The organism is Planococcus lenghuensis (assembly GCF_001999905.1).
In the GTDB taxonomy this organism is placed as follows: domain Bacteria; phylum Bacillota; class Bacilli; order Bacillales_A; family Planococcaceae; genus Indiicoccus; species Indiicoccus lenghuensis.
In genome coordinates, this window is record NZ_CP019640.1 from 262,532 (window position 1) to 319,740 (window position 57,209).

Sequence of the window (57,209 nt, forward strand, 5' to 3'; positions counted from 1 at the left end):
GATTGCCTTGGGAGTGGTGCTTCTCGTGGCAGCTTTGGTGGCTGGAGCAGGGGTAGTATGGATAATGACGCCTCCGGAACCGGAAGAACCGGTCGCATTTTGGGATGAGCCTGCAGAGTATCATGGTATCGAGTTGACTAATATTGCATAGAATGCGAAAAAAGCGTGGACTTTACTGTCCGCGCTTTTTTGGTGTGCGGCTGTCGGCTTCTGCTACGGTGAACGCCAAGTCATCGTTGCCGAATAATTGCAGCACTTCGAGCAGGGTGTCCGTGTCGATGGCCAGCTGCTCATCTTCTCCTTCGATTACAGCCATAAGCAGCGGGTTTTCAGGCTGAGTAGGGTAGGCTGCAGCATAGAGAGCGGCTGGATCGACGTCCCGATTGCAGCACCACTGTACAAACAGACGGATCATAACTTCCTCGTCTTCCCGGTACTTCTGAATAATCCGTTCATCCATCATAAAACTCCTTTCGAATCCTTTTCCCCATGGTATCATGATTATGATAACGAGTGTGAACCAGCAAAGGGGGATGGAGGAATGGAACAAGTACAGCATGCTATTCAAGATGAGTATGGAGAGGCGTTCGCGCACTGCTACGGCTGCGGCCGGCTGAATGATAATGGCCTGCAGTTGCGGACCGGATGGGATGGCGATGGGACTGTGACAGTATACGAACCGCGTACGGAACATACTGCGATTCCCGGCTTCGTGTATGGCGGATTGATCGCGTCGCTTGTCGATTGTCACGGAACGGGCTCCGCTTCACTGGCCTTGCATCGAAAGAACGGTTTTGAACCGGGAAGCGGGGAAGAGCCGCCGCGATTCGTCACGGCTTCGTTGCACGTGGATTATTTACGGCCTACGCCTCAAGGGGTGCCGCTGAAAGCGATAGGGCGCACTGAAGAAATTCATCCGAAAAAATGGGATGTACATATCGAAGTATTTGCAGGGGAAACGAAATGTGCGACCGGAAAAGTAACGGCCGTTGTTATGCCGAATACGTTCCTTAAAGGAAGTGAGTAAAAGAACAGCCGGCCGGATTCGTCTTGGAATCCAGCCGGCTGTTGTATTTCAAGGTAAGCAAGTTACGCGTTCCGCAGATTCCGAATTCTGTACACAAGGCATTGTTGTCGGGCCTCGCGGAGTGCCTTCACTTTCCTATTGTCTTTCGATTTCTTCTGTTAAAGTCTCTAGTTCATCGATCAATTCACCGATGTAGGCGATCGTGTCACGTAATGGCTGTTCTGTCGTGATATCGACTCCCGCCATTTTTGCGAGCTCGACAGGTGTCTTCGTACCGCCGGCTTTCAGGACTTCAAGCCATTCATCAACAGCTGGCTGCCCTTCATTCAATACGCGTTTTGCCACTTGAGTGGAAATCGTCAATCCGGCTGAATATGTGTATGGATAAAGACCCATGTAATAATGCGGTTGCCGCATCCATGTCAGTTCAGCGCCTTTTGTAAGTTCCACATCCTCGCCCCAGAATTCTTTCAGGACATCATGCTTCAGTCTGTTCAATGCATCTGCATTGACGCTGTGGCCATCATCGATCCGCTCATACACCTTCCGCTGATAGGCAGCTTCCAGTAAATGCGTCACGAAGTTATGGTAATAAGTCCGGGCTACAATGGATGAAATAACCCAGCGCTTGAATTTCGGATCACTTGAATTCTCAAGCAAGTGATTGGCCATCAGCATTTCATTCATCGTAGATGGCGCTTCGATGAAATACAGCGACGGGCGCGCATTCAGGATATTCTGTTCCCGGTTTGCAAAGAAGAAATGACCGGCATGGCCCAGTTCATGCGCCAGTACGAACACTTCATTCATCCGGCCGGTCCAGGAGATGAGGATATACGGATGATAACCGTATGGGCTTGAGCAGAAGGCGCCGGTTGACTTGCCTTTGTTCTGCGGGAAGTCGATCCAGCGCTCAGTATAAGAGCGATCGACCATCTGCAAGTACTCATCACCCATGATTTTCAGCGCATCATGCATGTACTTCTTCGACTCTTCCACTGTAATGGACGGTTCATAGGAAGGATCAAGTGAAATTTTCAGATCGGCAAAGGTCATCTTATCGAGTCCATGCGCTTTTTGCAGGAGCTTGGCATATTTTCGCATATGCGGTGCCAGTTCTGTCATGATCAAATCGATCTGACGGTTGTAAAGGTCCCGGTCCACTTCCTGATCGAACAGCAGGTAATCAAAGATAGTATCAAAACCGCGGAGGTCGGACGTCGTTTTTTCAGCCTGCAGATGAGCATCATATGTCTTTGCGGTTGTGTGCTGGTAATCTTCAAGTTTAGCTGAAAAGGCATCGAAAGCAGCCCGGCGGATTTTCGTGTCGCTTTCGCCTTCCCAGTCGCCTTCAAATGCTATGTAACTGAGCGGGTAGTCCTGTCCGTCCACTGTAAAATCCTCAAACGACATATCGACTAATTTTGTTGTGTTATATAGCTCGTAAGGTGCGTTGAAGACAGATGAAAATGCAGCGAGGACTGTTTCAGCCTCTGCATGCAACTGATGCGGTTTCCAGCGGATCAATTCCTCGAGATAATGCGCATGTTCCGCTGACTGCTCTGCGGCCTGCTGCAAACTCTCTTCAGAAAGCTCGAGCAATTCGCTCTGCAGAAATGACAGCCGGCTGCCGATTTGTGCACCTGTCGCACCCACTCGGGCGGAACGCAGTTGTGCATTGGTATCCGTCTGGTCAGTTGAAGAAGCTAAGCTTGCGTAAGTCCCGATTGGTACAAGTTGTTCCCGGATGTTGATGTAGCTGGATAACGCTTTAACCGCTGAAGAGGCATCGGTGATCTTGCCTTTAAATTCGGAAGCGAACGTTTCTGCCTGTTCCTTGACAGCTTTTAGGGCTTCATCGAATTGTTCTTCTGTTTCAAATAAATCTTTCAGATTCCATGTTTCTTCCGTTGCGACTTCTGAACGTGGCGGCAATTGCTTAACCATCATTAATCTCTCCTTATTGTTTCGGTAATCAAACTAATTGTAAGTATATCGGAATTCACGAAGAATGAAAAATATTATAAAAATTAAGTTTTAGGTAAAAAATAAGGTTTACGCGAAAAAAGACGGGGTATAGTAGGATTACAAGGCGAACTTCGAAAGATGAAATGCACAGCCTTGGCGGAAAATTTGCTTTATTGACGAAAGCGAAGTACCAGCAAGTGAAGTACAGAGCAAGCAATGTACAACGCAAGTGAAGTGCAATGTGTTACGCGTCACGAAGTTTAAGTTTTTTGTGTAAGTGCAACTGAAGAACAAATTACACGTACTGCAACACCGAGTTATTTTTTGTAGAAAGAAAAGTAAAACAGCAAATTTTCCGTGCATGTCCCGTAAGCTGGGACAGGAGAAGCATGATCCGATTCCGGGTCATGCTTTTCTGTGTTATATTAGCCGTTTATACCTCAACAGAACGTAAAAATGCCTTTCCGCGGAAAGGGAAAGGCATTCATAACGAATCTCCCTTATTTTCCAAAGCCGGTCGCTTTGCAGGATTTAGCACCTTTTCAGCTATTGCTGTATGGTTGCCGGGTTTCACAGGGCCAGTCCCTCCACCGCTCTCAATAAGAGTTAGCTATTAATTTGTAATTGAATGTTAATAAGAATAGCATGTCGTTATAAACTGGTCAATAAAAGTTCGAAAAGAAAAACTATTTGATTTATCTCCAAGTTTCTTAGTATGATTACAAGGAATTAACAAAGAGTCAGAAAAAGAAGGGTGCGAGCATAGATGAGATACGGATTCTGGATGCCGATTTTTGGCGGATGGCTGCGCAATGTAGAAGATGAAAACATGCCGGCAACGTTTGAGTATGCGAAGGAAATAGCACAATCTGCGGAAAAATGGGGCTATGATTTGACGCTGATAGCTGAATTAAACTTGAATGATATTAAAGGAACCGAGGCAGACTCTCTCGAAGCTTGGTCCACAGCTGCTGCAGTAGCAGCGGTAACGGACAAACTCGAAATCATGACTGCTGTCCGGCCTGCTTTCCATAACCCTGCCGTAACCGCAAAGATGGCAGCGAATATCGATCACATCTCCGGCGGCCGCTTCACGCTGAATGTCGTTTCCGCATGGTGGGCAGAAGAAGCCCGTCAATATGGCGGTGCGTTTACTGAACACGACGAGCGCTACGATCGGACAGACGAATTTTTGGCCATCATGAAAGGCTTGTGGACAGAAGATGAATTTTCTTATAAAGGCACTTATTACGATGTGCAGAATACCCGGCTCGCACCGAAGCCGGTACAAAAGCCGAATCCTGTTCTTTATGCAGGCGGTGAGAGCCCGCGCGGAAAGAAGTCCATCGTCGAAAACTGTGACGCATACGTAATGCATGGCGGCACAGTAGAGGAAATCGAGGCGAAAATCGAAGGAATGAAACAGCTTCGCAGTGAAGCTGGACAAGAACCGCTTCAGGCATTTGGCATGGCAGCATACGTAATCTGCCGTGATACCGAGGAAGAAGCACTGGAAGAATGGAAACGCATCACGGATGTGAAAGAATCAGCAGGCTACGCCGGCTATCAGGATTTTGTCAGCAAATCCCAGCTTGAGCAGCAAGTGAAATTGAATGACTACTCGGTATCCAACCGTGGTCTCCGCCCGAACCTGGTAGGTACGCCTGAGCAGATCGCTGACCGAATTCTTGCGTATGAAAAAGTGGGACTTGATACACTCCTGCTTCAATTTTCTCCACAACTGGAAGAAATGAAGCGTTTTTCTGAACAGGTTATGCCAGTGGTGGAAGAAAAACGAAATGCACAAGAAACCCGTGCGTAAACTAAAGGAGAGAAAATAGCTATGACAGAAAAAATATATGTTATACATGAAAACGAAGAATGGACAGCTCACTTATTCAAGCGGTTGGATGAACTTGGACTGCCGTATGAAGATTGGTTCACGGATGAGAGCGTTGTCGATTTGACCGAAGCTCCGCCGGAAGGTGTATTCTACAGCCGCATGAGCGCTTCTTCTCATACGCGAGGCCATCGCTATGCGCCGGAAGTGACCGAAGCGCTACTCGCCTGGCTGGAACATCACGGGCGTAAAGTCTTTAACGGCAGCCGTGCACTCCGGCTGGAAGTCAGCAAAGTGAATCAGTACATGGCGTTGAACGCGGCTGGCGTTCGGACACCGAAAACAATTGCTGCAAATGGCAAAGAACAAGTGCTGGAAGCGGCAAAAAGACTGAACGCGCCTTCTTTCATCACTAAACACAACCGTGCAGGCAAAGGGCTTGGTGTTCAGCTATTTTACTCGCTTGAGGCACTTGAAGAGTTTGTCGAAGGGCCATCGTTCGGTGATTCAGTGGATGGCATTACGCTGATTCAGGAGTATATCCAAGCACCCGAACCATACATTACCCGCTGTGAATTTGTTGGCGGTAAATTCGTTTATGCGGTACGGGTCGATACGTCAGAAGGGTTTGAACTATGCCCGGCCGATGCCTGCCAGATCGGTGATATTTTCTGCCCGGTAGGGGAAGAAGTCGAAGAAAAGCCGAAATTCCAAGTGATTGAAGGATTCAACGATCCGATTATCACTAAGTACGAGGAGTTTCTGCGCCAAAACAATATCTCAGTGGCGGGCATTGAATTCATCCGCGATGAGAACGGTGAAATCTTCACTTATGACGTTAACACGAACACAAATTATAATGCAGAAGCTGAAGCGAAAGCCGGCAAATTCGGCATGCTTGAACTGGCAAAATTCCTGGGCGAGCAACTGAAAACACCGGCAGGAGCAGTGAAATAAGGGATAAGAGTGAAAAAAGCAGCCAAGGCAGGAACTAAAAAAGGGTCGAAGCTCTGCCATGACTGCTTTTCTCTTAAGAAAATACAAGTAAAAAGAGAGGGATTCCTTAACGGGAATCCCTCTCTTTTAAATGTAATCAGCGATGGTTGCGTGCATGCAGGCGAGCCCGCTTTTCAATATCACTCGTTTTCTGGTTCTCGAGTCCGTACTCATCATCGCATGGATGGTCATCCTGCGTCTTTGATTCCTCTGCACTTGTTTCCGGTTCGATCAGCTCTTCCTGTTCTGCTGCTTCTTCGATTTCAGAAGCGATTTCAGGGTTTTCTTTGCGTTTCATCACAATCGGCTCCTTTCACCAGGCAATGTTTCATTACTTTTCCGCTACCCTTTTTAGCAGATGTGAAAACATGGCCTACATTGCAGGGGACAGCAGGGTCCAGATCAGTTTCGCTTCTTCCGGTGAACGCGGAGTGACAGCGGCTGATTTTGGGTAAGGTGCCGCTTCCAGCCGGTTTTTCACGTACTTTTCCACGTATGGATTTTTGTCGACTGCAGTCCGGTACGCTTCCTGGGCCGCAGCTGAGAAAAAGCCTTTCTTTCGTTCGATCAGCCAGCGGAACCAGGCGTAAAAGGCGTTATCGGTATGCGTTTCATCGTAGTGGTCAATCAGACTTTCTGCATCTTCCACCCGACCAAGTGCCAAGAGAGAGGAGATGGCCGGATATCGCACACCTTGGTGATCGCCGGGGTTCAGTTGAAGAACCTCATAAAATCCATTGAATGCATCAGCGGTCTCCCCGTTTTCCCAGTGGTGAAGCCCCAGCAAAAACAATGCGCGCAAATACGGCCGATTCGTTACGTACAGCCAGGCAACATCCATTTCAGGTTCAAAATCACCCTGCGCTTCTGTAACTGCCTGCTTGAGAAGCTGCTGCCGCTTTGCCGGGTCGGTTTCCTGCTCTGCAGCGAAGAGAAGACCATCAGGGTTATCGGGATCCAGACGGCGCACAGTCTCTGCCTGTTCTATCCGTTCTGTTTCCGTTTCAGTCTGGTAAGTCTCATAGGCTGTTTTCTGTGCCTGTTCCGCTTCTGTCTTCGGTTCGTAAGGCACATCGCGATAATAATCGATCTGCCGCTGCAGGGCATTTTCATTCGAGATGGACAGATCTTTCAGATGCATCAGCAGCTGCCAGTTGCGGTACTCATCGGTTTTCGGATCGGTACCGACCTCGAAAGCATAGACCGCTTCTTTTTCATGCCCGGCCATCGTCCAGTCATAAAATTGCTGAAGGGATTCAGCGAAACGGAGCACTGCGTCCGGGTTTTCAGCGAACCGTTCCGCTGTTTCTTCCGGTGTCCAAGCCAGCGGAAGAAGTCTCTGGTTGATGCCGAATTGAATACCTCCGGCAACGGCGGCTTCCGGCACCCCGGCTTCGTGTTCCAGGAAATGAAAGAACGTTTCCATAAGATCGTCGCTCTTTACATCGGCATCGATAAGTGCCCATTCCAATGTTTCGGCTGCTTTCAGCACATCGGATGATGCCTGACCGGCAGCGCGGGAATCATTGCCGAACAGCTGATAGACAGCAATCAGATCCGGCTGTGCCGCTGTGGGTCTATCGCCAAGTCGCTGCAGCTGATCAAGTGCATCCTGGGTGGGCTTTTCCGCAATAACCACACTATTGAGCGGCATGATGAAATTATCTCCGTAACGGATATCCCGCACGAAAAATCCAAGTGCAATGCTGTCTGCCACTGCCGGAAAGGCCTCGTTGACAAGGGCCGTATGCTGAATGCCGGTCCGGATGTCCCGCACAGTCGCCTGATAATTTTCGATGGCTGTGATTTCCCCGGCAATGAATAGCGGATTAAGCCAGCCGGCCAAGAGCTGCTTTTGCTGCCGGCGGTCCGCCCGTTCCAGTTGCCCCTGGATGAATTCATTCCAAATATCCGCCCGTTCCGAGAAAAAGAATAAATCACCGATCACAGATGCCGCTTTGTCTTCTCCGTGAAGCGGGACAAGCAAGTCTTCGGTTTTGTTTTTCCATGTGAGCAGTTCCTTTTGCTGGGAAGGGCGCGGATGGTTTTCGAAAAAGTCCTGGAGGATGCCCCGGAGTGCCTGGTCAATTTCTTCATTCACCCGGTCGGCAGCATTGTTCTGACCGCAGCATTTCTTGTACTTCTTACCGCTGCCGCACGGACATGGATCGTTGCGGCCGATATTGCCTGCAGTAAGTCGCGTCATTGGCCAGGCTCCTCGAGCAGGATCCGTTCTTCATCTCTGCTGTGGATGGCATTGACTGTGATGAGTGCGTGGAACTGGTGCAGCACATCAGGTGTCACGCCTTCTTTGGCTAATTTTTCTTTTACGTCCTCGACGATGATCCGCATGATGTCGTGGTCACGCGTCAATTGAATGACAGCATCTTTCAATTCAGGATGCTGCTCGGCCATCTCCAGGTAAAACCCTTCCTCTTCTGCCTGTGCATGACTCAAAATCCGTGTCTCCCAATAATCGATCAAATGCTCGGCGGCTTGTTTTGCCACTTCATACTCTTTTGCTGCAAGCAATTCCTCGACTTCTTCCGTTTTATCAATCGCACCCGACCGGCCGCCTTCATGGATGGCGTGGTGGGCATGGAGTTGTTTAAGTGATGGTCCTGATCCTGCCATGATTCCTCATCCTTTCTTTTGCCATCAGTATAACATGAGACAACCGGGAGAATTCCCCGTATAGGCTATTCCCAATAGAGAAACAGGGAAGTCCCTCATTGGTCGGGTGATGCAACAGGCATACACTGAAATTGGCAATACAAATCCCATATCTGGAGGAATCAGAAGATGAACCAGTTAACATTGGATACCACTGTCGCTAATATCGTAATGGAAGTTCCACAAACAGGAGACTTGTTCCGCAGTCTACGGATCGACTTTTGCTGCGGCGGGAAAATTCCGCTCCGTGAAGCGGCGTTGAACCGGAATCTTGACGGGGAAGAGGTGCTGCTGCGAGTTCGCGAAGTTGCTGAAAAACAATTACAGCATGAGCAAAAACGGCCTTCATCATTTGAACCGGCGGAACTCATCCTGCATATCCAGGATAAATACCATTCGAAAATCCGGGACGAACTGCCGCTTTTGGCGCCATACGTAACCAAGCTCGCACGCGTCCACGGTGAGAAATATCCATACGTATTACGGGTCCGTGAAATTTACCTGGACTTGAAGCGGGAGTTGACCGATCATACGGACGACGAAGATCAGAATGTTTTTCCGCTGATCAACGCATTCTTCGCTAATCCTTCCGCTGAAACAAGCAAAGCGTTGAAGCCGCATCTGGAAGAGCTGGAAGAAGAGCATGAGAATGCCGGAAAGCTGCTGAAAGAACTGCGCGAAATCACAAACGGCTTCGAACCGCCGTCAGACGCCTGCGGAACACACCGGCTGGTGATTCAGCGGCTCAGAGAACTGGAAGGGGACACATTCGACCATATCCATCTCGAAAATAATATCCTGTTCGATCGGGCGCGTCAGGCAATCTGATGCAAAGGAGCCGCTTTCCTTGTCAATTCCTGTTGACAATGGGGAGCGGCTCCCCTACGTTTATCAATATGAGGAGATGGAATTAAGTGAAGAAAACAATCCTTTTATTGATAAGCGCAGCCATGATGCTCTCGGCATGTACAGTTGAAACCGATAGTAGTGGGGGGACTCTCCGGATTTCTGCAGCTTCAAGTCTTGCAGAAGTGATGACAGCTCTTGAAGCGGAATGGCAAGCCGAATATCCGGATACAGAGCTGATGATCAGTTATGGGTCGTCAAGCAAGCTGCGCAGCCAAATTGAGCAGGGAGCGCCGGCTGATTTATTTTTATCCGCCAGTGAAGCGGATGCCATAAAATTGACAGAAGCAGGATTGCTTGAAGAGGAAACAGTGGTTCCGTTCGCTGCCAACCGCCTTGTGCTGGCTTCCCGAAATGATTCCGGTTATTCAGGTACGTTGGAAGAATTGTTCGCTGCGACTGATGAAAAGATTGCGATCGGTGAGCCGGAAAGCGTGCCGCTCGGGCGTTACACGAAGAAAATCCTTGAGGAACTCGGGCTTTGGGCAGGGCTGGATGGACAGCTTGTATACGCCAAAGACGCCCGCCAAGTGCTGACGTATACAGAAAGCGGCAATGCGGCGCTTGGAATCGTCTATTCCTCGGATGCATTCCGTTCAGACAAGGTGGACATATTGGTTGAACTGCCGGAAGGCACGGAGTCGATTGTGTACCCGGCTGGAATTTTGACTGAATCAGCTAATATAGAAGCTGCTGAACGGTTCCTGGATTTTCTGACCGGTGATGAAGGTCAAGGCATTCTCCGGGAATCCGGCTTCCTGCCAGTTAGCGGTGAAGCATCTTGATTCCATATGATCTGTCGCCACTTGCATTGTCATTGCGGGTCGCCATCATTTCGACGATCGCTGTTTTCATTATCGGCGTAATGCTTGCCCGGCTCATGAACAGGCACGAATTTTTCGGAAAAAGCGCTGTGGAAGCACTGATCTTGTTGCCGCTCGTCCTGCCGCCGACAGTCGTGGGCTTCGGCCTGATCGTATTGTTCGGCCGAAACGGCCCTGCCGGTATCCTGCTGGAAGAGTGGTTCGGTGTACAAGTCATTTTTACTTGGGTCGGGGCAGTGATCGCTTCGTTCATCGTATCACTGCCGCTCATGTACCAAAGTACGGCGGCCGCTTTTGAAAAAGTGGACCCGCGCTGGGAGAACGTCGCCCGGACAATGGGGGTCACCGAATGGCGGATTTTCCGGACCATTACATTTCCGCTTGCCTGGCCGGGTATCCTGGCAGGTCTTGTGCTGGCGTTCGCCCGCGGAATTGGCGAATTCGGGGCGACGCTAATGATTGCCGGGTATATTCCGGGTGAGACAGAAACCATCCCGCTCGCCATTTATTTCTCCTATGAAGCAGGGGAAATGGAGCAGGCAACGTTTTGGGTCATTACGGTTTCCGCCCTTGGACTGGCGGCCATCACATGGCTGAATTACTGGCGGCGCCGGCATGCAGGCCGGGCAGGAAAGGAGTGAGGGAATGCTGGAACTCGACTTCCGTAAACAATTAAAGCATTTTGAACTGCAGGCAGCCTTGGAATTGAGCTCAGAGATCATGGCAATCGTCGGTCCCTCGGGCTCAGGGAAAACGACATTGCTGAACAGCATCGCCGGTATTGCGCAACCGGACAGCGGATCCATCCGGCTGAATGGCAGAATTTTTTTTGAAACGAACCGGAAACCTTTAAAAATTCAAAACCGGCGGATCGGTTACTTGTTCCAGGACTATGCCTTGTTTCCGCATATGACCGCCCGGCAAAATATTTTCTTCGGCGTTGGCCGTCAGGCGGATACATCGCACATTACAGAACTGACGGAACTTCTTGGCATCGCGGAATTGCTCAATAATTATCCCCACCAGATTTCAGGCGGTGAAAAGCAGCGGGTGGCACTGGCCCGTGCGCTCGCAGCCCAGCCGGAACTGCTTTTGCTGGATGAACCGTTCTCTGCACTGGATGATGAAACGCGGAATAATTGCCAGCAGCAGCTTGTCCGCATTCATCGTCTTTGGAAGATCCCGGTTATGTTTGTGACCCACAGCCGCCAGGAAGCGGCTAAACTTGCGGACCGCATCGTGCAGGTGGACCGGGGGCAGTTAACAGTATTGGCTATGGAATCTTCTATATGAAAAACTATCTTAAAATGTCTCTGTTGAACTTCCGCAGAACAGCTTCATTTTCCGGTCCACAGTAAAGGGGCTGTCCCAAAGGGTCATGAAAAATGACCTCGAGGGGCAGCCTTCTTTCTATTCGTAAAGAAGTGGCTGGGGTTCGGCCCGGCGAAGGAGTTTCCGCTGTTTGCTCCTTGTTTTTACAGTAAAAAATCAACAGTATTCTTTAACAAAGCCATATGAAACGAATCTCTTCATGAAGAACAAGGCTTTCCTTTTCACAGAAAAGGAAGGCCTTTTTTAATTGGCTCGGAATGTGGATGAATAATTCCTTGTCCCGCGTCAATAAATCAGACGGAATTTACAGAACGAGGGATTTCCCCCGGTTCAATAGGACATTCCCTAATGGGAAGAATTTGCTGCTGCCCGCATAATAAGAATCAGAATCCGATAACTTACTGGAATTTATTGTGCCTGTATTTCACTAAAGGAGTGTTTTAAAGCATATGGAAACTAAACGAAAAAATAAACGCGGTCTTAATTTCTTTAAACCGATTGAAAGCTACTCCGGCAGTTGGTCCATTCTTGAAGAGAAGAACAGAGACTGGGAAAACATGTATCGCCAACGCTGGTCGCACGATAAAGTTGTCCGTACGACGCACGGTGTAAACTGCACCGGTTCCTGCAGCTGGAAAGTATTTGTGAAAAACGGCATCATCACATGGGAAAACCAACAGATCGATTATCCGTCATGCGGACCGGATATGCCGGAATTCGAACCGCGCGGCTGTCCGCGTGGCGCGACGTTCTCCTGGTACGAATACAGCCCGCTCCGTGTGAAATATCCCTATATGCGCGGTAAATTATGGCGCCTATGGCAAGCAGCCATCACGGAAAATCCGAACCCTGTCGAAGCCTGGGCAAGCATCGTGGAAGATCCTGAAAAAGCGAAAATCTACAAGCAGGCACGCGGAAAAGGCGGCCACGTGCGCGTCGGCTGGGACGAAGCGCTCAAGCTGATTTCAGCTCAGCTTATTTACACGATCCGCAAATACGGCCCAGACCGTATTGCCGGCTTTACACCGATTCCGGCGATGTCGATGATTTCCTATGCATCAGGCGCCCGGTTCATTTCCCTCATGGGTGGCGAGATGCTGAGTTTTTATGACTGGTACGCTGACCTTCCGCCTGCTTCTCCGCAAATCTGGGGCGAGCAGACAGATGTTCCGGAATCATCCGACTGGTATAACGCCGGCTATTTGATGATGTGGGGCTCGAATGTGCCGCTTACCCGGACACCGGATGCCCACTTTATGACGGAAGTTCGCTATAAGGGAACAAAAGTCGTATCGGTTGCACCTGACCTCGCGGAAAACGTGAAGTTCGCCGATAACTGGCTCGCACCGAATCCGGGGACGGATGCAGCGCTTGCCCAGGCGATGACGCATGTCATTCTCGATGAGTTCTACCATAAACGGAAAGAACAAATGTTCATCAATTATGCAAAGCAGTTTACAGATATGCCATTCATGATCATGCTCGATCCGCATGAAGACAGCCTGAAAGGCGGGCGTTTCCTGCGTGCAAGCGATTTTGGGGATGCCACCGAGCATTCAGACTGGAAACCGGTCATTTTCGACGAAGCAGCGAACGGGCTCATCGTCCCGAACGGCACAATGGGCCAGCGCTGGGAACAGGAAAAGAAATGGAACCTGATTCTCGAAAATGAAGACGGAACGAAAGTGGAACCGGCCCTGTCTGTCGAAGGGCACGGCGAAGAATGGCTGGAAGTTGTTTTCCCTTACTTCGACAACAGTGGAAACGGCGTATTTAAACGGATCATCCCGGCGCGGAAAGTACGTCTGGCTGATGGCACGGAACGCTATGTAGCCACGGTTTACGATTTGATGATGAGCCAATACGGCATCGCGCGCGTCGACAGCCCATACAACGCAAAAGGCTACGACGATGCAGATTCCCTCTATACACCTGCCTGGCAGGAAAAAATCACAACCGTCAAAGCATCGGTTGTAACACAGATTGCACGTGAGTTCGCACAGAATTCTCTTGATACAGACGGCCGTTCCATGATCATCATGGGCGCCGGCATCAACCACTGGTTCAATAGCGACACGATTTACCGGTCAATTTTGAACCTCGTCATTCTGACAGCATCGCAAGGCGTCAACGGCGGGGCTGGGCGCATTATGTCGGCCAGGAAAAATGCCGGCCGATAGAAGGCTGGTCAACAGTCGCATTCGCAAAAGACTGGCAGGGACCTGCCCGGTTGCAGAACGGCACCTCGTTCTTCTACTTTGCGACAGAACAATGGCGCTATGAAGAAGGCGGCACGGACTCGCTGAAGTCACCGACAGGCGGCGACGTCAAGTATCAGCACCCGGCTGATTACAACGTGCTCGCTGCCCGGCTCGGATGGCTCCCATCGTATCCGCAGTTCAATAAAAACAGCCTGTTGTTCGCAGAAGAAGCGAAACAGGAAGGCAAAGAAACAAATGAAGAGATCATCCAACATGCATATGAACAAATCAAATCACGCGAAACGAAATTCGCGATTGAAGATCCGGGTGCACCGGAAAACTTCCCGCGCTCCCTGTTCATCTGGCGGTCGAATCTGATCTCAAGTTCTGCAAAAGGACAGGAATACTTCATGAAACACCTGCTCGGCGCATCGGACGCACTTCTGGCAAGACCGAACGAAGATGCGAAACCGGAAGAAATCGTCTGGCGCGAGGATGTGGAAGGCAAGCTCGACCTCATGGTGGCACTCGATTTCCGGATGACGTCAACACCGATCTATGCGGATATCGTTCTGCCTGCTGCAACGTGGTATGAAAAGACGGATCTGTCTTCAACAGACATGCATCCATTCGTTCACCCGTTCAATCCGGCAGTGAATCCGCTTTGGGAATCCCGTTCAGACTGGGATATTTACCGCAAGATGGCTGAGACCTTCTCGGAAATGGCGAAAACCCACCTTCCGGGCGTCTATAAGGATGTGGTCACCTCACCGTTGGCACACGATACAGCAAGCGAAATTTCACAGCCGATGGGGCTCGTGAAGGATTGGGCAAAAGGCGAAATCGAAGCAATCCCAGGCAAGACGATGCCGAATTTGAGCATCGTGGAGCGGGATTACACCAAAATCCATGACAAGTACATCACGCTTGGACCGAATCTCGCCGTCAGCAAAATCGGGGCGCACGGGGTCAGCTTTCCGGTGAAGGAAGAATACGAGGAACTAAAGCGGATCAACGGCGTGTACTATGATGAGACGATCAAGAGCGGCCTCCCGAAAATCCAACAGGCACGCCAAGTGGCAGACGCCATCCTGCATTTATCTTCTGCGACAAACGGCCGCGTGTCCCAGAAAGCCTATAAGCAGGCGGAAGAGGATTCAGGTGTGCCGCTCATGGATATTTCAGCCGAGCGGGCGGCGGAAAAGATCACGTTCCAGAGCATTACAGCGCAACCGCGGGAAGTCATTCCGACACCGGTGTTCAGCGGATCGAATAAATCCGGCCGCCGGTACTCACCGTTTACAACGAACATCGAACGGCTCGTGCCATTCCGGACATTGACCGGCCGGCAGCATTTCTACATCGATCATGAAGTGTTCCTGCAGTATGGCGAATCGCTTCCTGTTTATAAGCCGACATTGCCACCGATGGTATTCGGCGCGCGGGACAAAGAAGTGAAAGGCGGCGTCGATTCGCTCGTGCTCCGTTACCTGACGCCGCACGGCAAGTGGAATATCCATTCCACCTACCAGGACAACCAGCACATGCTGACGCTGTTCCGTGGCGGTCCAACCGTCTGGATCAGTAACGAAGACGCAGATGCCCATGGCATTAACGACAACGACTGGCTTGAAGTGTACAACCGGAATGGGGTTGTCACTGCACGCGCAGTCGTCAGCCACCGGATGCCGAGAGGCACGATGTTCATGTATCACGCACAAGATAAGCACATAAACGTACCAGGCTCTGAAATTACAGATACACGCGGCGGCAGTCACAACGCGCCGACCCGCATTCATATGAAACCGACACAAATGGTCGGCGGATACGCTCAGCTCAGCTATGGATTCAACTACTACGGACCGATCGGAAATCAGCGGGACGAGTACGTGGCGGTCCGCAAAATGAAGGAGGTCAACTGGCTTGAAGATTAAAGCACAAGTTGCAATGGTAATGAATCTAGATAAATGCATCGGCTGCCATACATGCAGTGTTACATGTAAAACGACGTGGACGAACCGGAAGGGCGCTGAGTATATTTGGTTCAATAATGTTGAGACAAAACCGGGCATCGGCTATCCGAAGCGCTGGGAAGACCAGGAGCTCTATAAAGGCGGCTGGCAACTGCGCAAAGGGAAGCTGGAACTGAAATCCGGCAATAAATTGTCCAAAGTGGCCCTCGGAAAGATTTTCTACAATCCGGATATGCCGGAAATGAAAGATTATTACGAGCCGTGGACATACAATTACGAGCATCTGACAACTGCTGGAGAGCAGGAGCACTCACCGGTGGCACGGCCGATTTCGGCCGTGACCGGCGATAAAATGGACCTCGAATGGGGCCCGAACTGGGAAGATGATCTTGCCGGTGCGCACATAACCGGTCCGCAAGACCCGAACATCCAGAAAATCGAAGAAGAAATCAAATTCAATTTCGAAAAATCATTCATGGTCTATCTGCCCCGTCTTTGTGAACACTGCTTGAACCCGAGCTGTGTGGCATCTTGTCCGTCAGGTGCCCTCTACAAACGGGATGAAGACGGCATCGTGCTCGTCGACCAGGAGGCCTGCCGCGGCTGGCGCTATTGCATGACCGGCTGCCCATATAAAAAAGTGTACTTTAATTGGCAGACGAACAAAGCGGAGAAATGCACATTCTGCTTTCCGAGAATGGAAGCAGGACTGCCGACAGTGTGCTCCGAAACATGCACCGGCCGGATTCGCTACCTGGGTGTGCTGCTGTACGATGCAGACCGCGTACTTGAAGCAGCGTCCACTCCGGATGAAAAAGATTTATACAAGGCCCAATGTGATCTCTTCATGGATCCATATGATCCGGAAGTAATTGCGCAAGCGAAACACGATGGTATTTCCGAAGACTGGATTGAAGCGGCACAAAACTCACCGGTATACAAGCTCGCCATCGAACATAAACTGGCGTTCCCGCTTCATCCGGAGTACCGCACGCTGCCGATGGTCTGGTATGTGCCACCGCTCAGCCCGATTATGAACTACTTCGAAGGTAGAGATTCCATCAAGAATCCGGACATGATTTTCCCGGCAATTGAAGAAATGCGCACGCCGATTCAGTACTTGGCGAATATGCTGACAGCAGGTGACACGGAAACTGTGAAACATTCCCTTCAGCGGATGGCGATGATGCGCTCGTATATGCGTGCCTTGTCTTCCGGAAAAGAATTCGATAACAGCCGCCTGGAGCGTGTCGGAATGACGCCGCATCAGACGGAACAGATGTATCGCCTTCTCGCGATTGCCAAATACGAAGATCGTTTCGTGATTCCGACTTCCCATAAGGAAACAACGATGAACCCTTACCGGGCACAAGGATCTGCCGGTTATGGTGATGTGATGGGGGATATGGGATCCGGCTGTGACGGCTGTGGACCTGCAGTTCCGGCGGGCACGATGAAAACGGGGAAAGAAGTATATGAAGAAAACTTCTATGGAGGTATCTGGCGTGATTAATCTTGAAAAGCTGTACGGGTATAAACACTCTTTCGGTTTTTTTGCCGAGCAGCTGACGTATCCGCAGAAGCTGGACTTTCATCCGATGTATCTCGAGGAATCATTTGAGCCGGGACATCCGGCGTATGAGCACGTGAAAACTTACTGGTCGCTCATGCATGAATACAGCCTGATGGATATTCAGGAAATGTATACCGAGACATTCGATTTCCAGAAAGATGCGACGCTTCATATGACGTACTTCAAGTTTGAAGATGCGAAAGAGCGCGGTCAGATGCTGGCGAAACTGAAAGTGCTGTATGAAATGTTCGGCTTGGAAATGCCGGATGAGGAATTGTCGGACTTTCTGCCGCTGATGTGTGAATTCATCTATGCGGCGGAATGGCTAGGTGATCCGCGTGCCCCGCAGAGTTTCGGGATGCTGATTGCCGTACTTGAAGATGGCACTTACCATCTATTGCAGACACTTCAGGAAACGAACAGTCCTTACTTTCATTTAATTAAAGGGTTGCGTGAGACATTTAAAGCTTGTGTAGAACAGGGGGCTCCTTCCGGTGAGCATGGTTGATCAGTTTCTATGGGTTATTTTTCCTTATCTTTGTATAGCGGTATTCGTTGTCGGTCATATTTACCGTTACCGGACCGATCAGTTTCACTGGACAGCCAAGTCCAGTGAATTCATTGAAAAGAAACAGCTGATGGTCGGCAGCCTGCTGTTCCATCTTGGTATTATCCCGGTGATTTTCGGCCATATTGCCGGCCTCGGCATTCCGAAAGAATGGATGCGTGCATTCGGGGTGAATGACCATATGTACCACATCGGTGCCATCTACATCGGCGGATTCTTTGGTTTTGTCACACTCGCCGGAATGGTCATCCTGACATTCCGCCGATTTACAAAAAAGAATGTGCGTCAGCTGAGTTCAGCTTCTGACTTGATCGTCAATTCACTTTTGCTGCTGATCGTGTTTATGGGCATGTATGCGACCATCGTGACGAATGCAGTACAGCCGGGCTTTGACTACCGGGATACGATCTCCATTTGGTTCCGCGGTCTGTTTTTGCTCAGCCCCGATCCTGCTTTAATGACAATTGTACCGCTGTCGTTTAAAATACATGCATTGGCTGGTTTTGCGATTTTCGCCATGTGGCCGTTTACCCGGCTTGTGCATGTGTGGAGTGTACCGTTGAATTACGTCGGCAGAAGTTACATTCTGTACAGAAGACATAAAATGAACTGATCGGAGGAGAAGGGGAAACCTTCTCTTCCGTCGCATAGGAGATAAAATGATGAAAACTAAATTCAACTACCAGAAGGAAATGGAACGGCTGCAAACTGCATTGGGCTGTGATTTGGTAGCACTGGCGTGTGTGGAACCGGCTGAGCAGCAATATGTGCTCAAATGGCAGTATGCAGCCGGAAACTTGAATGACCGTTTCAAGCGGGTCGTTCTCCAGTCCGGCAAAGGTGTCGCCGGCCTCGTCTTCAAAACCGGTAAACCGATCCTATTGCCGACAGTGACTGAATTTGTTCAAAAAGACGGGTTGTTCAATTACCCGATCATCAAATCAGAGAAATTGAAAAGCGTGGCAGCTGTCCCGATCTGGAACCATGGCCGGGTCGCCGGTGTGCTGCTCAGCGGCAGCCGTGAGGAATACGGCATAAATGAAGTGATTTTGCAGCAGATGACGGAAGCGGCACATAAAGGATTTGGAGATATGGACGGGAAGGAACTGATGGTTCTTTGATACGTGTAGAAGAAAATAAAATGATTGAAATGCTGATGAAGATGTTTGAAAACAGCACGGATGCCATTTTCTTTTTTGATGCTGCAGGAAAAGCGCTGGCACTGAACCCGGCTGCTGAGCAGATCATGGATCCAGATGCGCTGGCTCATTTGAAGCAAGGAAGTATTGATGCAATGTGTCTGGCTTGCAGAGGTTATACCAGCGACACGGATCTTCAGACGTGTCTTAACTGTTATTTCAGTGAAAGTGCGGAACCGGAAGACTTTTCTTCTTTCCAGGTGTATTTGAAGACGAAAGGGAAAGGCGTCATACCATACGCGGCCACGTTCCATACGGTCGATGAGGAAAGCGGCGTCCGGGTATTTATGCTTCGCGACCTGACAAAGCAGTTTAAGACTCAGGAACAGCTTTACAAGAATAAAATGATGAAACACGTAATCGAAGCCCAGGAAAATGAACAGAAGCGCATCTCGCGTGAATTGCATGATAGTGTCGCTCAGGAATTGTTGAGTGCGATGGTCGACGTGCGAATTATGAAGTATATGACCAAGGAAGAAGAAGTGTTGAATAAACTGAAGCAGACTGAAGCATCCATGACCCGGCTGCTGGATGATATCCGAAACCTGTCAGTGGAACTGCGCCCGGCTGCATTGGACGATTTTGGGTTGGAAGCTGCGTTCCGCTCGCATTTCAAACGGGTTGAACAAAGTTATGGGATGGAAGTCGAATTCTCATCCGGCATTTCAACGAAGCGCTACGGTAACGAAATCGAGACAGTTGTGTATCGGATCTGTCAGGAAGCTGTGCTGAATGCCATCAAATACGCACAGGTTGATACGCTGAAAGTATCCCTTTTTGAAAAAGGCCGCATGCTGCAACTTCTCGTGGAAGACGAGGGAGAAGGATTCACCAAAGGAGACGATCCGATCGGTACAGGGCTTGGCCTGTATGGCATGCGGGAGCGGGCGGAGCTGGCCCACGGTGACTTTGAAGTACTTTCCCAAGCGGGAGCGGGCACGACGATCCGAGTACGGATTCCGATTCGCAACATTGGAGAAGAGGGGGACGAGTAAGTGAAAATCATCATTGCTGACGACCATGCGATCGTGCGGAGCGGATTTTCAATGATTCTGAACTTTCAGCAAGACATGGAAGTGATCGCGACAGCGGCGGATGGACTGGAAGCTTATTCGCTTGTGGCAAAACATCAGCCGGATGTGCTGCTGCTGGATTTGAGCATGCCGCCGGGCGAGAGTGGGCTCATCGCTACCGGAAAAATCAAGGATGATTTTCCGGATACGAAAATCCTGATTTTGACGATGCATGATGACGAGGAATACCTGTTTCACGTATTGAAAAATGGCGCATCGGGGTATATCTTGAAAAATGCACCGGAAACCGAATTGATCACAGCGATTCGCACGGTATACCGGGGCGAAACATATATCCATCCCAAAATGGCTACGTCTCTTGTTCGGGAGTTTGTGAAAAGTGATCAGACGATCAATGAAGAGAGCCCGTTTGAAGTGCTATCCAAGCGTGAGCTCGAAATTCTGCCGCTCATTGCTAAAGGATACGGCAATAAAGAGATCGCTGAAAAATTGTTTATTTCCGTAAAGACAGTCGAAGCACATAAAGCGAAAATCATGGAGAAATTGAATCTGAAAAGCCGGCCGGAGCTGGTGGAGTATGCACTAAAGAAGAAATTGCTGAATTTCTGAGCGGCAACAGGAGGGATTTCCCTTGGCGGGACATGGAGAATTACGATTCAAAGAACCTTGTATGCGTGTGCTGGAAAATGAGCACCGCTATTTATCATTTTTGATGGCGGAATGGCATGCCATCATTTTATGGTTCGAACAGGAGAAGCTGGATGAAGCGGAGGCACACAACCAATTGAAGGAATTGCGGCGGCTGATCATCGAATTCATCGAGCCGCTGAAAAACCATACGGAAAAAGAAGAGACTCATTTTTTTCCGCTGCTTGGCACGTATATTGGGTTCGAACAGGGACCACTTGTCGGCATTCAGGAAGAGCATGAAGAAATCGATGGCTATATCGGTCATTTTCTGCATCACACACGCGGGGACTTGAATGCCTTATCGGTTGCAGACATGAAAGCTGTTGTCAAAGATGCAGCGGAAGCTTTTGAAGTGCTGACCGTTCACTTTGTGAAAGAAGAAACTGTATTGTTTACAATGGCTGAGAACTTGATGAAAGCGGCCGACCAGGATGCGCTGTTTGAGAAACTGAATACGCTGATCACTTGAATCGCCTCCCGAGCTGCTTCCGCGTGAAGCGGTTTTTTTTCGACAAATGTAACTGAGTAGATGTTTTCAATGGCCATGATGGCCTTCCCCGTGTTCGTATGGTTTTCATGTCTACCCCCGCGATGGCAAAGAGCGCCATCTTCGGTAAGTCCTCCAGCGCTCGTCGGGGGCCCGCACGATGCGGTTCAAATAACCGTTGCGGCAGGAGGCCGCGTTTTTAGGTTGTCCTCCTCTGTTCAGGGCGCTTGCGCTTTTCTTGTTGTCCAGTTCTGCTCGCCAGTCCGCACCTTCGTTTCACCCACTTTCACGAAATCAGGAAAGACAGGGGACGAATGATGTTTAGTCCCCTGTCTTTGCGACGAGCTTGCGCAGGAGCATTTCTTTTATGGTTTAGGAAAGCCACCTTATAGCTGTCGGCACGGCTCGCTTCACTTTTCTTGTTGTCCAGACTCCAGCGCCCAGCCCCTCGAGTCGCTTCGGCCTTACCCGCGATGGCAAAGAGCGCCATCTTCGGTAAGTCCTCCAGCGCTCGTCGGGGCTTGCAGGGCGCTTGAGCTTTTCTCTTGTCCAGCTCGTTCGCCAGCCCGTACGCTGATTTCACGCCCTCCGCCGGAAACAGGTTTCCGGGTCGGCCGTTCCAATCCGCTATCGGTCTTTCGCGGCTCTCTCCGCTTTTCTTGTTATCAGGGATTCCCCCGGCCTATGCAGGGACTCCCCTAATAGGAAGAAATGCACCTTACTTCTACAATAAAGTTAGTGGAGAAAAGCTGTAAAAACTAACAAGACTTTAGAAAAAGGTGAGTAGGATGATTAAAAAAACGCAGTTGCCGTTGCAGACAGCGAATCTTGTTGTCGGATTCATGGTTTGGGTTATTATTTCTGCACTGATGCCATTCATTTCAGAAGACATCACCATTCCGCCGGAGCGGCTGGCGCTGGTCACGGCGATTCCCGTCATTCTGGGTTCAGTGCTGCGGATTCCGCTTGGTTACTGGGCCAATTTGTTTGGCGCACGGATTGTATTCCTGATCAGTTTTCTTTTGCTGCTGTTCCCGGTATTCTACATCAGTGAAGCATCTTCAGTGAATGATCTCATCATTGGGGGACTGTTCCTGGGAATCGGCGGCGCCATCTTCTCGGTAGGGGTTACATCATTGCCGAAGTATTACCCGAAGGAAAAGCATGGGTTCGTTAACGGAATCTATGGTGCCGGGAATATCGGTACAGCTATTACAACATTTTCAGCACCGATCATAGCCACTCAAATTGGCTGGACGGCAACTGTTAAGCTGTATCTGGTGCTTCTGCTTGTGTTCGCTGCATTGAATTTCTTTGCCGGTGATCGTCAGGAAAATAAAGTGAAAGTGCCGCTCATGGAGCAGATCAAGAGTGTATATAAGAATGAAAAATTATGGTTCTTCTCGCTATTTTATTTCATTACATTCGGATCATTCGTTGCATTCACTGTATATTTACCAAACTTCCTCGTTACGAATTTCGGTCTCGAGAAAGTGGATGCAGGGATGCGGACAGCCGGCTTCATCGCCTTGGCTACGTTCCTTCGTCCGCTCGGCGGGTGGTTGGCGGATAAATTTCAGCCGCTGTTTCTATTAATCGGTACTTTTGGTGTTTATACTATTGCAGCGATCATACTGGCATTCTCTCCATCGATCGGCCTATATACAGTCGGAACCTTGGCAATTGCCGTCAGTGCTGGAATCGGTAATGGTGTCATTTTCAAACTCGTTCCGTTCTATTTCCATAAGCAGGCGGGTATCGCGAATGGGATTGTTTCCATGATGGGTGGTCTCGGTGGATTCTTCCCGCCGCTCATGCTCGCGGCTATTTACTCCATCACAGGCCAGTACTCCATCGGATTTATGTTACTGTCGCAAGTTGCTTTGGCGAGTCTCGTAATCGTGATATGGTTGTACTATCAGGATCGTCTTGCAGTGGCAGCCGAAGTTTTTGATTCGATGGGGCAGGGAGTCATCGTTACAGACGTTTCCGGCAACATCCGGGCAGTAAATCCGGCGTTTACGCGCCTGACTGGATTCAGTAAGGAAGACGTCATAGGACAAAACCCGCGGATTATGCAATCCGGCAAGCAATCGAAGGAGTTCTACAGTAAGATGTGGAAAGAGATAAAAGAAAATGGAATTTGGCAGGGCGAGATTTGGAACAAGCGGAAAAACGGGGAAGAGTATTTGCAGTGGCTGAATATCAGCACGGTCAAAGACGAAACCGGGGAGCCGATTCAGTACGTCGGCACATTCAGTGACATCACGGCCAAACAGGAATCTAAAACAAAAGGGCTGTCGGTCTGACCGGCCGCCCTTGCGTTATGTGAAAGGTGCGGCACTTGCATGAACGAACGCTATTCAAGACAGACGCTATTCAAGCCGATTGGCCATGCCGGGCAGCAACAGCTCTCGGAAGCTGCTGTAACCATTGTCGGTTGCGGGGCACTTGGATCGGCAATCGCTGAAACCCTTGTCCGGGCGGGTATTGGCGAGATTCATCTTGTAGACCGGGATTATGTGGAATGGTCGAACCTTCAGCGCCAGCAATTATTTACAGAAGAAGATGCAAAACAAATGCTGCCGAAAGTGGCAGCCGCCGAAACGCGGCTGAAAGCGATCCGGGGAGACGTGCGTCTCTACACGTATCTGGATAATCTTGATGCGCCACTGGCAGAGAAGCTGGCAGCTGGCAGCAACGTCATCATGGATGCGACCGATAATTTTGAAACGCGACTGCTGATCAGCGATGTAGCGGCGAAGTATCAAATTCCATGGATCTATGGCGCGTGTGTTGGCAGCTCGGGCGTCGTGTTTCCATTTGTGCCGGGTGAATCGGCTTGTTTCCGCTGCCTGCTGCCGGTTTTGCCTTCTGTGAATGAGACATGTGACACAGTCGGCATCATTGCGCCTGCTGTGCAGATTACGGCAGCGCTGCAATGCGCGGAAGCGCTGAAGTGGCTGAGCGGCAACCGGGAAGCCTTACGGAAGAAAGTTCACCACTTCAATCTATGGGACAATTCCCAACTGGATGTGGGAATCTCAAGAATCCGGAATGCGGCCTGTGAAACATGCGGAGAAGAACCGGTTTACCCATCCCTGCAGTCAGTGGGATATGGGGCTGCTGTGTTATGCGGACGGGATGCTGTACAGATTCTGCCGGATCCGAACCGGCCGATCACGCTTGATGATGCAGAGCAAGTCGGCAGCCGGCTGGAAGCAAATGTGCGCCGGACTCCATATTTTGTGGAATTGACAGCGCTGGGACACCGGATGGTGCTTTTCGGGAATGGCCGCCTGCTTATCCATGGTACAAAAAATGCCAAAGAAGGACAGCGGCTGTACCACCAGCTATTCGGTTAAAGAGGAAGGGGATTTATATGCTGCAACCATTTCAAGGAGACAGGGCACTGCGTATCGCAGTGCTGACTGTGAGCGATACCCGGAACGAGCAGACGGACAAGGGTGGACCGCTTGTCCAGGAACTTGCCTTGGCTGCCGGTCTTGAAATCGGCGCATACGAAATCAGGAAAGATGACACCACAGCCATTCGCGAAGTGCTCGCGGAATGGCTGCAGCGCGAGGATCTGGATGCCGTGGTTACGACGGGCGGAACTGGTATTGCAAATCGTGACGTGACCATCGAAGCTGTGAGGCCAATGCTGCAGAAGGAATTGGATGGCTTCGGCGAGCTGTTCCGTTTCTTGAGTTACGCGGAAGACATCGGCACGAAGGCACTCCTGTCAAGAGCGTTGGGCGGAACAGCTGCAGAAAAAGCCATATTTGTTCTTCCGGGTTCAACAGGAGCAGTCAGACTGGCGATGGAGCGGCTTATTCTTCCGGAAATTCATCATATTATGAAGGAGCTGACAAAGCATCGTCAGCCCCGGGTGTAATCGCCTGATTTGCCGCCTGTCTTCTCGATCAGCATGGTCGGACCAATCACCATTTCCTTACCGGCCGCCTTGCACATGTCATAGATGGTCAAAGCGGCGGCAGATGCTGCAGTGAGGGCTTCCATCTCAACACCGGTCGGCCCTTTTGTCTTAACTGCTGCAATAAGGATTACCTCGTAATGATTAGCATCTTCATCGACATTCCATTGGAATTCAATGTCGACGCCACTCAATGCGAGAGGATGGCACATTGGGATAATCTGGGCAGTGTTTTTGGCGGCCATAACACCCGCCACCTGTGCGACTGCAAACACATCCCCTTTTTTATTGGTGCCTTCCTTGATCTGGCGGTAGATTACTTTATTCAGCAGAACTGCAGTCCGGGCGCGGGCCGTCCGGACTGTTTCAGCTTTATCCGATACATCGACCATTTTGGCGCGGCCCTGTTTGTTAAAATGTGTAAGTTCGGACATTGGGATCATCCTTTCAGATATAATTAATTATCAGTATAGCATGCCAGCAGTAAGGAGCAGATAGCGATGGTGGAACACAGAAAACCGATTCCGGTGCATGAAGCGGTTGCCCGGGTTATCAATAAAGCGAAACCGCTCGGAACCGAAACCGTTCCGCTTGCAGAGAGCTACGGCAGGATTTTAGCGGAACCGGTTGCGGCATCCCATGCCGTTCCGCCATTTGACCGTTCACCTTATGACGGCTTTGCAATCCGCTCAACAGATTCAGTCGGTGCATCAGGGGATCATCGGGTGAAGTTTGCCATAGTGGATTACATTGGTGCAGGAGCTGTTTCTAAAGCAGTGCTTGGTCCTAATGAGGCTGTCCGCATCATGACGGGTGCTCAGTTGCCGGAAGGAGCAGATGCCGTCGTAATGCTTGAGCAGACTGCCGAATTGGAGAATGGTTTTACTATCCGTAAGCCGTTTAAGGCATTGGAGAACCTGTCACTCAAGGGAGAGGATGTACAGGAGGGTGAGGAAGTGGTGCCGGCTGGGAGCCTGATTCATCCGGGAACGATTGCGGTGCTGGCCACGTTCGGCTATGCCGAAGTTAGAGTGGCGAAACGGCCGGTTGTTGGCGTTCTGTCGACCGGAACGGAGCTGCTGGATGTAAGCGAGCCGCTGGTACCCGGAAAAATCCGGAACAGCAATGGCCCGATGATCGCGGCACAGCTGGCTCGTATGGGGATTGACTGCAAAATGTACGGTCTTTCCGTTGATCATTTGGAAGACAGTTTAAAAGCCGTACAACGGGCAGCTGCGGAAACGGATTGTCTGATTACGACTGGCGGGGTTTCTGTCGGCGATTTCGATTTTCTTCCGGCGATCTATGAACGGTTGGGCGCGCAAGTTCTGTTCAATAAAGTGGCGATGCGTCCAGGGAGTGTGACAACCGTCGCTGTAGCGGATGGCAAGTATCTGTTTGGGCTTTCCGGAAATCCATCTGCCTGTTTCACAGGTTTTGAGCTGTTTGTGCGTCCGGCACTGCTGACCATGATGGGGGCTATGAAAATCTACCTGCCGCACACACGCGCAGTGCTGGATGAGGATTTTGCGAAAGCCAATCCGTTCACCCGCTTCATCCGGGCCAGCTATGACGGTGCCACTGTCCGGCCGGCTGGCTTTAATAAATCAAATGCAGTCTCCTCAATCGCCAGAGGCAACGCACTTATCGTGCTGCCGGGCGGAACAAGAGGATTTAAAGCGGGAGATCAGGTGGATGTGCTGTTACTTGGAAGCGAAGAAGGGACAGCGGAATGGAAACTGTGAAAATCCTGCAAGTCGTCGGGTTTAAGAACAGCGGCAAAACCACATTGATCCTGCAGCTGCTCAAGATGGCAGAACAGCTTGGCAAGTCGGTCGCGGTCATCAAGCACCATGGACATGGCGGAGCACTCGGTATGCCGCCGGCTGATACGGATAGCACCCGTTTTTTTGCCGCAGGGGCAGAAAGTTCGGTCGCTTTCGGCGGAGGAGTCATTCAGCTGCATATGCGAAAGCCCTTAGTAAGCGTAGAGGAATTGTTGACGCTGGCACAAATGCATGAGCCTGATCTGGTGCTTATCGAAGGATATAAAGATGCCAAATATGATAAAATTGTATTATTGCGGTCCGAGGAGGACTGGACAGATCTGCAGAAGTTGGACAATATTGTTTTAGTTATTGGACAGGAAACAACCCGGCTGAAAACGCGAGGGTTCATAGAACGCACTAACACAGATCAGCTGACATCGTGGTTCGCTGATTGGCTGGAAGGTGGAACAGATGAAAGCATTTGAAGTGACAGCCGAACCGATCAACCCGCAAGCATACGCCGATTATGTGCTGCGTCCGGAAGCAGGCGCAGTGACCGTGTTCACCGGTCATGTACGGGAATGGACAAAAGGTGTGCGCACACTGTATTTGGCTTACGAAGCGTATGTGCCAATGGCTGAAAAAAAACTGGCGGAAATCGGTCGGGAAATTGAAGACAGATGGGAAGGAACACGCGTAGCGATTGCCCACCGGATCGGCGAACTCCAGATCGGGGATATTGCAGTAGCGATTGCCGTTTCTTCACCGCATCGCCGGGTCGCTTACGAGGCGAATGAGTATGCGATCGAGCGGATTAAGGAAATGGTGCCTATCTGGAAAAAAGAGATTTGGGAAGACGGCGAGGAATGGATCGGCGACCAAAAGAAAAAACCCGAGGGGGAACAGAGATGATCCGATTGTTTTATTTTGCGGGACTTCGTGAATTGACGGGTGTCGCTGAAGAAAAGGCGGCACTCGCCGGTCAGACTGTTGAAGGCCTGTGGCAATGGGCGGAAGCAAAGTACCCGGGCATCCGGAACGGCTCTGTCCGGGTAGCGGTGAATGAAGAATACGCGCTGGCGAATGATATTCTGCAAGATGGTGACACAGTGGCATTCATTCCTCCGGTGAGCGGGGGCTGATGACGACAGTCGGAATCCTTCTTGCCGGCGGATTGTCCCGCCGTTATGGTTCTCCCAAAGCTTTTGCAAAAGCGGACGGAAAATACTTTTATGAACAGGTTTACGATGCACTGGAGGCAGCTGCAGACCAGGTGGTCGTTGTGGCAAGGCCGGAATTCGCGGACCGGTTTCCTGAAGTGTATGATGTAATCACTGATTTGCCTGAAGTGGCAGGACTCGGACCCTTGGCCGGTATTTTTTCGGCCATGTGCACCCATCCTGCTGACCGGTACATTGTACTGCCGTGTGACATGCCTTATATCGGCCGTACAGAAGTGAGGCGGCTGATGGAAGCATCGGGCGGCAGTGAAGGCGTGACGGCTGTAGCAACAGCGGCGTATCACGTTCCGCTGTTCAGTGTCTGGAGTAATCGGATGAGAGACGAAGTGGAACAGGAACTGGCGCAGGGGCAATTGAGTGTCATGAGATTTCTGGAGCGGGTGCCGGCAATCTGGATCGGATCTGAACGGATTCATGCAGACGAAGGCGTTTTCTGCAACATCAACAAACCGGATGACCAACGAAAGGGAGGGCGACACACATGACTGGACATGCACTGACAGACCGGCTTGGACGACCGATCCGCGACTTGCGGATTTCAGTGACGGACCGCTGTAATTTCCGCTGTTCGTACTGTATGCCGAAAGAGGTATTTGGCGATGATTATGTATTCCTGCCAAAAAACGAATTGCTGTCATTTGAGGAACTGCACCGGCTGACGGGATTATTTGCGTCGCTTGGCGTGAAGAAGATCAGACTGACCGGCGGTGAACCGCTCATGCGCAGAGGCCTTCCCGAACTGATTAAGAAAATCTTGTCTGTTGAGGGGATAGAAGACGTCGGTCTGACGACGAATGGCGTGATGCTCGGGCAGTATGCGCAGCCGCTTTACGACGCCGGGCTGCGCCGGCTGAATATCAGCCTGGATGCGCTAAATCCTGAGCTATTCGGCAAATTGAATGGCCGCGGCATCAAACCGGATCATATTCTAAAACAAATTGATCTCGCTCAGCAAATCGGTTTTGAGATTAAGATCAATATGGTGATCCAGAAAGACGTCAATGAATCGGAAATTCTGCCAATGGCTGCTTACTTCCGGGATCGTAATATCACATTGCGGTTTATCGAGTTCATGGATGTCGGTAATGACAATGGATGGAGTTTCGATAAAGTCATCACTAAAAAAGAAATCATCGACAGGCTGCAGGCAGCTTATGATCTTGAGCCGGTGGACCAGGATTACTTCGGGGAAGTGGCGAAACGCTATCGTTATAAAGGCACCGATGCACAAGTCGGCTTTATCACATCTGTGTCTGAATCTTTCTGTTCTTCCTGCACACGCGCGCGCTTGTCATCTGACGGCAAGTTCTATACCTGCCTGTTTGCTTCTTCCGGATTTGATGTTCGGGAGCTGATCCGCAATGGAGCCAGCGATGCCGAATTGCTGGACGCCATCAGCGGGGTATGGAACAGCCGGAGCGATCGTTATTCGGATGAGCGGACCGAGCAGACAGCCAAGAACAGGAACAAGATTGGCATGTCTTATATCGGCGGGTGAATAAGAAAAGCGCAAGCGCCCTGTAAGCCCCGACGAGCGCTGGAGGACTTACCGAAGGTGGCGCTCTTTGCCATCGCAGGTAAGGCTGAAGCGACTCGAGGGGCTGGGCGCTGGAGTCTGGACAACAAGAAAAGTGGAGAGAGCCGGACTAAGGAACGCAACCTAAAGGCACGACATCCTGTCGTAACGGTTGCATGACCCACATCCTGTGGGCCTCCGTTAGCGGATTGGAACGGCCGACCCGGAAACCTGTTTCCGGCGGAGGGCGTGAAATCAGCGTACGGGCTGGCGAACGAACTAGACAACAAGAAAAGCGCAAGCGCCCGGAACAGAGGAGGACAACCTAAAAACGCGGCATCCTGCCGCAACGGTTGTCTGACCCGCATCGTGCGGGCCCCCGACGAGCGCTGGAGGACTTCCGAAGATGGCGCTCTTTGCCATCGCGGGTAAGGTCGAAGCGACTCGAGGGGCTGGGCGCTGGAGTCTGGACAACAAGAAAAGTGGAGAGAGCCGGACTAAGGAACGCAACCTAAAGGCATCACATCCTGTCGTAACGGTTGCATGACCCATAAAAAGAAATGCTCCTGCGCAAGCTCGTCGCGAAGACAGAGGACCAAACGCTGTTTGTCCTCTGTCTTTCCTATGGGCCTGACCGCTGGAGTGCGGACGTAAAAAGGAACTTCCCATTCCCGGGAAGTTCCTTTTTGAAGTTCGCGCATATGTTAATAAGTCCGTTCTTCCACTTCATTGTGATCATCATCCAAGATGATTACTTTGCTTGGAGTGTTTGCTTTTGCAAGTTCTTCGGCTGCATCAATCGCACCGCTTTTTGTCGGATACGAATCATCCGGTGCCACTCCTTCGAGTGTCACAATCCAACGGGAAGCATCTTTATTCGGTTCTACAACATAGCGGTTCATTCCATTCAACTCCTTTTCGATTCGCGTTCTACTCCTTGTTATTTCCCGCCGTTCCAACGAATTAAACGAAAATAACTTACTTCGCTTTCATTTCGATACTTTTTCCTCTATGATGAAACTGGATTTATTTTATGAATGGAGGATGCTGCATGAAACTGCTGCAGGCACGAAAAGGTCAGTTCGTTTATTTCAATAACGAACTCCACAAGATTTACTCAGTAAAGCCCATATTAAAGCAATCACTGCATATGTACCGGATAAAGGATATGCAGCAAGTGCTTGCTCGGACGGACGAAGTTGTTCAAGTAAAACCGAAACCGAACGATTCCCTTATTTTCTGGGGGAAGCGCTATACTCTCAGAGATGATGTGCAGCCAAAGGAAAATGGATATATCCTAATCACAAAACCAGCTCCTGATTACTTGGATCATTACTCGCTGAACGAGTTTGAAAAAGTGGACCAAGTAAAAGATGATCATGTGATCACAACTCGCCGGAACTCAGTCCAGATGAATGAGTTTCTCGTACTGGTTCCAGGTAAGGAAGACAGCCAAAATGATATTGCTTACCAGGATCCCTCACTTGTTACTGCGCAGCAAATGTCAGAAGACGAGAACCTGGAAACGATTCTTACAGGTGAATCCGCATATGCCGCTTCAATCGGGGATATTTATGCCAATAGCAGCAGAGATATCCGGGCTATGGTAGTGGCAATTGTCGGAGATAAAGCTGTACTCGGGCATGGCGAGCAAATTCCATTGAAGGAACTGACACAGTCAGAAGATTGGCTGCTTGTATTGAGTGTAGAAACAGAAGAAGCATGAATAGGGTACTGACCGAAAAAGCGTTGCTTTTTCGGTTTTTCGTTAGGATAAAGCAGTTCGGGCAGAGAGATGAGTCAATGGATATAATCATGCAGGCAGAATGGTGAGAGTCTAAAGGTTTGTGCCATCTTTTAATAACGGCTGGTTTGGTTTCAATTGCCCAGTACGATTCTTGGTTAACTGATAATTACCATAAAAATCCTTCTACATAAAGCTTTTTAACTGAGTACAGGCAAGATTTTGAAATTGTCACGTAAATACTATACAATTAACACAATGTAAGCGATTAAAGTTCAGGGAGGGAATGGGAATGTCAAAGAAATGGATATTGGCTACAACTCTGATCGGCATGCCACTGCTGGCTGCCGGTTGTGCCGGAGACGATGAAGCAGAAGGAACTGGTGAAGAGCGGGAAGTGGATCTCAGTTTCATGCATTGGCGGGGGGAAGACCAGGCAGTCTTTGATGTGCTCATTGATCAGTTCGAATCAGAGAATCCCGATATCAATGTGGAACAGAATGTTTATCCGTCTGATCAGTACATGGCGACGGCACAACGCATGCTGCAGGAAGGATCTACAGGTGATGTATTTGCGACATTCCCGGGAGCGCAATTTGAAGCCCTTGAATCGGCTGGGTTCTTTGAAGACCTGTCAGATGAGGAATTTGTGGCAAACTTCGACGAGGGAGCAATTGAAGTCGGGCAGGCGGATGGCCGGCAGTTAGCGTTGCCGTACCAGCTCGTGTTCAATATGCCTGTTTATAATACAGAAATCTTCGAAGAACTGGGGCTTGAAGTCCCCCAGAGTTGGGATGAATTTATCGCAATGGGAGAGACATTGAAAGAAAATGACATCATCCCGATTGCGTTTCCAGGTGCAGATATTGGACCGAACCAATTCATGAATTCCATGGTGATGAATAATGCACCGGACGGAGCCTTTACGGACCTGGTAGCCGGTGAAGCGGCGCTGACGGACGACTGGTGGATCCAGACCCTTGAGCAGTTCCAGTACCTGCAGGAAAACGATTTCTTCCAGGAAGATGCCCTCGGTACAAACCAGGATGCAGCGATGGCACTCGTGGCGAATGGCGAAGCAGCCATGCTGGCTACTGGCTCTTACCATATGGCATCCCTTCTTGAACTGAATCCCGATCTTCAGCTCGACTTACTGGCACCAATTACGGTATCAGAAGAAGAAGCACGGTATGAAGGTATCCACACAGCAACATTTATGCTGGCAATTAACAGCAACTCTGAAAATAAAGAAGCGGCAGCAGAATTCATCGAATTTCTTTCCCAGCCTGAAGTTGCTTCCCAGTACGCAAATGAGACAGGGCAGCATCTGACGGTAACAGGAGTCGAATATGAATCCGAAGCCCTTCAGAATACCTCATACTGGATCGATGAACGGGAAACGCGTTTCCAGCCGCGCTATATGATTACAAATGCCCAGGTGGAAGATGCGGTACTGAGTTCCATCGAGAATGTAATCGGCGGTGCAGCTCCTGAAGAAGCAGCAGCGGAAGCACAGCAAGTGGTTGAAGAAGTTACCGAGTAGACAGAAAGCTGTCACTCGCCATGGCGGGTGACAGCTTATTTTAGGTTGAGGAGGGAGTCCGTGAAAAATTCAAAATCACTTTTTTGGTTCTTCGTTCCGGGGTTTCTTCTGTATTTGGTCTTTTTTCTTTATCCGACCGTAAGTGCGTTATTTTATTCCTTTACAGATTGGGACGGACTCAGTGAGAATTTCCAGTACGTCGGATTTGAAAATTATGAGCGGGCCTTCACCGGCGACTCGATTTTTAAAAAAGTAGCGGTCAATAATCTGCAGTTCATGTTTACGGTAGTTATCCTGCAGACGATTGTTGCACTCGCGTTTGCGATGTTGCTCATCCGAAACACAAGAACAAACGTTTTTTTTCGGGCACTTTATTTTTTTCCGACGATTCTGTCGTCCGTGTCGGTTGCATTTATCTGGGCATTTATTTACGACCCTACATTTGGCATCTTGAATAATTTTCTCGAAGCGGCAGGACTCGGGGCGCTGACACAGAGTTGGCTTGGTAATGCCGATATTGCGATTTATTCACTTGCCATCACTCAAGTGTGGTTCCATGCCGGGCAAATGCTCATCATTTTTGTCGCAGGTCTGCAATCCATCCCGGAAGACCTCTATGAAGTGGCCAGAATTGAAGGGGCAAGCAAATGGCAGACGTTCCGGAATGTCACTTGGCCGCTTTTGGCGCCTTCTGCAACGATTGTTGTGGCTTATACGACAATCCAGTCTTTTAAGGCATTTGATCTTGTATTTGCCATGACGGGCGGGGGGCCAAATAACTCGACAGAAATTATAGCCACGTACATTTATGAAGTGGCGTTCAGAGGGTATGAGTTTGGTTACGCTTCTGCCGTCTCTGTCCTATTCATGCTTATTATCGGAATCATTACATATCTCCAATTCAAAGCGCTGCGGTCCGACCGCGTGTCGTACTAAGGAAGGTGGACCTGCATGCTACGTAAATTTCCTGTTATCATCTATGCATTGCTGATCATCGTGCCACTTCTGATTGTAGTCCTTACATCTATGAAAACCATGCAGCAGACGTTCCAGAATCCGCTGGGCGTGCCTGACGACGGACTGGTTTTTGAAAACTATGCTGCCATCTTTGAAGAACAGAACATGGCTGGCTATTTTGCCAATAGTGTAATTGTCACGATTTTTTCTGTTACGTTTACACTTTTATTTTCATCCATGATTGCGTTCGGTATAACAATGCTGAATAATTGGCTCGGCAACCTGCTTTTTACTGTTTTTATCTTAGGGATGATGGTGCCGGCGCAAGTAAGCATGATTCCGCTTTATTCACTCGTGCTCGATTTAGGGCTTACCAATAGTCTGGTGGGACTGATTCTCGTGAATATATCCGTCACACTGCCTATTGCTGTCTTTATTCTGACCGGCTTCATGCGGACGCTGCCGAAAGAATTGATTGAAGCTGCAGTAATTGACGGGGCGGGGAACTGGAAAGTGTTCTCCCGGGTCATCATCCCGCTTTCGCTGCCATCCATGTCCGCGGCAGCTATTTTCCTTTTCGTGATTCACTGGAACGATTTGCTGTATCCGCTACTCCTGGTCACAGAAGACGATTATGTCACTTTGCCGCTAGCGTTGCTGCAGTTCCAAGGCCAGTATTCCACTAACTATCCGATGCTGTTTACCGGCGTCATCATTGCCTCATTGCCAATGGTGATTGCTTATGTATTCCTGCAGCGATTTTTCGTAGCCGGTATTACGGCCGGTGCGATGAAAGGATAATTGAAAGGGGAGAAGTCAATTGACACTGCAGCTTATGATCAATGGCCGGATATTTGATGTAACTGGTTTTTTCGAAAAGGAGCACCTTGGCCGCCGAATCGTGGGCTTTGACTTTCAAGTGACACATGAGAGTTACCATGACGTTACCGTACTTCTGTATGAAAATGACTTCCGGGTCGAAATTCCATCCTTGGAAGTAGATTTTCAGGCAGTTATTCACAATTATTTCACTTCCTTCACAAATCTTTATGAAGAAGGCGCTGTTGGAGACTTTCATCTTGAACTTATTGAAAAACGCTGAAAACCGGTCCTCCTTAGAGGACCGGTTTTTGCGGTAAGGGTGAAAGAGCTTTTGTCTCTTCAATGTAGACGAATGCATCGTAGCGTTCTGACACTCGCGTTGGCACGTAATTTCCATATGCTTCATAAGCGGGGTTGTAGACTACTCCGATTGCCCGGTGGCCGATCCAATCATTGAATAAATTCCGGTTTTTATCATCAAAAAGTAAATACTTGCTGCCGCCACCGGCTTTATACAATTCATCTTCCCAAGAGCGTGCGCGGGCAGGAGGCACCTGCATCACTTCTTGCGGAGCCGCCCATTCATCAGCGGCAATCACTGTGCCGCGATGGGTGCCAAAGCCAACGGCGTATACCTCTTCCGGCCGGTTCTGTTCCCGGAGCCGCTGCCCGACATTGATCATACCGGCTTTTGCCATATCTGTCGCCCGGGCGTCGCCGATATGGGTGTTATGCTCCCAAATGACAATTTTGGCGTCCGGTCCATGATGATCCATGATTTCATTCACCGTCTCCACCATATGCTCGTCCCGGATATTCCAGGATTCCGCATTGCTGTGGACCATCGCCCGGTAATAATCTTCTGCATTTTTGGCAACCAATGCATTGATTTCCAGGTTCAAGTCGCTTTCCTGCTCATCTTTATAGCGTTCTTCGTTCGAACGGATGGATGAAAGTAACGTGGATACTTCCTCTACGCATGCATCTGTAAAGTTGACAGAGGAAAGTGCATAGTTTTCGGGAATCCGATTATATGGCTCAAAACAAGTAAACGCTTTTTTTGCAAGTTCCAAATCACCGCCGGATGGGTCGGTGTGCGTCAAGTACTGGATCACTTCATCCATTGACTCCCATAGGCTGTAAACATCAATTCCATAGAATCCGGTTTTTAATGCGCTTTGGTTATTATGGTCTTTCATCCACTCCAGGAACTCCACGATCTCTTCATTCGCCCACATCCATGTCGGCCATCTGCCGAATGCCTGAAGTGCTTCCCGGGCGGTATGCGCTTTCCCGTGTCCCTTGACATAACGATTCGCTTCGCGGGCAGCCGGCCAGTCGCCTTCAACGGCGACCAATGAAAATCCCCGCTCTTGAATAAGGCGTTTTGTCAGTTCTGCCCGGACAGAATAAAATTCTGAAGTGCCATGTGAAGCCTCTCCAAGCATGACGATTTTTGCTTCCCCAATAGCGTTCATCAATGGCGTTAAGTCATCTGTTTTTTGGTAAGGTATGGAAAATGTGTTGATTGCTTTAGTTAAAGACTGTTCCAATTGATTCGCCTCCCCATAACCGTGTCTGTTAATGGTGATTTACCCGTTCGGCGCCCGGGCAAACAGCTAATTCCATGAACCATTTGTTTAAGGAGTCTGGTAGGATGAAAAGAAGGATTGCCTCTTTCCAAATCGGGACAATCAGACGTTTTTGGGGATGGCGCCAGTTTGGCTTGTGATGACAATACGACTGAATTGCTGTAATCGGATAAATCACAAAGTCGGAAAATCAACGAGAAGAAAGAGAGGATGGGACAGCTTGATCAGGACATGGCCGTTATTCGCCGATCTGCCGCCGGAAGCGGAAGCATTACTGCTGGATATGGCATCCAGACGCACATTCAGCCAGCACAGCTTTATTTTCAGACAAGATGAACCGCTCACATATCTCCATTTCGTCGTGAGAGGGAAAGTGAAAATACACCGGGTCGATATCTCCGGGAAGGAGCAAGTCGTCTCTTTTCAGCAGGACGGGGATATGTTTCCGCATATCGGTATTTTCAGGGAAGGTAATTATCCTGCGGATGCGATTGCTGTTACCGAAACGGAAATAATTCTAGTTTCTGTCGATAATTTTAAAAAGCTAATGGAAGCATATCCTGCTATTTCTTATAATCTTCACCGGGTAATGGAAGAAAAAGTAATCGATCTTCAAAAGCGGCTCAGTGAAATGATCATGAACAGTGCCAACGAACGGGTGCTGCTGCTGTTAGCGCGCCTATCTAACGAGCATGGCAGAAAGGATAATCAAGGTCGGATTGTTTTCACCAGCCGGTTTACGAATATGGAGCTGGCTAACATGATTGGAACAGCGCGTGAAACAGTGAACCGCTGCATCGCGCAATTGAAAGCCCATGGTGTGCTTGACGTAACATCTGGCGGTTTTTTTCGGATTGATCCGCTGCTGTTGGAAGAAGAGTTGTTTAAGCGATGAACACAGTATTGAACAGATTTACAAGTCCGGTTGGAGCTACTCTCCTTATGCTGATTTATAAGGAGTGTGCTATTCCAATGGATGAATGTAAACAGTAAAACCAAAAAACCTCCGTTCTGGAGGTTTTTGGTTTGTAACAGATGCTCTCGCATCGTGACATTGATGGGAGACGATAATGCTATTCAGCTGCGACTCGCAATACGGCGACAGCTCCCTTGGATGCATGGTTGAATTGATGCGTGACAATCGGGTAATCGCCTGCTTCAGTTACAGTGAATTCAACAACTGCCCCACCACTTGCCGGTAACAGAATCGTCTGCATGCCTGTCATATGGTTTTCCGGATTGCCGTCTATATAGATGTCGTCCAGGACAGTTCCGACGACATGGAATGAGCTGACTTCGTTCGGTCCCATGTTGTTGATATAGATCCGGATCTTTTCCCCGACGTTTGCGGTAAGAGGTTCGTCTTTCAGGCTGAATGTATCACCATTTGTGTTGCGGTCGCCTTCATTCAGCGCTTTAGTCGAGAAGACGACCTGGCTTGGTTCTCCGTTTGCAAAGTCCTCAAGATTATTATAGTCATACCATTCATTCTGGATCATGACGAATTCCCGGTCAATTTCACTGTCAGTCGGATAACCGTCTGCCGGTTTTACAATGATTGTGCCGTGCATACCGTTGGCAATGTGTGCGAGAACCGGGTCTGTGCCGCAGTGGTACATGAATACGCCGGGGTCATTTGCCGGGTAAGAAAAGACGCCTTCTTCATTCGGCATGATATCCGCAAACTTCACGGAAGGAGCTGCATGCACGGCATGAAGGTCGATGCTGTGCGGAATGGCAGGGTCTATATTGATAAGTTTAAAATTGATCATATCGCCTTCGTTGACAATTAATAGCGGGCCTGGTGCTTCGCCGTTGAATGTCCAAGCCCTATACATGAGATCCGGCGCAATTTCGATATCGGTGATTTGTGCGGTCATCTCTATATTTACTTCATGCTCACCGACCCGTTCCATTTTGACTGGAACAACCGGCTGGTTCACCCCTTCATGTGGACCGAAAACCTTTGTTTCTGCAGTACTGCTGGCCGCAGCTGCGACTTCGGTGACTTCTCCAGCTTCGATCTCTGGTGCAGGTTCTTGAACAGCAGCTTCCTCTCCGCAAGCCGTAAGTATCCCGGATACAAACAACAACGTCGCTCCTACTGCAAGACCTCTTTTCATTTCGGGTGCCTCCTTGGGCTTTTTTAAAGATCGATCTCTTACTTATGATAATATAGGAATTACAAAAAAAGATTGTGATCTGAATCACAATCGTGAAAAAAGTCTGTTTTTTTTAGTCGTTATTCTTAAGACAGGGCGAAAAAACACCTGATTTGCATTAGGGGTAATAAACAGAAAGTCACTTGCGTTATGACAATACAGGAGTGGTCACGTACAGAAGCAAGTGAAGCCGGTGCTGCTGTCCCGGGGGAAGTGCTGATGGATTGGATATCAGTCAAAAGTGAACTACCCACCACTTAATTTCCTTCGGAAATTTGAAGTGGAGGCTTCAGGGAGACTTCGCTCCCTTCTTTTATTGCTTGGTCATCCACGGGGCTAACGCCCGATGTCACAAGCCTTGAATTCGTGGCGTCCCAGCCACTACTGATCGTGATCGGAATTAGTTCGACACAGGATCTGCCAAGAACCCCGTGTCCAGCAAGGCGTGGATTCCGTAGTTTTTGAGATTGAGGGCCGCATTATGGTCCCGATCCAATTCCGCATGGCAGCTTTCACACGCATACGTCCGCTCGGAAAGCCGCAGACGTTCTTTTTTGTGTCCGCAGGCGCTGCACAGCTTACTTGATGGGAAGAACCGATCAGCGACAATATAATGCTTTCCCTTTCGTTCCGCCTTGTATTTCAGCATGCTGCGGAACATCCCGAATCCATTGTCATGCAGTTTCTTGCCGAGCTTCAGGCACTGCGCCAAATTCGTCAAATCCAGGTCTTCCACCACAATCGCATCGTAATCATTGGTTATCTGATGACTGCGCTTGTGAAGGAAATCGTTCCGCTGGTTGGCCGCCTTCGCCATGGTCTTTTGATAGTGTACAACTGTTTGCCGGTAGTTCTTCGAATAGACAGGCTGTCCGTTTTCATCTTTCATCGCGCGTTCTTTCTTCCGGGCCAGCGATTTGTTCAGCCGCCGCTGCCGTTTCCCGATCAATTCATGGAAACGCGGATAGCCCGCTTTTTTCCCGTCGCTGTCCACGTATAAACCGGATTGGCTGTAGTCCAATGCGGTCATGTTGGCTGCCAAGACCGTTTCCTTCAGCGGTGCTTTTTCGAACGGGTAATCCACAGAAATCGATGCCAGATATCGGGTGCCTTCCCGCTTGAGGGTCACTTTTTTAACCAGCCCATCGGCGGGCAGTTTCCGATGCAATCGAACGGGTATACCTTCAGGGAATTTCGGAATCCGCAGAAACGTCGCGCCGTCCCTCGATTCGATGCGGATATTCCCGTTCGTCTGGTTGGTTGTATAGCTGAATCCGCCTTGCTTTTTACTGTGGAATTTCGGCAGCCCCTTGACGTCTCGAAGGGAAGGCACATAGCCGGCTTTCATCTTTTTCTGTACAGATTTCTTGTATTGCAGCGGGCGTTTACCGTACGTCTCGTTGTACTTTTTGATGGCTGCCTGAAAACGGATCTTGGCATCGTTGTACACAAACGAATCAGTCGACCGATCCAGGAAATCATAGCGCTGGGTGATCGTCGTGTAATTCGGAACCCTGTAGGTCAGAAACCCGCCTGAAAACCCGCGGCTTCCAAGTGGTCGTACAATCCCGCGACGTATTCGTTATACACTTTCCGCTCACATCCGAATGCCATCTCCAGGCGCTGCTTCTGTTCATCGGTCGGAAAAATGGCATAACGGAACGCGCCTGTTATCCACCCGTCAGGCAATTGCTTTTTCGTGCCTTTGATGTGACTTCCCTTCTTGTCAGCCGCCATGACGATGCCTCCTTTCTGTTCATTCATTGCCATTTGCACACTGGAACTCACGTTCTGTTTATGTCGAGTATACAGGCTGGTTTGACAGAAAGAAAAGAAAAAATGTCGGCGTTCGCCGACCGAAATTCATCCCCACCCTGCTCGCTCCGCTCCCTGAGGATGGGGGCTTCTTTCGGAGCTCGTTAAAAGGGCTGCCCGTAAAGGTCATTGTACACAACCTTTTAGGACAGCCCCTTCTATCATTTCGCCAATACATCCTGGAGTTCGGGATTCTTATCAATTACGCTTGCTGCAAATGGACATTGGGGATCGATTGTTTTGTTTTCATGCCGTGCAAGTTCAACTACTTTTTCCACCAGTTGTTGGCCGATTCCCCGGCCTTCTGCTTGTTGCTGCACTTTCGTATGCTCAACGACATAATGGTTTTCACCGCTCGGTGCGTAGGTGATGACGCCGATTTCCTGTCCGTCTTCCATTGCCGAAAATTGATTGTCGCCTTTTTCGATTTTCAAGCTGTTCCCCTCCAATCCAGTAATGGGTTCTTTTCCTGCTATTCCCGTTTCTGCAGATTTTACTCATAGTGAAACGGGTATGAACAGAGGAAGGAGGGATGCTGCATATGGATAAACAGGAAAAGGCGGAAAAAGCAGTAGATATGATTGAACAGGGATTCGGTGTGTATCCGGGTTACAGACGGGCACATGCTCGGGGAGAGGTATATGAAGCGGAATTTACAGCAAACGGCGCAGCGGCAAGGTGGACAACCGCACCGCATTTCACGGGGGGCACAGTACAGGCGGCTGTCCGGTTTTCCCATTTTTCACCTGATCCGTTGTGGCTGGATGATGAATCGCCAGTGAAAGGGATGGCTGTGCGCTTTGAACTTCCTGACGGTCAACGGGCTTCCATCGTCAGTGTCACATCACCGGTCTTTTTTGCCAAGACGCCTGAAACATTCAACGAGATGGTCAGCATTTACCGGTCATTCAGCAACGGAAAACCCCGGTTGGGAGATTTGTTCAGCCTTTTCCTGAATTACCCGGACAGCCGGTCAGGACTGAAGGCGCTCCGGAAAATGAAGGCACCTGCGAGTTTCGCTTCAGGGGCTTATTATGCGATTCATGCATTCTATTTTGTCAATGAGGAAGGCCGGCGACAACCCATTAAATATGAATGGGAACCGGATGCGGAAATCGAGAGACTGCCCCACGGAAAAGGGGAATTCGGGTATTTTGAACGGGAAATGGAGGAGCGGCTGTCACGCGGGCCGGTCGGATTCCGTCTGTTTATCCGCCTCGGCCGTCCCGGTGATCCGACTGATGATCCGACCAAATTATGGCCGGAGAATCGGGAGCGAATTGAAATCGGCCACTTAAGTATTCAGCGCCGGACCGGCGACAGGGAAGGCATGCTGTTTGATCCTTGTGAAGTGACGGCTGGAATTGAGCCGTCTGAAGACCGTATTCTCCGCTTCCGGCCGGAAGCGTACCGGATTTCCCACAAGAGACGGCAGGAAGGACGGTAGGTAGGCTGCTACCAATCGCGCATCCGTTCTTCTTCTGCCGTCCATTGCAGATCGTCTGCAGAAATCAGCATAATTTCATAGTCCGCTGCTTCGGCATAGCGTTCGGCTTCCTGTTTCAAGAATTTCGGGGAGCCTTCTTTTTCATCGTCATAAACCAGCAGCAGCCCATCTGTATTGCGCAGCAGAAAACGGTTTTTCTCCACGAACTGCCACGGTGCTTCATAAGGGCGGTTCGTCAAACTGACGTGATAATCAGCGTTGGCAGTGATCTCTTCATATTTCTCCTGCTTGGCTTCATTCCAATTCTTCTCTTGATCAAGAAAAGGTGTAATGATTGCATACTTTAAATCCAGGTAGCTCTCCTGCAACTCCATTACTTCTTCAGCCGCCCACGTCTCCACGCCGAGCTGTCCGCTGAGGATCACCCACTCCAGCCCTTCTTCAAGCAAGGGTTCAAGCCTGTTGCGCAAGGCTTTTTTTATGATCGGAATACCGGGGTGCTGGTTGTCAAAGATACCGAGTTCATGTTGTTTGTATCCGGATACCATCAATCGTTTTAACATGTTCTGTCCCTCCTTGTAACTGGTCTCTTCATCGTAGCGCATTTTTTTCTTGAAGTCAGAGAACTTGAACTGCGTTATAATTAAAGGAAATGCCGGCAAGGAGGAAAAGACGTGATCACACTGAGAGACGTGGAAGCTGCACGGGAAGAAATATATAAAGTCATCCATGAAACACCGGTCCTGACGTCAACACTGCTGAACGAACAGTGCGGAAGCCAAATCTACCTGAAATCGGAACACCTGCAGAAAACCGGTTCCTTTAAAATTAGAGGAGCGGCGAATAAAGTCAGGCATGCAGTGAAAGACGGAGCAACTCTCATCACGGCTGCATCTTCAGGCAATCACGGACAGGCAGTCGCTTACATGGCACGCGAGACAGGCGTGCGCGCTGTCATCGCCGTACCGGAAGATGCAAGTGCCGCCAAAGTTGCCGCCATCCGTGCATATGGAGCCGAAGTGGAATTTTGCGGTCTGACTTCAGCTGAACGGATTCCGCGTGCACGGGATCTGGCGGAAACCGGTGCCGGCATCTATGTGCCGCCATACGATGATCCGCTGATTATGGCCGGTCAAGGCACATGTGGCCTCGAGTTGCTTGAGCAAGTGCCGGATGTGGAAGTGATTGTGGTGCCGGTAGGTGGCGGAGGGCTTATCAGCGGCATTCTGACAGCCATTAAAGAATCGAACCCCAGAGTCAAAGTAATCGGTGTTGAACCGCAGCTGGCCAATGATACATACCTGTCACTTCAGAATAAAGAAATTACACCGATTTCCGGCACGGATACAATTGCGGATGGATTGCGGACTTCCCAGCCGGGGGATTTAACATTCCCGATCGTTCAAAAATATTTGGACGATCTCATTCTGGTGACAGAAGATGAAATCAGAGAAGCCTTGCAGTTCCTTATGGAGCGTTCAAAGCAGCTGGTTGAACCATCGGGAGCTGTTTCAGTGGCTGCGCTTTTGTCCGGAAAGCTGAAGGCGCCCTATCAGAATGTAGCGGCGGTTTTGTCTGGTGGAAATCTTGACCTCCGCAGTATCACAACTTACTTGCCATCTTAGGAATAAGGGAGCGACATTGGAATGAGTGCAGAAAAGCAGCATATAGCAGAGCAATGGTTTATGGAATATTTTACGAAAGGAAACACGGATGTCTTGGACAGCCTGACAGCACCGGATTTTGTCTATCATGGACGGAATGGGAAGAGTGACCGGGACAAGATGAAGGAATTCATGAATTGGTTCCGGTCGGTCTTTCATGGTGACGAATGGATACTCGAGGACGTTATCGAACAAGGCGACCGGCTCGTGGTTCGCTATACCGGACGCATGACATATAAAGGCGGATGGTTTGATATTCCACCTGAGAATCAGCAAGTCCGGGAGACAGGAATTATCATTTTTCGATTCGAAGAAGGTAAGGTGAAAGAAGTATGGTGCGAAAACAGTGATGCAGCCATCTTATATGAGCTCGGCGCTCTTAAGCCAAACACGCACGAAGCATTTTAAGTAGAGAAGCAGCGGCGGTTTTGATGTTTAGTGCCTTTCGAAGCGGGAAAATATAAAGCAAAGACAATTATGCCCGAACGAAAGGAGAATACATCATGGCAGAAGATAAAAAACCGCACGAAAAAATCACGGATAAAAATAACGGATTGAGCGATACACAGGAAGTGCTTTATCCGGATGATTTCAAAAAAGCGGATGAAGCAGATGAACAGCAGCGTGAAGAACAGAAAAAACAAGATGAAAAATAAGTAAAAACCGGCTCCGGAGAATTAATTCTCCGGAGCCGGTTTTATTATTAATGGCGTTTTTTCTCGATTAACTTTAATTCGTAATTCAAGGCTCTGAATAAGGACCACATCATTAATATAATGATGAATGAGAACGGCAAGGCCGCTATGATAATCGTATTCTGAATAGCGCCAAGGCCCCCGACGGCCAGCAGAATCGCTGCAATGGAGGATTGAATGAGCCCCCATGCGATTTTTACTGTATTTGACGGTGCGAGTGATCCATTCGTTGATTGCATGCCGAGTACGAATGTTGCTGAGTCGGCTGATGTGATAAAGAACGTCGACACGAGCAGAATGGCGACAATCGACAGAATGAACCCGAACGGCAATTCACTGAAGACGACGAACAATGTCGTTTCAACTGCGCTGGCTGCCACATCAACGATGCCGCTTCTCTGTAAACTAATTGCTGCTGTACCGAAAGTGGAGAACCAGATTGCACAAAGCAAGGTCGGTGCAATGACGACACCTATAAGGAATTCACGAATTGTCCGGCCTCTTGAGACCCGGGCGATGAACATGCCGACGAACGGCGACCAAGCGATCCACCATGCCCAGTAAAAAATGGTCCAAGCATTCAGCCAGCTCCGATTTTCCTCATTGAGTGCTGAAGTTTCAAAGCTCAGCTGGATAAGGTTCTGAAGGTATCCGCCGAGTGACTGGGTGAATACATTGAAAATCAGCAGTGTCGGCCCGAGAATAAGAACGAGAAACAGCAGCAAAACGGCAAGTACCATGTTTGTATTCGATAAATACTTGATCCCTTTTGAAAGGCCGGTCCAAGCTGAAAAGATAAACAAAACCGTAACGACCGCTATGATGAGAAGCTGGGACCATACATCATTTCCGAAACCGAAAAGATAAGTAAGGCCTCCGTTAATTTGAGCAGCGCCGAAGCCGAGAGAGCTTGCTACCCCAAAGACGGTTGCAAATACTGCGATTATATCGATGAAAGTGCCCCAAGGACCATCCATTTTTTCACCAAAAATCGGCTTCAGTGTTGCTGAAATTAATCCGCGATCTCCTCTGCGGAATTGAAAGAAAGCGAGTGACAGAGCGACCATGCCGTACATTCCCCATGGCTGGAATCCCCAATGGAAAAATGTGCGCTGCATTGCTTCTTTGAAAGCTGCGTCACTTCCAATCTCTTCAGTAGCCGCGTCGACGATAAAATGCGACAGCGGTTCATAAGCGCCATAGAAAACAAGTCCAATTCCCATCCCTGCGGAGAATAACATGGCAAGCCAAGTGGCTGTTGAGAATTCTGGTTTTTCTTTTTCTTTGCCTAACCGGATTTTACCGTAAGGGCTAATGATGAGGAAAAGGGAGATAGCGAGCAGGAGAGTCATAAGCAATTGATAGTACCAGCCAAATCCAGTACTGATATCGCCAGTAAGATTCCCTGTTATTGTCCCAAAGCCTTCCGGATCAATGACACCATAAATAACCGTGACTGCGACAAGTGCAAGTGTGATGTAAAAAACATTCGTAACCTTCTTCATGTCGGCTCCCTTCATTCTTATTATTGTGATAAAACGAACAGTAAGTAATATTAACGAAAAATTGTTGCAATGTCAACTGAAGCACAGAGAGCGGGGAGTGTAGACAATTTTGTCTTGTTTTTTTTATTTGAAAGCGTTAACATTATATTTAATATTTCGAAAATACTAACTGGTCAGTACCAGAGAGGAAGAAATTGATGAATGTGATGGATTTATTCAGTCTCAAGGGTAAAACCGCCATTGTTACAGGTGGCGGAAGAGGTCTTGGCGCACAAATCGCCCAAGGTTTCGCAGAAGCAGGCGCAAATGTTGTCGTGTGCTCACGGAACGTGGAAGCCTGTGAGGACGTGAGGAAGCAATTGGAGGAAGCGGGCGTACAGTCACTGTCAATGGCTTGTGATATTTCAAACCCCGAAGATGTCCGAAATGTCATTGAAAAAACAGTGGAAAAATTCGGCACTATTGATATTCTGGTGAATAATTCCGGTGCCACATGGGGAGCGCCGGCTGCGGAAATGCCGCTTGATGCCTGGCAGAAAGTCATGAACGTCAACGTGACGGGTACCTTCCTGATGAGCCAGGCGGCGGGTAAGGTCATGATTGAAAAAGGCGGCGGCAAAATCATCAATATTTCGTCTGTGGCAGGTCTTGGCGGAACGGATCCCCGGTTTATGGATACGATTGGCTATAACACCTCAAAAGGCGCCGTCATCACGATGACAAAGGATCTGGCAGCTAAATGGGGACAGCATAACATCAACGTGAACGCCATTGCACCTGGATTCTTTCCGACGAAAATGTCTAAGGTGCTGATTGAAAAAGGCGGCGATCAAATTCTTAATCTCACACCGCTCCGACGCTTCGGAACAGATGAAGACCTGAAAGGAGCAGCCTTGTTCCTGGCTTCAAAAGCATCGGATTATGTGACTGGTGATGTACTGGTGGTAGACGGCGGCATGCACGCTGTTTAAAACAATTCAAAATGGAGGCGATGTGGAGATGACAGTAACAGAGCAAACTTGGCATAAGCATTACCCGGAAGATATCAACGCCGTAATGGAGTTTCCGGACAAGACACTACCCGATATTCTCGCTGAAACAGCCGCGAAGATTCCGGATAACGTGGCATTGAAATTCTACGGAAGAGAAATGACCTACAAGGAATTGCTGACATTTTCGACGGTGTTTGCTTCATCGCTCCAGCAGTCAGGGGTTCAGAAAGGGGACCGGGCGGCGATTATGCTGCCGAACTGTCCGCAATATGTGGTCTCGTATTACGGCATTCTGAAAGCCGGGGCGACCGTCACGCAAGTCAATCCGATGCTGCTGGAGCAGGAACTGATTTACTTGCTGAAGGATTCCGGAGCGGAAACGATTGTCGTCTATGAACCGCTGTATCCACGCATTAAAGCAATTGCCGGTGAAACGTCACTGAAAAACATTATCGTTGTCAGTTTTGAGACGGACCAGCCCGACCTGCAGGAAGGAGACTGGTCATTTACCAGCTTCGTTGGTAAGGGAGACGGAAAATTGGCAAACGTGGAAATAAATCCTCAGGAGGACATCGCGGTCCTGCAGTATACAGGCGGGACGACGGGGCTGTCGAAAGGTGCCATGCTCACGCACCGGAATATCCTGGCGAATGCGTTCCAGTCTCACGAGTTTTTCAAACATGATTTTGTTTTCGGCGAAGAGCGCTGCCTGACGGTCATTCCGCTGTTTCACGTATTCGCAATGTCTTCGGCTATGAATCTGTCCATTTTAACCGGTTCACAGAACATTCTGCTGCCGCGATTTGATCTCCAGGAAGTGCTGGACACCATTAAACGGGAACAGCCGACGACGTTCCCTGGCGTGCCGACGATGTATATCGCGATTACCAATCATCCAAAGGCCCAGGAGTACGGCATCGACAGCATTCATCTATGCAATAGCGGTAGCGCCCCGATGCCGGTGGAAACGATGAAAGAGTTTGAAGGGAAAACCGGCGCGAAAATCCTGGAAGGTTATGGACTGTCAGAAGCTTCCCCTGTAACTCATTGCAATCCTTCATTTGCGGCCCGGAAACCCGGCAGCATCGGAATCGGCATTCCTTCCACTGAATACAAGGTGGTGGACCTCGCTACGGGTGAAAACGAAGTTCCTGCCGGTGAAGCCGGTGAACTGATCATCCGCGGCCCGCAAGTAATGAAAGGCTATTGGAATATGCCGGAAGAAACGGAAAATGCGCTCCGGGACGGCTGGCTGTACACAGGCGATATCGCCAAGGTAGACGAGGACGGTTATGTTTTTATTGTGGATCGCAAAAAGGACATGATCATCTCGAGTGGCTATAACGTTTATCCGCGTGATATTGAAGAAGTGCTGTACGAGCATCCGGCGGTGCAGGAAGCGGTGGTCATCGGCATTGCAGATCCGTATCGCGGTGAGAGTGTGAAAGCGATCATTGTGAACAAAGCCGGACAGGAAGTGACAGAAGACGAATTGATTGAATGGGCACGCGGCAAAATGGCTGCGTATAAAGTGCCTCGTGCTGTCGAATTCCGGGCTGAACTGCCAAAGACGAATGTCGGGAAAATTCTGCGACGGGCACTTCGCGAAGAAAACCGGTAACAGAAGTACAGCTGATAACAGGAACGGCGGGAGAGAGGTATGAAAGAGAAAATCACACAGCACAGCATTCTCTTGTTTGAAGAGAAGGGATTTGTCGAGACATCGGTACAGGACATTGTAGAAGCGCTTGGTGTGACAAAAGGAACCTTCTATTATTACTTCACAAGTAAAGAACAATTGCTGATGGAAATTCATCTGGGTTACATCGATCGACTGCTGGCACGGCAGCAAGTGATTGTTGAAAGCGGGGATTCAGCAAGAGAGAAGATCAGCGGGATGATCAGGCTGCTGATTATGGATATTGCTTCTTACGGGCCGAGTGCCCGTGTCTTTTTTCGGGAAGTCCGTCACCTGGGACAAGAAAATGCTGCTGAAATCAGGGAAAAACGGGAACGATTCCGACTTACTATTGAACAAGTGCTGGAACGGGGCAAGGGTGCAGGTGAGTTCCGGGAAGATATGGAGCCGGGAATTACAGCGTTCGCAGTTCTCGGCATCACGAATTGGAGTTATCAATGGTATAACCCGGCCGGTGAAATTTCACCGGACCACTTGGCGGCGATTTATACAACGCTTATTTTACAAGGCATCGAATAAAGGAGGGGCAGAATGGCGAATAACGATATAAAACGGATTTGCGTGGTTGGCGCCGGTCAGATGGGTCATCAGATTGCGATGCTATGCGCATTGGGCGGCTATCAGACAAAGCTGCAGGACGTGAACGCTGATGCACTTGAAAAAGCACAATACAGTTTGGAAGCATTGATGGAGCAATGGGTGCAAAAAAAGAAAATCACTCAAGAAGAACGTGAATCGGCTTTCAACCGCCTTGCATTTACTGGGGTGTTGGAAGAGGCGGCAAGTGACGCAGACATGGTCATTGAAGCCGTTGTGGAAAAACTGGATGTAAAGCGGGATATTTTTACGCAACTTGATCGAATCGCGCCGCCTCATGCCATTCTGGCCTCCAACAGTTCGACAATCGTCAATTCATTGATCGCAGAAGTGACAGGACGGCCGGAACAGGTTTGCAATATGCATTTCTTTTTCCCGCCGCTCGTCATGGATTGCGTGGAAGTCGTGATGAGTGACCGGACGTCTGAAGAAACGGCACAGAAAGCGCTGGCTGTCTGTGAACAAATTGGCCTGACGGGAATTCTGCTCCGGAAGGAAATTTCCGGGTTTGTGGCCAACCGGATTCTCGGTGCCCTTCAGAAAGAAGCGATGGATTTATATGAGGCGGGGATTGCGGACTATGCGGATATTGACCTGATCGTCAAAAAAGCGCTCCGCCACCCGATCGGACCGTTCGAATTGATGGATCTTTCCGGAATCGATGTCGGTTATTACGTCATGCAGCAGCGTTATGCGGAAACCGGGGACCCGGCAGATAAGCCGCCTGCGTTCATTGAAGAAAAAGTGAAAGCGGGGGAGCTCGGCCGTAAAACCGGCAAGGGATTTTACGATTACTCACTCAAGGAAGTGAGAAGCTGATGGCGGATCACGTACATAGCGAGAAACGGAACGGCTATGCGGTTATAACCTTGTCCAATCCGCCGATGAATGTGCTGAGTCAGCGCGTTTTCAAGGAATTGGATGAAACATTCAGCAAGCTGGGACAAGACCCGGAAGTCACTGCGGTCGTGTTGACAGCGGCAGGCGACCGGGCATTCGTTGCAGGTGCCGATATTAAAGAGTTCCCGGAATTGATCGGTAAATCCGGCCTTAAGCAGGGACTCATGGAGACCCATGCCATATTGAATAAAATTGATGCCTTTGAAAAACCGGTGATCGCCGCATTGAACGGCTTGACGCTCGGAGGCGGAACAGAGCTGGCGCTGTGCTGCGATATTCGCATAGCGGATGCAGCTGTTCAGATCGGGCTGCCTGAGATTACACTCGGCCTGTTTCCGGGCGGCGGCGGTACACAGCGTCTGCCGCGCCTTGTAGGTGAAGCGAAAGCAAAAGAACTGATGTTTACGGGGATTCCGGTTGATGCTGCGGAAGCGGCCAGTATCGGTCTCGTGAATTTCGTTGTGCCGACGGGTGATGTACTGAAAGCGGCGGAGAAAATGGCTGCCCGGATCAGCGGTTTTTCATTACCCGCTCTTTCCCGGATCAAGCAGGCTGTGGATGAGGGGCTTGCGCTTTCGCTCGGTGAAGGAATTGAACGTGAAGCAGCGCTCTTTGAAGAAGTGTTTCAGACAGAAGACATTCAGGAAGGAGTGCGGGCGTTCATTGAAAAACGAAAGCCGGCATTTCGGAATAAATAATGGAGGAGGAGACCGAGTGGCGCACGAGATAGATGTGAAAGTCCGATTTTGTGAGACAGATGCGCTGGGCCATATCAGCAATATTAGCTATTTTATCTATCTGGAAGAAGCGCGGACGGACTTTTTTGGGGAAATGGGCTTTGAGATGGGGATAGGTAACTGGAAATTCATTCTGGCATCTGCCACATGTGATTTTGTCAGCCAAGGCTACTTTAATCAGCGGCTGAAAGTGGTTTCCGAAATCAGCCGGATCGGCAATTCCAGTTTCACGATTGTTCACCGGATTGAGGATGACAGAGGGAAGCGTATTGCAAACGGGGAGGCGAGTATCGTCTTTTTTGACTTTGATAAACAAAAAAGCGAGCGGCTGCCGGATTGGTTCCGCGAGACATTGACAGAACATCTGGCAGCAGCATCAGAGGCGGGGTGAAACGAATGACGACACATACGAACGATACGATCCCTGTAAGATCGGGGGAAGAGTTGAATGTACAGAAACTGGAGCAATTCCTGCGGACAAGAATCGACGGGTTGCCGGCAGGGGAGCTGACGGTCCGCCAATTCGGCACCGGTCATTCCAATTTAACCTATGCTTTGCAGATCGGTGACTGGGAAGCTGTGCTACGTCGGCCGCCGCTCGGTCCTGTTGCGCCAAAAGCGCATGATATGGAACGGGAGCATCGGATTTTGTCGGCTTTGCATCCTGTATTTCCAGCGGCTCCGGAACCATACGTGTTTTCGGATGATTCCGATATTGTCGGCAGTCCGTTTTTCGTCATGGAACGGCGGCATGGCATTGTGCTGGATACCGCTTTTCCGGAAGGAGTGGAACCGACGCCGGATTTATGCCGCCGGATTTCCGAAAAAATGGTCGACACGCTTGTTGAACTCCATGCATTGGACTATAAGGAGACGCCGCTTGCTGAACTTGCAAAACCTGAAGGGTTCATGGAACGGCAAGTGCATGGCTGGATCGGCCGCTATGAACGGGCGGCGACCGATGATATGGAAGGTATAGATGAATTGAAGGCATGGATGACCGCCAATATTCCGGCATCACCGGATCCGACAGTCATCCATTATGATTTCAAATTGAATAATACCATGTTCTCGAAAGATTTCTCACAGCTGACAGGCTTGTTCGACTGGGAAATGACGACCGTCGGTGATCCGCTTGCCGATCTTGGTGCGGCGATGAGTTACTGGATCCAGTCGGATGATCCTGAATTGTTGAAATCCGGAATGGGCAAGCCGCCGGTCACCGTCCTGGATGGTTTCTATACGCGCCAGGAATTCATCGAGCAATACGGGAAGAAAAGCGGACGGGATGTAAGCAATATGAAGTTTTATCTGACGTTTGCCTACTTCAAACTGGCTGTCATCATTCAACAGATCTACTACCGCTACCGGCAGGGACAGACCCAGGATAAGCGGTTCGCCCATTTTAATCGGTTCGCGGACAGTCTGATCCGCCATGCACTGGCTGTTGCAAAAGGGACGTGAAGAAATGCCGAAACTGCATGTGCTGCTGAAAAAAGAAGAACTGGAAGAAACGAAACTCCAGGACGGCAAAATAGCGGTCGTCTTTGATGTGCTGCTTGCAACGTCCACCATTGTCTCCTGTTTACATTATGGTGCAAAAGAAGTTATTCCGGTGATGGATGGAGACGAAGCGCGAAAAGCTGCAGAGCGGCTGAAAGCTGACAGTTTCTGTCTGACAGGCGAGTTCAACGGCGCGACCATTGAAGGGTTCCTCGATCCGAATCCACTGCAGCTGCAAAAGACCGTCGGAGGAAAAACGGTCGTGCTGTCCACGACGAATGGGACCGTTGCGATCCGGAATTCGGCAACGGCGGCACGGACATACATCGCTTCTCTCTTGAATGGCCAGGCAGCAGCTGAGCTGATTGCCAAGCGGCATAAAAATGAAACGGTGATCGCAGTTTGTTCCGGGTCCGGCGGAGAATTCTGTCTGGAAGATTTCTACGGAGCAGGTTACTTCATTGACTGCCTGCTGGAAGAATCAGACACATGGGAACTGACCGATGCCGCACAGGCGGCGCTATTATTCTATCAATCCAGAAAACAGGAAGCGGCAGAAATTTTGAAGGCATCCCGTGTCGGAAAAATGCTGCTGCGGAACGAGTGGGAAGAAGAAATTGAATTTGCGGCCAACCGGGGCATCATTCCGACAGTTCCTGAATTTAAAGGCAATACGATTGCTTCAGAAGGAGATGAACGTTATGAAGACTGACACACTGGCATATCGGGGCGGCTCGTTCCTCTACAGCCCCGCAGAGAAAGATGCGGTATTCACCCCGGAAAATTTTACCGAAGAGCACCGGATGATTGCAGCTACTGCAAAGCGCTTCCTGGAACAGGAAGTGCGGCCGAATAATGAAGCGCTGGAGAATCAGGATTTCACTAAAGTGAAGGAACTTCTACACAAGGCGGGTGAACTCGGCCTGCTCGGACACAGCGTACCCGAAGCATACGGGGGCCTTGGGCTCGATAAAATCAGCAAAGGGCTCGTCGGCGAGATGCTCGGGTCGGGCGGCGGCTACAGTGTGGCGCAGTCCAATCACACATGCATCGCGACACTCCCGATTACGTATTTCGGGACGGAACAGCAGAAAGAGAAATACTTGCCGAAGCTCGCCTCCGGTGAGTTCATCGGTGCTTACTGTCTGACGGAGCCGAACGCCGGATCGGATGCGCTCGCAGCACAGACGACCGCACGGCTGAATGAAGCCGGAACACATTATATTTTGAACGGCACTAAAATGTTCATCACAAATGCGGAATTCTCGGATACGTTCATCACTTACGCCAAAGTGGATGGAAACGCGTTCACCGCATTTATCGTGGAGCGGAACTTTCCGGGGTTGTCGCTCGGACCGGAAGAACAGAAGATGGGCATCAAAAGCTCTTCGACCCGAGCGGTTATTTTTGAAGACTGCGAAGTGCCGGTGGAGAACCTGCTTGGTGAAGTCGGCAAAGGCCATGTCATCGCACTGAACGTGCTGAACTTGGGGCGGTTTAATCTTGGTTCTGCCTGTACGGGAGCGGCCAAATACGGGATGGGACTCGCACTTGGCTATGTGAAAGAACGAAAGCAATTCGGCAGGGCGATTGCAGATTTCGGTGCAACGCAGGAGAAAATCGCCGACATGGCGATCCGCATCTATGCGGCTGAATCGCTGCAGTACCGGACAGCTGGTTATCTGGAAGACGCGCTCGGTAGTCTATATGAGTCGGACGATCAGCGTCTCATTGCAAAACAGCTGATGGAATATGCATCAGAATGTGCAGTGTGCAAAGTCTATGGTTCGGAAACACTTGATTTCGTCGCCGATGAAGCGCTTCAGCTGCATGGTGGCTATGGGTATATCAAAGAATACGGTGTCGAGCAGATGTACCGGGATTCCCGGATCAACCGGATTTTCGAAGGGACGAACGAAATCAATCGCCTGCTCATCCCGATGAATCTGCTGAAAGCGGCGATGAAAGGACAGATTCCGCTGCTGGATCTCGTCAATCAGGCGGCTTCCGAGATGCAGGAACCAAAAGTGGACGGGATTGGACCAATTACGCGGGAAACAGAAGCAGTCAAAGCTGTTCGACGTGTCCTTTTGATGTGTGCAGGACTGGCATTTGAGGCATATGGTGAAAAACTGGCAGAAGAGCAGGGCGTGCTGATGCAGCTTGCAAATCTCGGTATTGCGCTGTATGCCTTGGAATCCGCTGTGCTTCGGACGCAAAAAGAACTCGATGCAAAAGGTGAAGAGAAAGTGCAGCTGAAACTCCAGCTTGCCGAGGCGCTTGCCGACGAGACGCTGTTGGCTGCTGAACTCGCTGCGCGGAAAATGATTCAATCAGCGGCAAAAAATCCACAGCTGGCCACCGCCGTTACTGCAGTTACCGCAGAATTGAGCCGGTTGCAGCGCGGTGGCACAGCGCGGACGAAGCGGGCAATCGCCCAGGCGCAATTTGAAGCCGGGCAATTTGTAAGCTGAACCAGAAGGAGGAAAATTTATGAAAATCGTAAAATTGGAAAAGTATGGCGGCCCGGAAGTGCTGGAGCTGACGGAAGCGCCGATGCCTGAACCCGCACAAGGAGAAGTGGTTGTTGAGATCAAGGCAATTGGCGTGAATTACGCGGACACCGCCCGGCGGGAAGGGCAGTATGTTGTGCCGACACCGCTGCCATTTACACCGGGAGCAGAGATCGCGGGGACAGTTTCAGCAGTCGGTGGAGGCGTGACCCGGTTTAAACCTGGTGCGCGCGTCGTGGCATTGATTGAATCCGGCGGCTATGCCGAATATGTCACTGTTGCGGAACAGACGTTGATTCCTGTGCCTGACGGCGTACCATTTGAGCAGGCGGTCGCTTTACCGCTGCAAGGACTGAGTGCCTATCATATCCTGAAAACGATGGGCCGGGTAGAACCGGGCGAGACCGTACTCGTGCATGCGGCGGCAGGCGGCGTCGGAACATTGGCGGTGCAGCTGGCTAAAATTTTCGGGGCCGGGAGCGTCATTGCGACAGCCAGCACAGACGAAAAACTGGAGCATGCACGCAGCCTTGGGGCGGATCATCTCGTGAACTACACGGAAGCTGGCTGGGAAGATAAAGTAAAGGAACTGACAGGCGGCAAGGGTGTGGATGTGGCGCTTGAAATGGTGGGAGGCGAAGTGTTCCATCAGACGCTGAGATGCTTGGCGCCGTTCGGCCGGCTGGTCATTTTCGGGGCAGCGAGCGGTGAACAGGCTCAGTTCCAACCGGGACAGCTTATGCGGAAAAATCAGTCGGTCGTCGGGTTCTTCCTGCCGCAAATCATGCGGAAACCGGATTTATTCAGACAGAGCCTTGGTGAATTACTGGAATGGACAGGGAGCGGCAAACTGAAACTGACAGTGGGCGGCACGTACCCGCTTGCGGAAGCGGCAGATGTGCATCGGCAGCTGCAGGGTCGGAAGACGATCGGCAAGCTGGTGCTGGTACCTTGAATTACTGCCGGAAAGCGATGGCTTTCCGGCTTTCTGAAATGGCGAAAGAAAACAGACCGAGGAGGAATGGGAATGACAAGTGAACACGTAGTAGTAAAGCAGCAGGACGCTGTGCTTTCACTGCAATTGAACCGGCCGGAAAGTCTGAATGCATTCAGCCCGGAAATGATTGAACAGCTGACGGAAGAAGTGAAAGCGGCAGGGGAGAATGATGATGTCGGAGCGATTGTATTATCAGGTGCAGGCCGGTCGTTTTCAGCCGGCGGTGACGTAAAAACGATGGGACAGGCTGGTCCTGCAGAGACATATGATCATATCGGTGAACTGAATAAATTGATTCTCGCAATGCGCGAACTTGAAAAGCCGATTGTGGCAGCGGTTCATGGTTTTGCGGCGGGTGCAGCATTCAATTTGGCGCTCGCGAGCGATCTTATCGTGGCTGCTGAAGACAGTAAATTTGTTATGAGTTTTGCCCAAGTCGGTCTCATTTCAGACGGGGGAGGCTTATATTTCCTGCCGCGGCTGATCGGACCATACCGGGCAAAGCAATTATTTTTCAGCGCAGAACCGATTACCGCCCGGCAGGCGCACGAATGGGGAATCGTAAATTATGTATATCCGGTCGATCAATTGGAACAGGAAGCACTGGCGTTAGCCGAACGACTGGCAGCCGGTCCTGGCCGGACGTTTGGACTCTTGAAGAAAATCACAGATCAGGCGGCGACTTCAAGTCTCGCTGAAATCCTCGAACAGGAACGAATCACGCAGGCAATGATGGTTACAACCGATAATCATAAAGAAGGTGTGGCGGCATTCAAGGAAAAGCGGAAACCCGACTTTAATCCACGCTGAGAACCGGAAACAGGTTAAAAGAAGGCGCTGATCTTGGTGCAACCGGTTAATTCATCACTTTAAAAAGCAGGAAAGCAAGGACAGATAACCGGCAGGCTCATTTGGGATGCGTTTGCATACGGGCACCGAGCTGAAAATCACCTGAAACGTTGGCGGGAGTTTCAGGAGGGTGGAGCTGTGTCGGTGGAAAGTATTCATCGGGAGCGATTCCATTCAGGAATCCACAATTCTTACGAAAAGAATCCATCAAATTGAATAATCCCACAGCTGCTGCCTGAAGACGCATATGTCGGTTTTAAGGGAGGAAATCGGATGAATAAGGCACATTTCGAATTTTGGCCAAGCAGATTACCGAAAACACTCGCTGTTCCTGAAACCACTTTATATGATAATTTGGCAATTTCAGCAAAAAAATATCCGGAAAAGACGGCACTGGTTTATTACGGCGCCCGGTATACGTACAGTCAAGTGCTCAAAGAAGTGGAAGCGCTTGCAGGGTATCTGCAGAATGTGCTGGGCGTCAAGAAAGGCGAGAACGTTCTGCTGTTCATGCAGAATGCCCCGCAGTTTCTGATCGGTTATTATGCCATATTGCGGGCGGAAGCTGTCATTGTGCCGGTCAATCCGATGAACACAGCGGAAGAGATGGCATTTTACGTAGAAGACAGCGCCATCCGGGCCGGAATTATCGGTCAAGAGTTATATGGCCGGGTAAATGAATTGAAAGGCCGTACCTCGCTTACACAAATTATCACTGCTGC

Annotated in this window: 60 protein-coding genes, 1 pseudogene and 1 riboswitch (2 of these 62 running past the window's edge); of the genes and pseudogenes, 47 read left to right on the top strand and 14 right to left on the bottom strand. The window is 49.9% G+C overall.

Going from position 1 to position 57,209, the window contains the following annotated elements; translation table 11 throughout:
• On the top strand, positions 1-151 hold the 3' portion of the coding sequence (locus tag B0X71_RS20790) for a hypothetical protein (protein WP_156889772.1). It extends 20 nt beyond the left edge of the window; 151 of the gene's 171 nt are visible here — the last part of the coding sequence; its start codon lies beyond the left edge, outside the window; it ends in the stop codon at positions 149-151.
• 21 nt (positions 152-172) lie between these two features.
• Here the strand turns inward: B0X71_RS20790 and B0X71_RS01485 are convergent, their stop codons facing one another.
• Positions 173-460 (bottom strand): protein YxiS, encoded by a 288-nt coding sequence (locus B0X71_RS01485; RefSeq protein WP_077587794.1) that lies wholly within the window; start codon positions 458-460, stop codon positions 173-175.
• 81 nt (positions 461-541) lie between these two features.
• On the opposite strand from B0X71_RS01485, the gene B0X71_RS01490 reads away from it, so the two are divergent.
• Positions 542-1,027 (top strand): PaaI family thioesterase, encoded by a 486-nt coding sequence (locus tag B0X71_RS01490; RefSeq protein ID WP_077587795.1) that lies wholly within the window; start codon positions 542-544, stop codon positions 1,025-1,027.
• Between the two features lie 135 nt (positions 1,028-1,162).
• On the opposite strand, the gene pepF is transcribed toward B0X71_RS01490, so the two are convergent.
• Complete coding sequence (gene pepF / locus B0X71_RS01495) at positions 1,163-2,974, bottom strand: oligoendopeptidase F (RefSeq protein WP_077587796.1); 1,812 nt, start codon at positions 2,972-2,974, stop codon at positions 1,163-1,165.
• Between the two features lie 518 nt (positions 2,975-3,492).
• Positions 3,493-3,601, bottom strand: a riboswitch (SAM riboswitch).
• Positions 3,602-3,761: 160 nt separating this feature from the next.
• Here pepF and B0X71_RS01500 point away from each other — a divergent pair.
• Entirely contained in the window at positions 3,762-4,817 is a 1,056-nt protein-coding gene (locus tag B0X71_RS01500) for an LLM class flavin-dependent oxidoreductase (protein WP_077587797.1), read from the top strand.
• Positions 4,818-4,838: 21 nt separating this feature from the next.
• Complete coding sequence (locus B0X71_RS01505; protein WP_077587798.1) at positions 4,839-5,792, top strand: ATP-grasp domain-containing protein; 954 nt, start codon at positions 4,839-4,841, stop codon at positions 5,790-5,792.
• A gap of 136 nt (positions 5,793-5,928) precedes the next feature.
• Here B0X71_RS01505 and B0X71_RS01510 read toward each other — a convergent pair whose 3' ends face one another.
• The 3 genes from B0X71_RS01510 to B0X71_RS01520 form a co-directional block, all read right to left on the bottom strand.
• Positions 5,929-6,129 carry a hypothetical protein gene (locus B0X71_RS01510; protein ID WP_077587799.1) on the bottom strand — a complete coding sequence of 67 codons (201 nt, stop codon included), beginning with the start codon at positions 6,127-6,129 and terminating at the stop codon, positions 5,929-5,931.
• Positions 6,130-6,204: 75 nt separating this feature from the next.
• Positions 6,205-8,037 (bottom strand): SEC-C metal-binding domain-containing protein, encoded by a 1,833-nt coding sequence (locus B0X71_RS01515; RefSeq protein WP_077587800.1) that lies wholly within the window; start codon positions 8,035-8,037, stop codon positions 6,205-6,207.
• Positions 8,034-8,465, bottom strand: a complete 432-nt coding sequence (locus tag B0X71_RS01520; protein ID WP_077587801.1) for a hemerythrin domain-containing protein — start codon at positions 8,463-8,465, stop codon at positions 8,034-8,036. Before B0X71_RS01520 ends, B0X71_RS01515 begins: the two co-directional genes overlap by 4 nt.
• Positions 8,466-8,633: 168 nt before the next feature.
• Between B0X71_RS01520 and ric the strand changes: the two genes are divergently transcribed.
• From ric to B0X71_RS01600, 15 genes and pseudogenes are all read left to right on the top strand, one after another.
• The gene (gene ric / locus B0X71_RS01525; RefSeq protein ID WP_077587802.1) at positions 8,634-9,332 is read left to right on the top strand and encodes an iron-sulfur cluster repair di-iron protein; all 699 of its coding nucleotides are present in this window, start codon (positions 8,634-8,636) and stop codon (positions 9,330-9,332) included.
• 86 nt (positions 9,333-9,418) lie between these two features.
• Entirely contained in the window at positions 9,419-10,195 is a 777-nt protein-coding gene (modA, locus tag B0X71_RS01530; RefSeq protein WP_077587803.1) for a molybdate ABC transporter substrate-binding protein, read from the top strand.
• Positions 10,192-10,875 carry a molybdate ABC transporter permease subunit gene (gene modB, locus B0X71_RS01535; RefSeq protein WP_077587804.1) on the top strand — a complete coding sequence of 228 codons (684 nt, stop codon included), beginning with the start codon at positions 10,192-10,194 and terminating at the stop codon, positions 10,873-10,875. Before modA ends, modB begins: the two co-directional genes overlap by 4 nt.
• A gap of 4 nt (positions 10,876-10,879) precedes the next feature.
• A complete protein-coding gene (locus tag B0X71_RS01540) occupies positions 10,880-11,527 on the top strand; it encodes an ATP-binding cassette domain-containing protein (RefSeq protein WP_077587805.1) in 648 nt (215 codons plus the stop codon).
• 488 nt (positions 11,528-12,015) lie between these two features.
• Positions 12,016-15,701 (top strand): annotated as a pseudogene (locus B0X71_RS01545) (nitrate reductase subunit alpha).
• A complete protein-coding gene (gene narH / locus B0X71_RS01550) occupies positions 15,691-17,253 on the top strand; it encodes a nitrate reductase subunit beta (RefSeq protein WP_077587806.1) in 1,563 nt (520 codons plus the stop codon). The pseudogene B0X71_RS01545 and the gene narH overlap by 11 nt, the downstream one beginning before the upstream one ends.
• Positions 17,246-17,821, top strand: coding sequence for a nitrate reductase molybdenum cofactor assembly chaperone (narJ, locus tag B0X71_RS01555; RefSeq protein ID WP_077587807.1), 576 nt, complete (start codon positions 17,246-17,248; stop codon positions 17,819-17,821). The genes narH and narJ overlap by 8 nt, the downstream gene beginning before the upstream one ends.
• Complete coding sequence (gene narI, locus B0X71_RS01560; RefSeq protein WP_077590853.1) at positions 17,814-18,494, top strand: respiratory nitrate reductase subunit gamma; 681 nt, start codon at positions 17,814-17,816, stop codon at positions 18,492-18,494. Before narJ ends, narI begins: the two co-directional genes overlap by 8 nt.
• 49 nt (positions 18,495-18,543) lie before the next feature.
• The gene (locus B0X71_RS01565; protein WP_077587808.1) at positions 18,544-19,002 is read left to right on the top strand and encodes a GAF domain-containing protein; all 459 of its coding nucleotides are present in this window, start codon (positions 18,544-18,546) and stop codon (positions 19,000-19,002) included.
• Positions 19,003-19,022: 20 nt separating this feature from the next.
• Positions 19,023-20,075 (top strand): sensor histidine kinase, encoded by a 1,053-nt coding sequence (locus tag B0X71_RS01570; protein ID WP_077587809.1) that lies wholly within the window; start codon positions 19,023-19,025, stop codon positions 20,073-20,075.
• On the top strand, positions 20,076-20,723 hold the full coding sequence (locus B0X71_RS01575) for a response regulator transcription factor (protein ID WP_077587810.1): 648 nt from the start codon (positions 20,076-20,078) through the stop codon (positions 20,721-20,723).
• 22 nt (positions 20,724-20,745) lie between these two features.
• The gene (locus tag B0X71_RS01580) at positions 20,746-21,273 is read left to right on the top strand and encodes a hemerythrin domain-containing protein (protein ID WP_232336753.1); all 528 of its coding nucleotides are present in this window, start codon (positions 20,746-20,748) and stop codon (positions 21,271-21,273) included.
• Between the two features lie 806 nt (positions 21,274-22,079).
• Entirely contained in the window at positions 22,080-23,600 is a 1,521-nt protein-coding gene (locus tag B0X71_RS01590; RefSeq protein WP_077587812.1) for a nitrate/nitrite transporter, read from the top strand.
• A gap of 39 nt (positions 23,601-23,639) precedes the next feature.
• The gene (locus B0X71_RS01595) at positions 23,640-24,656 is read left to right on the top strand and encodes a ThiF family adenylyltransferase (RefSeq protein WP_077587813.1); all 1,017 of its coding nucleotides are present in this window, start codon (positions 23,640-23,642) and stop codon (positions 24,654-24,656) included.
• Between the two features lie 17 nt (positions 24,657-24,673).
• A complete protein-coding gene (locus tag B0X71_RS01600) occupies positions 24,674-25,189 on the top strand; it encodes a MogA/MoaB family molybdenum cofactor biosynthesis protein (protein ID WP_077587814.1) in 516 nt (171 codons plus the stop codon).
• Here the strand turns inward: B0X71_RS01600 and moaC are convergent.
• The gene (gene moaC, locus B0X71_RS01605; protein ID WP_077587815.1) at positions 25,174-25,662 is read right to left on the bottom strand and encodes a cyclic pyranopterin monophosphate synthase MoaC; all 489 of its coding nucleotides are present in this window, start codon (positions 25,660-25,662) and stop codon (positions 25,174-25,176) included. The genes B0X71_RS01600 and moaC overlap by 16 nt on opposite strands.
• Before the next feature lie 66 nt (positions 25,663-25,728).
• Between moaC and B0X71_RS01610 the strand changes: the two genes are divergently transcribed.
• The 6 genes from B0X71_RS01610 to moaA are packed head-to-tail and all read left to right on the top strand — an operon-like array spanning position 25,729 to position 29,736.
• Positions 25,729-26,973: a molybdopterin molybdotransferase MoeA gene (locus B0X71_RS01610; RefSeq protein ID WP_077587816.1), complete on the top strand. Its 1,245-nt coding sequence runs from the start codon at positions 25,729-25,731 to the stop codon at positions 26,971-26,973.
• Positions 26,961-27,482: a molybdopterin-guanine dinucleotide biosynthesis protein B gene (gene mobB, locus B0X71_RS01615; RefSeq protein ID WP_077587817.1), complete on the top strand. Its 522-nt coding sequence runs from the start codon at positions 26,961-26,963 to the stop codon at positions 27,480-27,482. Before B0X71_RS01610 ends, mobB begins: the two co-directional genes overlap by 13 nt.
• Positions 27,469-27,909, top strand: coding sequence for a molybdenum cofactor biosynthesis protein MoaE (locus tag B0X71_RS01620; RefSeq protein ID WP_077587818.1), 441 nt, complete (start codon positions 27,469-27,471; stop codon positions 27,907-27,909). Before mobB ends, B0X71_RS01620 begins: the two co-directional genes overlap by 14 nt.
• Positions 27,906-28,139: a molybdopterin converting factor subunit 1 gene (gene moaD, locus B0X71_RS01625; protein ID WP_077587819.1), complete on the top strand. Its 234-nt coding sequence runs from the start codon at positions 27,906-27,908 to the stop codon at positions 28,137-28,139. The genes B0X71_RS01620 and moaD overlap by 4 nt, the downstream gene beginning before the upstream one ends.
• The gene (locus B0X71_RS01630) at positions 28,139-28,723 is read left to right on the top strand and encodes a molybdenum cofactor guanylyltransferase (protein WP_077587820.1); all 585 of its coding nucleotides are present in this window, start codon (positions 28,139-28,141) and stop codon (positions 28,721-28,723) included. Before moaD ends, B0X71_RS01630 begins: the two co-directional genes overlap by 1 nt.
• The gene (moaA, locus tag B0X71_RS01635) at positions 28,720-29,736 is read left to right on the top strand and encodes a GTP 3',8-cyclase MoaA (RefSeq protein ID WP_077587821.1); all 1,017 of its coding nucleotides are present in this window, start codon (positions 28,720-28,722) and stop codon (positions 29,734-29,736) included. The genes B0X71_RS01630 and moaA overlap by 4 nt, the downstream gene beginning before the upstream one ends.
• A gap of 722 nt (positions 29,737-30,458) precedes the next feature.
• Here moaA and B0X71_RS01640 read toward each other — a convergent pair.
• Positions 30,459-30,656 (bottom strand): DUF2188 domain-containing protein, encoded by a 198-nt coding sequence (locus B0X71_RS01640; RefSeq protein WP_077587822.1) that lies wholly within the window; start codon positions 30,654-30,656, stop codon positions 30,459-30,461.
• A gap of 149 nt (positions 30,657-30,805) precedes the next feature.
• Here B0X71_RS01640 and B0X71_RS01645 point away from each other — a divergent pair, with 149 nt between their 5' ends.
• The 5 genes from B0X71_RS01645 (at position 30,806) to B0X71_RS01665 (ending at position 35,100) form a co-directional block, all read left to right on the top strand.
• Positions 30,806-31,480: a hypothetical protein gene (locus B0X71_RS01645; RefSeq protein WP_077587823.1), complete on the top strand. Its 675-nt coding sequence runs from the start codon at positions 30,806-30,808 to the stop codon at positions 31,478-31,480.
• Between the two features lie 310 nt (positions 31,481-31,790).
• Entirely contained in the window at positions 31,791-33,041 is a 1,251-nt protein-coding gene (locus B0X71_RS01650; protein ID WP_232336754.1) for an ABC transporter substrate-binding protein, read from the top strand.
• Positions 33,042-33,101: 60 nt separating this feature from the next.
• The gene (locus B0X71_RS01655) at positions 33,102-33,977 is read left to right on the top strand and encodes a carbohydrate ABC transporter permease (RefSeq protein ID WP_077587825.1); all 876 of its coding nucleotides are present in this window, start codon (positions 33,102-33,104) and stop codon (positions 33,975-33,977) included.
• Positions 33,978-33,992: 15 nt separating this feature from the next.
• Positions 33,993-34,799 carry a carbohydrate ABC transporter permease gene (locus B0X71_RS01660; protein ID WP_077587826.1) on the top strand — a complete coding sequence of 269 codons (807 nt, stop codon included), beginning with the start codon at positions 33,993-33,995 and terminating at the stop codon, positions 34,797-34,799.
• 19 nt (positions 34,800-34,818) lie between these two features.
• Positions 34,819-35,100, top strand: a complete 282-nt coding sequence (locus B0X71_RS01665; protein WP_232336755.1) for a DUF3219 family protein — start codon at positions 34,819-34,821, stop codon at positions 35,098-35,100.
• Positions 35,101-35,113: 13 nt separating this feature from the next.
• Here B0X71_RS01665 and B0X71_RS01670 read toward each other — a convergent pair whose 3' ends face one another.
• The gene (locus tag B0X71_RS01670; RefSeq protein WP_077587827.1) at positions 35,114-36,373 is read right to left on the bottom strand and encodes an erythromycin esterase family protein; all 1,260 of its coding nucleotides are present in this window, start codon (positions 36,371-36,373) and stop codon (positions 35,114-35,116) included.
• A gap of 259 nt (positions 36,374-36,632) precedes the next feature.
• Here B0X71_RS01670 and B0X71_RS01675 point away from each other — a divergent pair, with 259 nt between their 5' ends.
• Positions 36,633-37,307: a Crp/Fnr family transcriptional regulator gene (locus B0X71_RS01675; protein WP_198038665.1), complete on the top strand. Its 675-nt coding sequence runs from the start codon at positions 36,633-36,635 to the stop codon at positions 37,305-37,307.
• Positions 37,308-37,485: 178 nt separating this feature from the next.
• On the opposite strand, the gene B0X71_RS01680 is transcribed toward B0X71_RS01675, so the two are convergent.
• From B0X71_RS01680 to B0X71_RS01695, 4 genes are all read right to left on the bottom strand, one after another.
• Positions 37,486-38,535: a multicopper oxidase domain-containing protein gene (locus B0X71_RS01680; protein ID WP_077587829.1), complete on the bottom strand. Its 1,050-nt coding sequence runs from the start codon at positions 38,533-38,535 to the stop codon at positions 37,486-37,488.
• 439 nt (positions 38,536-38,974) lie between these two features.
• Complete coding sequence (locus tag B0X71_RS01685) at positions 38,975-40,024, bottom strand: RNA-guided endonuclease InsQ/TnpB family protein (RefSeq protein ID WP_077587830.1); 1,050 nt, start codon at positions 40,022-40,024, stop codon at positions 38,975-38,977.
• Between the two features lie 71 nt (positions 40,025-40,095).
• Positions 40,096-40,311 carry a helix-turn-helix domain-containing protein gene (locus tag B0X71_RS01690; protein ID WP_198038666.1) on the bottom strand — a complete coding sequence of 72 codons (216 nt, stop codon included), beginning with the start codon at positions 40,309-40,311 and terminating at the stop codon, positions 40,096-40,098.
• A 239-nt stretch (positions 40,312-40,550) separates the two neighbouring features.
• Positions 40,551-40,823, bottom strand: coding sequence for a GNAT family N-acetyltransferase (locus B0X71_RS01695; protein ID WP_232336756.1), 273 nt, complete (start codon positions 40,821-40,823; stop codon positions 40,551-40,553).
• 107 nt (positions 40,824-40,930) lie between these two features.
• Between B0X71_RS01695 and B0X71_RS01700 the strand changes: the two genes are divergently transcribed.
• Positions 40,931-41,836 (top strand): catalase, encoded by a 906-nt coding sequence (locus B0X71_RS01700; RefSeq protein WP_077587832.1) that lies wholly within the window; start codon positions 40,931-40,933, stop codon positions 41,834-41,836.
• A gap of 8 nt (positions 41,837-41,844) precedes the next feature.
• Here the strand turns inward: B0X71_RS01700 and B0X71_RS01705 are convergent, their stop codons facing one another.
• A complete protein-coding gene (locus B0X71_RS01705) occupies positions 41,845-42,399 on the bottom strand; it encodes an SLOG family protein (RefSeq protein ID WP_077587833.1) in 555 nt (184 codons plus the stop codon).
• Between the two features lie 111 nt (positions 42,400-42,510).
• Between B0X71_RS01705 and B0X71_RS01710 the strand changes: the two genes are divergently transcribed.
• The 3 genes from B0X71_RS01710 (at position 42,511) to B0X71_RS01720 (ending at position 44,156) form a co-directional block, all read left to right on the top strand.
• The gene (locus B0X71_RS01710; protein WP_077587834.1) at positions 42,511-43,461 is read left to right on the top strand and encodes a threonine ammonia-lyase; all 951 of its coding nucleotides are present in this window, start codon (positions 42,511-42,513) and stop codon (positions 43,459-43,461) included.
• Between the two features lie 21 nt (positions 43,462-43,482).
• Positions 43,483-43,908, top strand: a complete 426-nt coding sequence (locus B0X71_RS01715; protein WP_077587835.1) for an ester cyclase — start codon at positions 43,483-43,485, stop codon at positions 43,906-43,908.
• 95 nt (positions 43,909-44,003) lie between these two features.
• Positions 44,004-44,156 (top strand): YfhE family protein, encoded by a 153-nt coding sequence (locus B0X71_RS01720; RefSeq protein ID WP_077587836.1) that lies wholly within the window; start codon positions 44,004-44,006, stop codon positions 44,154-44,156.
• Positions 44,157-44,203: 47 nt separating this feature from the next.
• Here B0X71_RS01720 and B0X71_RS01725 read toward each other — a convergent pair whose 3' ends face one another.
• Positions 44,204-45,700 (bottom strand): BCCT family transporter, encoded by a 1,497-nt coding sequence (locus B0X71_RS01725; protein ID WP_077587837.1) that lies wholly within the window; start codon positions 45,698-45,700, stop codon positions 44,204-44,206.
• 197 nt (positions 45,701-45,897) lie between these two features.
• Here B0X71_RS01725 and B0X71_RS01730 point away from each other — a divergent pair, with 197 nt between their 5' ends.
• From B0X71_RS01730 to B0X71_RS01785, 12 genes are all read left to right on the top strand, one after another.
• Entirely contained in the window at positions 45,898-46,671 is a 774-nt protein-coding gene (locus B0X71_RS01730) for an SDR family oxidoreductase (RefSeq protein WP_077587838.1), read from the top strand.
• A 28-nt stretch (positions 46,672-46,699) separates the two neighbouring features.
• Positions 46,700-48,313 (top strand): long-chain-fatty-acid--CoA ligase, encoded by a 1,614-nt coding sequence (locus B0X71_RS01735; RefSeq protein ID WP_077587839.1) that lies wholly within the window; start codon positions 46,700-46,702, stop codon positions 48,311-48,313.
• Positions 48,314-48,352: 39 nt separating this feature from the next.
• On the top strand, positions 48,353-48,910 hold the full coding sequence (locus tag B0X71_RS01740; RefSeq protein ID WP_077587840.1) for a TetR/AcrR family transcriptional regulator: 558 nt from the start codon (positions 48,353-48,355) through the stop codon (positions 48,908-48,910).
• Between the two features lie 12 nt (positions 48,911-48,922).
• Positions 48,923-49,807, top strand: coding sequence for a 3-hydroxyacyl-CoA dehydrogenase family protein (locus B0X71_RS01745; protein WP_077587841.1), 885 nt, complete (start codon positions 48,923-48,925; stop codon positions 49,805-49,807).
• The gene (locus B0X71_RS01750) at positions 49,807-50,586 is read left to right on the top strand and encodes an enoyl-CoA hydratase (RefSeq protein WP_077587842.1); all 780 of its coding nucleotides are present in this window, start codon (positions 49,807-49,809) and stop codon (positions 50,584-50,586) included. Before B0X71_RS01745 ends, B0X71_RS01750 begins: the two co-directional genes overlap by 1 nt.
• Positions 50,587-50,602: 16 nt before the next feature.
• Complete coding sequence (locus tag B0X71_RS01755) at positions 50,603-51,016, top strand: acyl-CoA thioesterase (protein ID WP_077587843.1); 414 nt, start codon at positions 50,603-50,605, stop codon at positions 51,014-51,016.
• 5 nt (positions 51,017-51,021) lie between these two features.
• Positions 51,022-52,089 (top strand): phosphotransferase family protein, encoded by a 1,068-nt coding sequence (locus tag B0X71_RS01760; RefSeq protein WP_077587844.1) that lies wholly within the window; start codon positions 51,022-51,024, stop codon positions 52,087-52,089.
• A 4-nt stretch (positions 52,090-52,093) separates the two neighbouring features.
• A complete protein-coding gene (locus B0X71_RS01765) occupies positions 52,094-52,840 on the top strand; it encodes a 2-phosphosulfolactate phosphatase (protein ID WP_077587845.1) in 747 nt (248 codons plus the stop codon).
• Positions 52,821-54,602 carry an acyl-CoA dehydrogenase FadE gene (locus B0X71_RS01770; protein ID WP_077587846.1) on the top strand — a complete coding sequence of 594 codons (1,782 nt, stop codon included), beginning with the start codon at positions 52,821-52,823 and terminating at the stop codon, positions 54,600-54,602. The genes B0X71_RS01765 and B0X71_RS01770 overlap by 20 nt, the downstream gene beginning before the upstream one ends.
• A gap of 19 nt (positions 54,603-54,621) precedes the next feature.
• Positions 54,622-55,596, top strand: coding sequence for a quinone oxidoreductase family protein (locus B0X71_RS01775; protein WP_077587847.1), 975 nt, complete (start codon positions 54,622-54,624; stop codon positions 55,594-55,596).
• A 72-nt stretch (positions 55,597-55,668) separates the two neighbouring features.
• Positions 55,669-56,448 (top strand): enoyl-CoA hydratase/isomerase family protein, encoded by a 780-nt coding sequence (locus tag B0X71_RS01780; RefSeq protein WP_077587848.1) that lies wholly within the window; start codon positions 55,669-55,671, stop codon positions 56,446-56,448.
• Between the two features lie 312 nt (positions 56,449-56,760).
• Positions 56,761-57,209: the start of a long-chain fatty acid--CoA ligase gene (locus B0X71_RS01785; RefSeq protein ID WP_077587849.1), read on the top strand. It continues 1,225 nt past the right edge of the window; only the first 449 of its 1,674 coding nucleotides appear in the window; its start codon is at positions 56,761-56,763; the stop codon falls past the right edge of the window.

What these genes read in the sequence shown, in the direction of transcription:
- B0X71_RS01505 (WP_077587798.1), top strand. Translation starts at nt 4,839, where the DNA reads ATGACAGAAAAAATATATGTTATACATGAAAACGAAGAATGGACAGCT.
- B0X71_RS01780 (WP_077587848.1), top strand. Translation starts at nt 55,669, where the DNA reads ATGACAAGTGAACACGTAGTAGTAAAGCAGCAGGACGCTGTGCTTTCA.
- narI (WP_077590853.1), top strand. Translation starts at nt 17,814, where the DNA reads ATGGTTGATCAGTTTCTATGGGTTATTTTTCCTTATCTTTGTATAGCG.
- B0X71_RS01640 (WP_077587822.1), bottom strand. Translation starts at nt 30,656, where the DNA reads ATGAACCGCTATGTTGTAGAACCGAATAAAGATGCTTCCCGTTGGATT.
- B0X71_RS01630 (WP_077587820.1), top strand. Translation starts at nt 28,139, where the DNA reads ATGACGACAGTCGGAATCCTTCTTGCCGGCGGATTGTCCCGCCGTTAT.
- mobB (WP_077587817.1), top strand. Translation starts at nt 26,961, where the DNA reads ATGGAAACTGTGAAAATCCTGCAAGTCGTCGGGTTTAAGAACAGCGGC.
- B0X71_RS01485 (WP_077587794.1), bottom strand. Translation starts at nt 460, where the DNA reads ATGGATGAACGGATTATTCAGAAGTACCGGGAAGACGAGGAAGTTATG.
- B0X71_RS01620 (WP_077587818.1), top strand. Translation starts at nt 27,469, where the DNA reads ATGAAAGCATTTGAAGTGACAGCCGAACCGATCAACCCGCAAGCATAC.
- B0X71_RS01760 (WP_077587844.1), top strand. Translation starts at nt 51,022, where the DNA reads ATGACGACACATACGAACGATACGATCCCTGTAAGATCGGGGGAAGAG.
- B0X71_RS01595 (WP_077587813.1), top strand. Translation starts at nt 23,640, where the DNA reads ATGAACGAACGCTATTCAAGACAGACGCTATTCAAGCCGATTGGCCAT.
- B0X71_RS01520 (WP_077587801.1), bottom strand. Translation starts at nt 8,465, where the DNA reads ATGGCAGGATCAGGACCATCACTTAAACAACTCCATGCCCACCACGCC.
- B0X71_RS01650 (WP_232336754.1), top strand. Translation starts at nt 31,791, where the DNA reads ATGTCAAAGAAATGGATATTGGCTACAACTCTGATCGGCATGCCACTG.
- B0X71_RS01750 (WP_077587842.1), top strand. Translation starts at nt 49,807, where the DNA reads ATGGCGGATCACGTACATAGCGAGAAACGGAACGGCTATGCGGTTATA.
- B0X71_RS01705 (WP_077587833.1), bottom strand. Translation starts at nt 42,399, where the DNA reads ATGTTAAAACGATTGATGGTATCCGGATACAAACAACATGAACTCGGT.
- B0X71_RS01775 (WP_077587847.1), top strand. Translation starts at nt 54,622, where the DNA reads ATGAAAATCGTAAAATTGGAAAAGTATGGCGGCCCGGAAGTGCTGGAG.
- B0X71_RS01500 (WP_077587797.1), top strand. Translation starts at nt 3,762, where the DNA reads ATGAGATACGGATTCTGGATGCCGATTTTTGGCGGATGGCTGCGCAAT.
- B0X71_RS01510 (WP_077587799.1), bottom strand. Translation starts at nt 6,129, where the DNA reads ATGAAACGCAAAGAAAACCCTGAAATCGCTTCTGAAATCGAAGAAGCA.
- B0X71_RS01740 (WP_077587840.1), top strand. Translation starts at nt 48,353, where the DNA reads ATGAAAGAGAAAATCACACAGCACAGCATTCTCTTGTTTGAAGAGAAG.
- B0X71_RS01680 (WP_077587829.1), bottom strand. Translation starts at nt 38,535, where the DNA reads ATGAAAAGAGGTCTTGCAGTAGGAGCGACGTTGTTGTTTGTATCCGGG.
- B0X71_RS01725 (WP_077587837.1), bottom strand. Translation starts at nt 45,700, where the DNA reads ATGAAGAAGGTTACGAATGTTTTTTACATCACACTTGCACTTGTCGCA.
- B0X71_RS01735 (WP_077587839.1), top strand. Translation starts at nt 46,700, where the DNA reads ATGACAGTAACAGAGCAAACTTGGCATAAGCATTACCCGGAAGATATC.
- B0X71_RS01720 (WP_077587836.1), top strand. Translation starts at nt 44,004, where the DNA reads ATGGCAGAAGATAAAAAACCGCACGAAAAAATCACGGATAAAAATAAC.
- moaC (WP_077587815.1), bottom strand. Translation starts at nt 25,662, where the DNA reads ATGTCCGAACTTACACATTTTAACAAACAGGGCCGCGCCAAAATGGTC.
- B0X71_RS01730 (WP_077587838.1), top strand. Translation starts at nt 45,898, where the DNA reads ATGAATGTGATGGATTTATTCAGTCTCAAGGGTAAAACCGCCATTGTT.
- moaD (WP_077587819.1), top strand. Translation starts at nt 27,906, where the DNA reads ATGATCCGATTGTTTTATTTTGCGGGACTTCGTGAATTGACGGGTGTC.
- B0X71_RS01660 (WP_077587826.1), top strand. Translation starts at nt 33,993, where the DNA reads ATGCTACGTAAATTTCCTGTTATCATCTATGCATTGCTGATCATCGTG.
- B0X71_RS01770 (WP_077587846.1), top strand. Translation starts at nt 52,821, where the DNA reads ATGAACGTTATGAAGACTGACACACTGGCATATCGGGGCGGCTCGTTC.
- B0X71_RS01765 (WP_077587845.1), top strand. Translation starts at nt 52,094, where the DNA reads ATGCCGAAACTGCATGTGCTGCTGAAAAAAGAAGAACTGGAAGAAACG.
- B0X71_RS01570 (WP_077587809.1), top strand. Translation starts at nt 19,023, where the DNA reads ATGATTGAAATGCTGATGAAGATGTTTGAAAACAGCACGGATGCCATT.
- B0X71_RS01715 (WP_077587835.1), top strand. Translation starts at nt 43,483, where the DNA reads ATGAGTGCAGAAAAGCAGCATATAGCAGAGCAATGGTTTATGGAATAT.
- B0X71_RS01515 (WP_077587800.1), bottom strand. Translation starts at nt 8,037, where the DNA reads ATGACGCGACTTACTGCAGGCAATATCGGCCGCAACGATCCATGTCCG.
- moaA (WP_077587821.1), top strand. Translation starts at nt 28,720, where the DNA reads ATGACTGGACATGCACTGACAGACCGGCTTGGACGACCGATCCGCGAC.
- B0X71_RS01590 (WP_077587812.1), top strand. Translation starts at nt 22,080, where the DNA reads ATGATTAAAAAAACGCAGTTGCCGTTGCAGACAGCGAATCTTGTTGTC.
- B0X71_RS01645 (WP_077587823.1), top strand. Translation starts at nt 30,806, where the DNA reads ATGAAACTGCTGCAGGCACGAAAAGGTCAGTTCGTTTATTTCAATAAC.
- B0X71_RS01565 (WP_077587808.1), top strand. Translation starts at nt 18,544, where the DNA reads ATGAAAACTAAATTCAACTACCAGAAGGAAATGGAACGGCTGCAAACT.
- pepF (WP_077587796.1), bottom strand. Translation starts at nt 2,974, where the DNA reads ATGGTTAAGCAATTGCCGCCACGTTCAGAAGTCGCAACGGAAGAAACA.
- B0X71_RS01610 (WP_077587816.1), top strand. Translation starts at nt 25,729, where the DNA reads ATGGTGGAACACAGAAAACCGATTCCGGTGCATGAAGCGGTTGCCCGG.
- B0X71_RS01700 (WP_077587832.1), top strand. Translation starts at nt 40,931, where the DNA reads ATGGATAAACAGGAAAAGGCGGAAAAAGCAGTAGATATGATTGAACAG.
- B0X71_RS01540 (WP_077587805.1), top strand. Translation starts at nt 10,880, where the DNA reads ATGCTGGAACTCGACTTCCGTAAACAATTAAAGCATTTTGAACTGCAG.
- B0X71_RS01745 (WP_077587841.1), top strand. Translation starts at nt 48,923, where the DNA reads ATGGCGAATAACGATATAAAACGGATTTGCGTGGTTGGCGCCGGTCAG.
- B0X71_RS01600 (WP_077587814.1), top strand. Translation starts at nt 24,674, where the DNA reads ATGCTGCAACCATTTCAAGGAGACAGGGCACTGCGTATCGCAGTGCTG.
- B0X71_RS01490 (WP_077587795.1), top strand. Translation starts at nt 542, where the DNA reads ATGGAACAAGTACAGCATGCTATTCAAGATGAGTATGGAGAGGCGTTC.
- B0X71_RS01690 (WP_198038666.1), bottom strand. Translation starts at nt 40,311, where the DNA reads ATGGCGGCTGACAAGAAGGGAAGTCACATCAAAGGCACGAAAAAGCAA.
- ric (WP_077587802.1), top strand. Translation starts at nt 8,634, where the DNA reads ATGAACCAGTTAACATTGGATACCACTGTCGCTAATATCGTAATGGAA.